Below are 57465 nucleotides of genomic sequence, written 5' to 3'. Positions count from 1 at the left end.
GATGGATGCAGGGCTCGAGAATCTGACATGCGTGGATTGCTTCATGGCTTTTGGCGCCCTGTCCGCGACGCTCGCAGACTGCATCTTTGACAGACTTCACTTTGTCGGCTGCGGGGTGGGTATCTATGCGGCTGTGCTGGAACAGTGCACGTTCAGCAATATCGAGGCGCTGCGCACGGGCGTCCCTGTTCTTGTCGGAGGGCAATGGGTCGATCGCAACGACGACTACAACGAACGAGGCGGCTTCGCGGACAAGTGCACCATCATCAACGTACGTAACATCTATGACCGCGTCTATGGCGACGATGAGCGCAAGATCGATCAATGGTTCGATGCCACGTTCTTCAAGTCAATCAACAGCGAGCGCAGACTCAGCGCGCCGACTAATGCCGCGTCACCGGCGAGGGCGTATCCCTATCGGGGCATTTGCGGATTCTGCATACGCGTCATGGCGCGCTATGCGCGCCCTTCGAATAGCAATGTCTTCATGCAAATAACGCACGCTTACTCGCCGCGTCCAGCGGTGCTGGTTGATGCATGCCAATCGGCTGTCTTCAACGGCGTTTATATGGAACGCGTCGGCTATCGCGACCATCGCAAGCGAACCGGTGCCGTTGGCGCCGGATGGGACGATCCTTACCTTGGTCATGGCGTCCTCGTCCCGGCGTTCATAGGAGAACTCGACGTCTCCTCCTGCGTTTCCGGTGTCAACATCCAGCAGTCTTTCGGCGTTTCGGTCGTTCGATCTGACGGCCCTGTCGGATCCGTCCAGTCATCGGACTGTGTTTTCAAAGAACCGCAGCCTCGCTACACCCTGCCTGCCACCACTTTCACCGACGATGTGACGATACGCAGTGGAGCGTTTCGCGCATTGGAGGATGCCAGGCATCGGATCGGTGGATTGGGCCTCTACACCGTGCATTTCGATGGCGGCAGTTTCGACACTGAGATTTCCTGCCCGAAGGACGAAGAAGGGCATGCAGTCATGGTGCTGGTGTCACGCGATGCGAACCGCGTAGAGAGCGCGTCGTCCGGTCTCTATCTGCTGCAGCTTTCGCGTAATAGTACGAGCGCTCCGGTTGGAACGCTCGTGTCGGGGAGCGATGTCCTGCGTTTTGCTGTAAGTCCGCGGAACATGCTGGAACTACGAGCTACTGTCCATGGCGCACACCACGTCGTGATGATCGGCAACCGGCCGTTCGAGACTTAGACCGACCCGCATCTGGGGCAAAGCTGATCAAGGCCACCGCAGAGCTACTCCGAGCGTTATAGATCGGAGTGAATAAGGAAGGCAGAACAGGATGAAGCAGCAGACGCTGCCGATGGCAGCTGATGGTATCAGGATGAACGCCATGAACATCAATACTGCGGCGATTGACGATGCTGTCCTCGCGCTCCTCTATTTGACCCTGCATGACCATAGCCGGGCTTGGAAAAGCTTCGATTGGGATGCGCTCAACCGACTGCATGAACGAGGGCTCATTGCCGATCCGGTCAACAAAGCAAAATCCGTGGTGCTGACGGAGGACGGCCTGCGAGAATCTGAACGCCTCTTCAAGCAGCACTTCGTCACCGCTGGCAGCAAAACCAATTAATGAAACGAATTTCCAACTCACGACACCAGGGGACACGCTACTGGCCAGTGGATCGTTTCATTCTAAACGACCGTCCTATCGTACCCGACAACATCTTGGCGATTTCGGTCTCGACACGGCGCAAGCAGCAGGCTTATCTAAAATAGACTGCGGCGGCGAATGTTCCGCGTTCTCGAATTTCAGTCATTGAAGTAGTAGCAGAGTACCTGTCCAAATGGACGCACGGTCAATGCGTCGCGTCGTCGCTCCCGTAACTGGTTGCCCCTGGCGTTATCCCGCTGGCGGGCGCAAAGCACTCCACCCGAGAAACCATGGCCTCAAGGAAACAGATCACGCACGATGATCCGCTGCAGGGCGATGAGATCTCCATCTCGGATTACCTTCGCACAATCGGCGAGAGCTGGCGTCTAATCGGCATGATTGCGCTCGGCGTTCTCGCGCTGGGATTGTTGTACGGCCTGATGCATCCGACCTTGTACCGGGCCGATGCGCTCATACAGATTGGCACACCCGCGTCCAGCTCTCCCGAAGCCGAAGCGTTGGGCCGGCTCGCCTCGATATTCGATTCGAGGGTGAAAGCCAGTGCAGACGCCGAGATGGAACTCATTCGCTCACGCCTGGTGGTCGGCGAGGCGGTGCAGCAACTGAATCTCCAAACTACGACGCAACCTCGGTACTTCCCACTTATTGGCCGTTGGATCGCGCGACTCCGCAGCGGATCCGCCAGCATGAAACCCCTGTTTGGACTGCGGCAGTTCGCCTGGAGCGACGAGTCGATCGAAGTATCGAAATTCGATGTTCCTCACGCTGCAGTCGGCCACGAATTCATCGTAAAGGCGAGACAGGCCCCGTACTTCAAGTTGATTGCGCCTGACGGCAAAGCGCTCGGAATAGGAGAAGTCGGCCACGAGCTGGTGGTGCCTTTCGGCGACGGCAAGGTGCATCTCCTCGTCAATAGATTATCCGCTTCTCCCGGCGGGGAATTTACACTGAAGTCAAGTTCGATAGAGGGCACGATCCTCGCGCTGAAAGATGCTTTGGTCATTTCAGAGAGAAAGTCGCAAACCGGCATGATCGGTGTTGCCCTGGAGGGACCCGACCCGGTGCGCACTGCGGACATCGTCAATGCGGTTGCTCAGCAGTATCTCGCTCAGGATCTTGCAAGGCGTACGTCCGAGGCCGAACACTCGCTTCTCTTCCTCGAGGATCAATTGCCGAAGCTGCGGGACGAATTACAGCAAGCAGAGGATAAGTACAACGCTTTTCGTAATAGCAATGGAACCGTCGATCTGAGTGTGGAAAGCCGGTTGTTGCTGCAACAGGTTGTCGATCTCGATACCGCCTTGCGCGGACTCTTGCAGCAGCGCGACGACATCTCGCAGCATTACAAGGAGGGTTACCCGCTACTTACGGCGGTGGACTCGAAGATCGCCCGATTGCAACAAGACCGCGAAGCGCTGAGCCAGCGTGTTGCCAGTTTGCCGGACAAGGAGCAAAACGCAGTGCGACTGATGCGCAACGTTCAGGTCGACACAGACCTCTATACGAATCTCCTGAACAGTGCGCAACAGCTTCGTGTCGTCAAGGCGGGCAACGTAGGCAACGTGCGCATTGTCGATCTCGCGGTGCCCCCCGAGAAGTCGAGCAAGCCTAACTGGCAGGTACTATTGTCGTTGTCTGCCGTGCTTGGGCTTGTACTGGGAATCGTCACCGCGTTCCTTCGCAAGGCGTTGTCTGGTGGAATCGAGCGAAGCGCCGAGATCGAGGCAGCCCTTGGAATACCCGTTTGCGCTGTCGTGCCGCACAGCGAACGGCAAATTCGTTTGCAGGAAGCAATGCGCCGCAAGGCTCCGGGCATACATGTGCTTGCTGCGGTATGGCCAGGGGATGTCGCGGTCGAAGGCGTGCGAAGCTTGCGAACAGCGTTGCAATCGATCGGATCGGAAGTCAGGAACAATGTCGTGATGATCACAAGTTCCCGTGCCGGGGTAGGAAAGTCGTTTGTCGCGGCCAATCTTGCAATCGTGTTGGCGACAGGCGGGAAAAAGGTGCTCCTGATCGATGCCGACATGCGCATGGGCGACATACACAGATCCTTCAACCCGGCTGGCGGCCCTGGCTTGACCGAGTTGCTAAAAGGTGCGGCGTTTGACGACGTGGTCGTCCGCGATGTCATGAATGGCGTCGACCTGATCCCGCGCGGGGGCGAGACGCCAAACGCCGCGGACTTGCTCACGACTCGGAGACTGAGCGAGATACTCGATGTTGCATCGCGGCGGTATGACGCTGTCGTCGTCGATACGCCGCCTGTGCTTGCTGTCACCGATGCAACGCTGATCGGCCGGCAGGCCGGTACAACGCTGCTGGTCGTTCGGCACGGTCGGCATCCGGTGGACGAACTGTATGAGGCGCTCAACCGGTTGCGCAGTAGTGGCGTGAACGTGGCAGGAACTCTCTTTACCGATGTTCCGCTCGACAAGGCGCGATACGGTTCAGGCTACGGCAGGTCGGACGGGTACGGCAAAAGCGGCGGCGAGTCCAATGTCAGGACAGCCTGAACGAATCGCAAGAAATATCACGCACAGCGCAGTATCAAAACAAGGAGAAGGAACCATGTCGAACAAGGTTGCACTGGTCACCGGTATCACAGGCCAGGATGGCTCTTATCTTGCTCAATTCCTGCTCGACAAAGGATATGAAGTGCATGGCGTCAAGCGGCGCACCTCGCTCTTCAACACGGATCGCATCGACCATTTATACGAGGACGACCATGCATCGCAGCGCCGCTTTCATCTTCACCATGGTGACCTGACCGACTCGTCGAGCATCTTGCGAATTATTCAGCGGGTGCAACCGGATGAGATCTATAACCTCGCCGCGCAAAGCCATGTTGCGGTTTCGTTTGAAGAGCCTGAGTACACGGCGAACGCGGACGGCCTGGGTGCGCTGCGCATGCTAGAAGCCGTGCGAATTCTGGGCTTCGAGAAGACGGCCCGGTTCTATCAGGCGTCGACATCGGAGTTGTTCGGGCTCGTGCAGGAAGTGCCGCAACGGGAGGGCACGCCCTTTTATCCGCGCAGTCCGTATGCGGTAGCGAAGATGTACGCGTACTGGATCACGGTCAACTATCGCGAGGCGTATGGCATATACGCTTGCAACGGCATTCTGTTCAATCATGAATCACCCGTTCGGGGCGAGACGTTCGTTACGCGCAAAATTACGCGCGCCATCGCACGTATTGCAATCGGTTCGCAGAATTGCCTTTACCTTGGCAATTTGTCGGCGAAACGCGACTGGGGACACGCGCGCGATTACGTCCAGATGCAATGGCTCATGTTGCAACAGGACGAGCCTGAAGACTTTGTCATTGCATCTGGCGTGCAATACAGCGTGCGCGAATTCGTTCAGCAGGCGGCGTGCGAACTCGGCATCAAGCTTCGGTTTGACGGAAGCGGAGTCGATGAAGTCGCGATCGTCGAAAGTGTGAGCAGCCGGGAGTGCCGGGTCGCGCCCGGGACGGTCATCGTGCGAGTGGATCCTCGCTATTTTCGACCGACAGAGGTCGAGACCTTGCTCGGCGATCCGTCGAAAGCCCACGCGAAGCTCGGATGGGCACCGACCGTGACGTTCGGCGCTCTTGTCAGGGAAATGGTGTTGTCCGACTATCAGATCGCCAAGCGGGATGCGCTGATCACGCTGGCTGGCTACAGGGCGTTGGAGCATCACGAGTAAGGACGAAGTTTGGCCGAGTCGGCGTGTAACTCAGGAGCGTGTGGAATGTCGCCGCGTTTCGTATTTTCACTCGCAGTCTTTACGGTCTTCGCGGCAGGCTTGGCACAATACGCGGATCAGGCGCTTGGCGCGCTCGGCACCGGAGCAATCAACGTCTGGAACTTAAATTCGGCCGCCATGGATGACGCAGGTGCTGTCAAGTACGTGAAGGACGCGAGCATCGCCTTGATCGGAGTCGGGTGGCCTCTTGCGCTCGGTTTGAATCGCTTTCGGGGGGGGATGCGTACGTTTATTCTGATGTTCTTCACGTGGATTCTTTGCATCGTATCGGTGGGACTCGTGCCGTTCATCGCAGGTTGGACGCCATTGTTCTTCCTACCTGCGGGATTGCGCTGGGTTCTGCTGATTCATGCGTCATTCGGCCTGTTTTTGTTCGCGAGTTTGCTGCCGGCCGAGAAGCAGGGACAAACGGCCCTCGTCCTCGCATTGCTCGCGCTTGCCGCATTGGACTTTTACGTTGTCCTGCGACAATGGATACAACTCGGACAAATACAGCAAGTTCTATTTACGCAGGATCGGTACACGGGCCTGTTCAGTAACGCGGCGCTAGCAGGCATGTATGCGATTTCGCTTGCAAGCATGGTGCTCATTCTGGACCGCGCCCGGCTGTTGTATCGGCTTATATTGCTCTCCCTCGCAGTCGCGATTGCCGTCTCTTCGGGAACGCGATTCGCTATGCTCAGTATCGCGTCCATCGTCGGCGTAGTAGTTTGGGAAACGCTTGGGGGACGGCTGAGCCGTAATGATCGGATGCTGCTGGTGGTGACTGCGCTACCGATCGCTATTTGCCTCGCAATCGTTGGCTATTCTCACATGGTGGAAGCGGTCGGCCGCGGTGATGTGCTGACTGATCAACTCGACGAAGGCGGTCGTTTATCCAACCTCGGGAAGATAGCGGAGCAGTTGTCAGAGGCAACTCCGGGAGAACTCTTTTTGGGGCGGGGCCTCGGCGTAGGCACGAACACAGCCGTCATGCTCCTCCAGCGTGCGGGCGTCGACCCTGAGCAATACCGGTTCAATCAGATCATCGATAACGCCTTCGTGACGATGCAGTTTCAAATCGGAATTGTGGGTATGCTAATTTTCGCGACGGGTGCGACGGCGTTTTTCTGGCGCATCCGTCCGCGCCATTCGAGGCGTCAGTCAGTTCGATATGTGGTGTTCGTTGGGATCACGATTGCAGCCTGCATGGACGTCAACCTATTCGAGCAGTATCCACTGGTGACGACTCTGATGCTCTGCTTTGGGGACATCTACGGGTGCTCTCTCGGCGCGTATTTGTCCACGCGTCGATCACGTGGCGTTGACTTGCCTGGCACTGAAGCAGGAGTCGCTGACGTGGAGCAGCAGAAATGCTTGTTTTCATAGCGCCTTACAGCGCCTCTAATCGTGGGGCGAATTTGAATCTGGGCGCCGCACGCAAGGTGGAGTTTTTTCTGGCGTTGGCATCGCAACTTTCCAAGGATGTTCTTTTGATCAATACGGGCCACATAGAGGCAGGATGGTCACGTAGAAAATTTCGGGATTCCGTCATCGGCACGCAACGCATTCGGGAGATTTCGCTTCGCTGCTACCCTGTAAGGCCCATCGGCAAGCTGCTGAACCTCTTCGAAGTCTTGGCGCTGAGCGATGAGATAGCGAAGGTCGGCAAGCCCGAAGCCGTATGGATCTATAACGCTTACGCGTTCGAGTCGATGCTCGCTCGCGTGCTGACGCACCGGTTCGGTGCGCGTCTGATACTCCAGTTCGAAGATTGGCTGCTTTCTCGTCGCCGCTGGCATCCGAAGCCGTTGCTCGACTTCATCGCATGGCGATACGTATTACCCGCTCCATCGTTATGTCTTGCGGTTAACGATCACTTATCGACACGCGAACATCAACGCAGCGGTTGTCCCGTGGTGCTGTGTCCGGGCGTGGTGTCGGACGATCTCATTGAAGCTTGTGGACAGCGGCGTCCATTCTCGCGAACGGCAGATGCTAGAACGATGGTTGGCTATTTCGGTGGGCTGAGCGTCGAGAAGGGTGCTGACGTGGTTCTCGACCTGATCCGGAAGTCCGGCGGACGCCTCATGTTTCACGTCTGCGGAACGGGTCCGCTGGCACGCGAGTTCGTAAGGCTGTCCGCCGAAGATTACCCGGTGCACTTCCACGGTCGGGTGGACGAAAGAGTCTTGTTCAAATTGATTTCCGACTGTGACGTGCTGGTGAACCCGCATGTTTCGATAGAGAAAATGGGTAACGGGGTCTTTCCTTTCAAGGTTGTCGAATATGTCGCGTCGGGAAGATTGGTCATTTCCACCGAACTTCCCCCGATGAGCATGAAGGAGATTCACGACGCCATATGCTTTGTTTCCGCGGATGCAAGGTCCATCGCCGATGCGTTGGCAATCGCAGAGCAGACGTATCGCCGCAAACGCATGAGCATCGAGCGGGCAATGAAAGCAGCCGCCCAACTTCTGACGCGAGACGCGCTAGAAAGGTCGATATCCACGGCTTTGAGCAGTCGAATCAAGGACTAGCATTGAACCAATGAAATTGCACTGAGCTAATAGTGCATGGGCAAAATGAATCTGAGCGAAACCGAGCGCGAAGAGCTGATGTCGATGCAGCGCAGCCGCACGATGGCCGTTGGCCAGGTGAGGCGTGCGCGGTTGATCTTGCTGCTCGACGAAGGAGCCTCGCGTGCGGCGATCATGGCGGAATTGCGTTGCGATTCGCGTTTCATTACAACGTGGCAAATGCGTTTCACCAGTGAGCGTTTGGCTGGTTTGTACGGCAGACATCCAGGCCGGGCACCGCGACCTGAGCTGGCGGTTCTTGAAGCGAGAGTGCTCGACTACACACTGCGACGTAAGCCGGCCGACGGCTCGACACACTGGAGCAGCCGCAAACTGGCGGCACAGTTGGGCATGGCCTTCATGACGGTGCAGCGTATTTGGCGCAAGCACGACATTCGGCCACATCGCCTCGATACCCACATGGTGTCCAACGATCCCGACTTTGAGGCGAAGGTAGCCGACGTGATCGGGCTGTACCTCAATCCGCCGTTGCATGCGGTGGTGTTCTGCGTGGACGGGAAGACAGCCATCCAGGCGCTGGATCGCAAGGACCTGATGTTGCCGCTCTCGCCTGGACGCGCCGAGAGCCATGGCTTTAAATACAAACGCAACGGCACCGTGAGCCTGTTAGCCGCATTGAATGTTGCCACCGGTGAGGTGCTGGGAAAAACCGCGCCACGCCATACCAGTGCCCAGTTTGTTGCGTTCCTCACGGAGGTGGTATGGGCACAGCCGCGCGGAAAGGAGATTCACGTGATCTGCGACAACGTGAGCAGCCACAAAACCAACGCCGTTCAAACATTTCTGGTTGACCATCCGAAAGTGTCGATACATTACACCCCGACGTATTCGTCATGGCTGAATCAGGTCGAGAACTGGTTTGCACGCATCCAGCGCGACGACATTGCGCGTGGCGTATTCACGAGCACCAAGGATCTCAACAAAAAGCTCATGTGTTATATCTGTCAATACAACAAGCAGGCGCGCCCATTGAAATGGAAGTACTCCGATCCATCGCGGCGAATCCGGCGCAATTCATCCGCTTCAACGGACTAGGCCGACGCTTTGATCAAGCCGCTCTAACCGGAATGACCTGTCGTGGCCTTGAAAGTGACATGATTTGCTGGCATTGAGGGACAGGAACCGCAGTCGGCAGACGGGTACCCTGGATACCAGGGGCGGAACTTCAATCCGTGGTGCAGGATCGCGCACGCCGCGTGAATGCGTCAGGCGCTGGCGAGCCCGGTACGCTGCACGTTATTCTCGAAGTCGGCGTAGGTTGAGGCGATGCCCTCTCTGAGCGTAATCGTGGGCGCCCAACCCAGAGCGGCGAGCTTCGATACGTCGAGCAACTTTCGCGGCGTCCCGTCGGGCTTCGACGAGTCGAATTTCAGCGATCCAGAAAAACCGACGACATCGCAGATCAGTCGTGCGAGGTCGGCAATCGCTATGTCCTTTCCATATCCGACATTAAACATGCCCTCGACCAGGTCGTTGCTCAGCAGGACGAGAACCGCGGACGCCAGATCGTCTACATGAAGGAATTCCCGTCTTGGCAATCCGGAGCCCCATACCGGGAGCGATTCGAGTCCGTTCAGCTTTGCCTCGTGCGCCTTGCGGATGAGCGCAGCCAGCACATGGCTGCCTTGAAGATCATAGTTGTCGTTGGGGCCATAGAGATTCGTGGGCATCACCGATATGAAGCGCGTTCCGTATTGCTTGTTATACGCTTCACAAAGCTTGAGACCCGCGATCTTTGAGATGGCATAGGCTTCGTTGGTTTGTTCGAGAGCGCTCGTGAGCAGGTAATCCTCTTTTATGGGCTGAGGGCAAAGCTTTGGATAGATGCACGATGAACCGAAGAACACGAGCTTCTGCGTGTGACTCTTGAATGCAGCATGAATCACATTGGTTTCGATGACGAGGTTCTCGTAGAGAAACGAAGCCGGCTGAGTCGAATTGGCATGAATTCCGCCGACTTTGGCTGCGGCCAGGAGCACGACGTCTATATGCTCTCGAGCGAAAAAATCCATCACGGCGCGCTGATCCAGCAAGTCGAGCGACTGTCTCGAGGCCGTGATCACGTGATGATATCCGGAACTGGCAAGGCGCCGTAGGAGAGCCGAGCCGACCATTCCCTTATGTCCGGCGACATAGATGCGAGAGCTTTTGTTCATGTGAATGGCCAATAGTCGAGAGAAACACGTCGGTCGGAACGTAAGTTGCCACGCCACTTGATTCAAAGGGCTACGACGTGCGATTTCATCAGCTTAGCAATGCGTATGGACCATTCAAGGTCATGGCGGACGGTGCCAATATATTGGCGCGGTCCGTGTGCGTTTCTCCGCGGTCGTTGCCGAGGATATAAAGATGCGGGAGGTGACGCTGCAACGTAATACCCCGGTCAGCCAACTTCATTCCGTATTCGGCCATCTGACCGTGTGACCGCCGACCCGATCCTATGCTTCGGGGACGCATGATGGACCTCCGTGGGCCAATTTATGTCGTACGCGGCCTTGCTCCCGAAAGGTTCGGTGTGTCGGGATACTAACGGCTCTCTTCGAGGAAAAAAATGGAAGCTCTATCGATAACGGGCAACGCAGAGGTCGTTCATGACTCGAATTTCGAAGTAGTCTCGTTCGAAGGTGAAACGCTCGCCATGATCATCCGGGATTCGTTCTCGAGAAGTGGTGTGAGTTTCTTTACTCCGAAGGAGTTTCCTCAGCAACTCGCGTACATGGAACATCCCGCCGGAAAAGTGATCGACGCGCATCTTCACTGCAAGTTGGTGCGGCAGATCGAATGGACGCAAGAGGTGCTCTTCGTCAAGCGTGGCCGTGTCCTGGTGAAGTTCTATACGGCCGATAAGGACTACCTGTCGAGCCGTGTACTGTACGCGGGCGATGTCATCTTGCTGGCGTCGGGCGGTCACGGCTTCGAGATGCTCGAGGACGCGTCTTTCTTCGAAGTCAAACAAGGGCCCTATATGGGAGAGCAGGAAAAATTGCGCTTCGCGTCCGCAAACCTGAGCCGATGCAGTGAAGCGAGTAACGGCCCAGGCGTCGAGCTTGAAGTTAAGGACGGCGCGCGATGATTCCGGTCAACGAACCCCTGCTCGACGGAAAGGAGCGCGTCTATCTGAACGAATGCATTGAAAGCGGGTGGATTTCTTCGGACGGGGCGTTCGTCGAGCGTTTCGAACGTGCGATGGCGGGTTACGTCGGCCGCAGACACGCGATTGCCGTCGCGAACGGCAGCGCTGCGTTGGACGTGGCGGCGGTGGCTCTGCGGCTCGGTCCCGACGACGAAGTTATCATCCCCACGCACACGATCATATCGTGCGCATCGGCCATTGTTCGCACCGGTGCCCGCTTGAGACTGGTCGACTCAAGTCCGGATACGTGGAACATCGACGTGACGAAGATCGAAAGCGCTATCACGAGCCGGACGCGGGCGATCATGGCCGTGCACACTTTCGGTCTGCCGGTGGACATGGCTCCGTTGCTGGATATCGCAAGGAAATACGGCCTCGTTGTGATCGAAGATGCCGCGCAGGCAATCGGACAAACCTATAACGAAGCGAAGTGCGGCAGTTTCGGCGATATATCGTGCTTCAGCTTCTACGCCAACAAGCACATCACGACGGGGGAAGGGGGCATGATCGTCTGCGACGACGACGAGCTGGCTACGCGCGCGAGAAGTTTGCGAAACCTGTGTTTCAAGCCTGAGAGGCGATTCGTCCACGAAGAGCTTGGCTGGAATTATCGGATGAGCAACCTCCAGGCGGCTGTCGGGCTAGCGCAATTCGAGAAGCTAGATGCGCACATCGCGCGAAAGCGCGAGTTGGGCCGCCGCTACGAAAGCCTTTTGCGGGGAGTGCCGGGAATCGGGATGGCGCCGGTGGCATTGCCATATGCCGAGAATATCTATTGGGTCTTCGGTGTGGTATTGGACGACAGCTTGCCCTTTGATGCCGACGAGCTCCGGTCCATGCTGGCGGAGGCAGGTGTCAGCGCGCGGCCGTTCTTCTGGCCGATGCACGAACAGCCGGTTTTTCTCAAGCAAGGGATGTTCAAGGGAGAGAATTTCCCGATTGCCGAACGCATGAGTCGAAGGGGATTGTATCTGCCGAGTGGTCTCGCGCTTACCGAAGCACAGCAGGACTACACGGTGGGCGTGGTGCGCGACATGCTGGCCACCGCCTTTTCGCGAAGTTTCTGCAACAGCAGGTCAAGTTCAGCGCGGTGCTGACCGACTGCTCGCCGCAGCAAATATGGCCCGTCACGCAACGGAACAAACACTTGATCCGGGTGGCAGGTGGTGGCACGCGGCTTTCGGCGAGCCGCTTTGACGCGATGCGCTTAGCCAGCGCAGGACTGCCCGGCGGTTCAGCCTCGACTCATCGACGAGGCTGGCTATGACATGCCATTCGTTGTATTTTCCGACGTTTTCTCGCTCGGGCTGTTTCCGAGCATCACCGTTTTCTCGCGACGAATGTCGCTGAGAGATCGGTAGCACCCAACTCGCCGCCCATGCACTTCAAACTGTCCAGGACCTCGAATCCGCTGAGGTCCAGCATCAGTTCGATCTCGGGCTTGAACATGTAGCGCATCACATGCGTCTCGAGGACAGTTTCGACCGACTGCGTTTTCAAATCCGTTAGCAGGACGGTGTAGTTGAACGCGACAGTATTGTCATGGGGACGCATCGTGGGCTCGGCGATTTGTATCACCGCGGTTTCTTCGCTGGAGGCGCGTTTGATGCGTACGTCGGGCGGAGCGGCGAGGACCGCGGGACCGTACCAGCAATCGAACACGAACAGTCCTGATGGCCGCAGGTGCGTCGCAGCGGTGTGACACATCGCCATGAAATCGGAGTTGGTCGTTTGATAGCTCGCAACATGGAAGAGCGAGACGACTGCGTCGTAAAGTTCATTCGTGCGGACGATCCGCGCGTCGCCTTGCTGAAACGTCAGTCGCTTCGCTACTGCGCCTGGCAGAGTGGTACACCTGGCAGCGGCTCGGGCAAGCATATCGGCGCTCATGTCAACGCCAGAAACACAAAATCCCGCGGCTGCGAATTCCGCCGCGTGGCGTCCGGTGCCGCAACCTAGATCCATCACGTGACCTCCAACTATTCCGTAGCGCCCGAGCAATCCGGTGACAAACGACGCTTCCGCCTTGTAGTTCTTGTCATGATAGAAAAGATCATAGTATTGCGAATATCTCGTGCTGAAGCTCATGAAGCGACTCCATGTCTGGTCGTATGGCGGTGGCGAAGTCACGCGTGACGCGAACGCACTCTTGTTTATTCGAAGGCAACCAAAGCCAAAGCTCAGGGTGCTCATGAGAAAGGGTATCTAGCGGGGATTTTCAGACTACATGCATGACCGTTTTCAGCAAGGTGTTGACGGGTCGTTTCCTTGCTGAAGCATTCGCCGTCTGATCGGTCTATCGCTCAGCAAGTCCAGTGGGTCGGGAAACCCTGATGAGCGGCTTTATGGTTTTCACTTTCAGCGCTGAAGAAATCAGACGATGTTTTGGTCTTGTTGATACTGGGAGCGACATTCTCGGCCAGAAACATGCTTTTGGCGGACACCGCGGCAATGGTGGACCGAATATGGCACTAAGCTCACGAGGTCATACGCTTTCCACAGCGTTCCAACGCAAGCCAGAGCAGCGATCTGGAACCGAAGCAAAATGGAGGTAACGGCATGTCCCACGCTACCAGCTTAGGCGATGCAGGAAATAACGGTATTTTCCACCGATTTAAAGAACGCGCAGTCAAGCTCATAGGAATTTTGTTGTACGACGGTTTTTCGCTGCTGGAAGCGGGCACCCTTGCCGAGGTGCTTCATATCGCCAACGAGATTCAGTCTCGCAGCCTGAGAAGAAACGCAACTTACAGCGTCCGTCTAGTCTCTGCCTGCGGTGGGATGATAGCCTGTTCGTCATCCGTTTGCGTTTGGACCGAGCGCCTGGGCGGCCAGCGGTTCCAAGGCTTCGACGCACTGTATATTGCGGGCGGACCCGGCGCAAAGCGTGCAGCCGCCGACGAGGTGCTCATTGGGTTATTGACCATAGCATGTTCGCAGACCGGCGTCGTCAACCCTCTCGGCAACGGCGACTTGCTGCTGGCGGCAGCGGGCATTTCTCGCCGCGATTGGGCTTCGGTCGATCCGGGCATCTGGAGTCCGGAGACGTCTAACGTCGCGGCGTCGACCGAAGGCGGCGATGCGCTGATCAACTCGCTCGCGCTCGTGAAGCGGGACCTCGGATACGACATCGCGACAGCGGTTGCCGATCACTTCACCGTCTCCAAAGATCAGAATTTGACGACCATGCTGAGCACCATGGGAACGAACACGCAGGCGGAAAAGGCACAGGAATCCGCGCGCTGGCTCGAGCGAAATTGCGGACGCCCGGTTTCAATAGGCGATGCGGCTCGTACGGTGGCGATGAGCGAGCGGAACTTCCTGCGTCTGTTCAAGCGCGAGATGGGAGTGACACCGTCGGAATATCTTTTGCGAGCGCGCCTCGATCTCAGTTGTGAACTGTTGGTCAGAAGCGACTTGCCGATAGACAAGATCGCTCGCAGGGTTGGACTGACGAATGGCGAGCGGCTTTCGAAAGTGTTCAGGAGGCAATTCTCGATGTCGGCGACGGAATACCGCTGTCGAAAGAAAAGCGGCGCCACGGTCGATCCTGTGGAGAGGTCCGCTTAGGAACTGGCCAGGGAAAGTTTCGCCGCGAGACGAGGAGGCCTTCGAATCAGTTGGTCGGCATTCAGATTCAAATATTTTCGAGGAGAAACAGATCTTCGCGCATCTGTTCGCCTCGGAAGCTCGATGTCCGAGGGCCGCGTGAGCGTCATATGAGCCTTGCACAAGGGCTTTTCTCAGGAAGCCGTCGGACCGGCCAAATACCTGCCTTAATCAGTCACGAACGGCACCAGCAAGCTCGCGCAATCTAAATTCAAACCGAGCGCGAAAACCGTTGTCGAGCGCTGCAATCGTCATATAGATGGCCAAGAAACGTGGAGCGAGGAGTGACGAATTCAAACGGTTCCTTGGAACGGCCTATTCGCATGGTCGCGTTTATAGACTATGAACATACCTCTGGTGGAGGTTATCAGCAGGCGAAGAATGCTGCCTTGCTGCTAAAGAGTCTTCCGCCGGAACTTTGCGCGGTTGAGTTTGTGACGACGCGGCGATCCACCATCGATGATCTGCGACGCAGCGGCATTGAGCCTATTTTTTTTCCGGTGCCCCGCTTGCGCGGACTGGCGGCGAGACTCGGTTCAATATATAGCCGTGGAGGCCCGCGCGCGTTTCTGCGGAAACCGGGCAAGATGGCTTCGGTGGACCGCTTGCTTTCGGTGATGCGCGCGGACATTGCGTACTTCACAACGCCGTCCCACCTCGCACTGGCGATTGATCGATTCAACTACCTGTTCACCGTTTGGGATCTGTCCCACCGCGACGACGTCGAGTTTCCCGAAGTCCGGATCAAGCACGAATTCGAGCGTCGCGAATTTCTGTACGGATCTGCCTTGAAGAAGGCCTGCGGCATCTTCGTCGATTCGCCGGCCGGCCGCGAGAAGGTTGTCAGGCGATATGGAGTAGACAGCGAACGCGTGCATTTGATGCCATTCTCGCCCGCCCGCGCGACAGTGCTTTCCGAGGAGGCGTACGTGGAGCACTTCGTCGATGTCAAGACGAAGTACAAAATTCCGCGCGATCTGAAATACGTCTACTATCCCGCGCAGTTCTGGTCGCACAAGAACCATGTGTTTCTGTTGAAGGGACTGCACGCGCTGGAGTCCCGCTATGGCATCCGTGTAGGTGCGGTCTTCACAGGAAGCGATTTCGGCAACATGAGATACGTGCGTTCGGTCGCCGCCGATCTCGGTCTGGGCGAGCGTGTGTTCTTTCTCGGTTTCGTTCCGGACGGCGACGTGCCTTACTTGTATCGCGAGTCGATCGCGTTAGTGATGCCCACATATTTCGGCCCGACCAATCTGCCGCCACTCGAGGCGTTCAGTCTGGGCGTACCGGTCCTTTACCCGGACCTCGAGGCGCTGCGCGAGCAAGTCGGCGACGCGGGACTGCTGGTCGATCTGGCTCGGCCCGACAGCATGGCGGATGCGCTTTTCAGTCTGATCGACCAGCCTGCATTGCGCCAGTTGATGATCGAGCGCGGCACGCGGCGTCTTGCGAGCAACGATGACGCAGCCCGCTTGTCGACGCTAGCGCGGGTGCTCGAACGATATCGCACCCGTGCGGTGTGTTGGGGAGAGGAAGTCTGGATGAATTAGAGTACGGTGAGGTCACAGACGAGACGGGCAAGATCCGCGATTGCAGTGTCCCCGTCCGTATCCGATATTGAACACGCCTTCGGCCCCGTCGGCGTCGAGCAAGGCCAGTACGGCGGACCCGGGGTCGTTCTGCAAATCATCGTTGTCGTTCGGACATCACCGATATGTACCGCGTTCCGTGCTGTCGGTTATACCCCTCGCAAAGCTTGAGCCCGGCGACCTTCGCGATAGCGTAGGCTTCGTTGGTATGCTCGAAGCTGCTCGTGTGCAGGTACTCTTCCTTTATGGGCTGCGGGCAACACTTTGGATAAGTGCATGATGAACCAAAGAAGAGCAGATCAGGTGGTGCGTGTGAGACCACCTGGTACCGCGAAACTCGCTTCAGCCAACGTCATGGCATATTCGGTCAACCCGTCTAGTGACCCTGGAACTGCTCCTATGCTTGCAGACGCGTGAGGTCGTTCTCTCTTCATCAAGCGGGGCCGCGTGATGGTCAAGCTCTATACGGCCGATCGAAAATTCCTGACGAGCCGCGTGCTGTGCGCGGGTGATGTCATCTTGCTGGCGTCAGGTGGGCACGGGTTCGAGGTCATCGACGACGTATCTTTCATCGAAGTCAAGTAGGGCCCCTATGTGGGAGAGCAGGAGAAAGTGCGCTTCACGGCGAACCCATAACCGATGAATCGAATTGGCGATGCCGGGAAGTACGTGTTCGACGCAAGACCAGAGGGGTGGATGATGGAAGACGCGGTGAGTTCTGAAGACGCAATGGCAGCGGCGAAGGCAGAAGCGTCGCTCGGGCACTCCTGTCGGCGCATCGTCCCGGTCATTCTCGCAGGCGGATCGGGCACGCGCCTCTGGCCGATGTCGCGTGAGCAGTTTCCAAAGCAGTTGATCGGTGTGGTCGGACGGGATTCATTGCTGCAGGCTACCGTCACACGGATGGAGGGTTTCGTCGGCGGCTTCGACGTCGACACTCGGCCGATTATCGTGTGTGGGGAGGAACACCGGTTCCAGACAGAAGAGCAGGTGCGGGCGTGCGGCGTCTGCGCGAAGATTATCGTCGAGCCTGCGCGGCGCGATACGGCGCCGGCGCTCACGCTCGCGGCGCTCGCAGCCGTTAATCAGGATGACGACGCGATCATGGTGGTGATGCCGTCTGACCATTCCATCTCAGACATTCCGGCGCTGCATCGTGCGATCGCAATTGCCGCTGAATATGCCGAACGCTCCATGATCGTGACGTTTGGCGTTGCGCCCACACGGCCGGATACCGGCTTTGGCTACATCCGAATCGGCGACGCCCTCGAAAACGGCGCACATCTGATCGACCGCTTCGTCGAAAAGCCCACGACCGAACTCGCCGCGCAGTACGTCGCTGCAGGCACCTACTGGTGGAACAGCGGCATCTTCATCGTGCGAGCGGGCGTGTGGCTCGAAGCGCTAGCCAAGCTCAACGGCGACATGCATGCGGCCTGCACCGCGGCGTTCGCGGAAGGCAAGGCGGACGACAACTTCATTCGTCCTTGCCCGTTTCAGTTCGGCCGTGTGCCGGCGGATTCCATCGACTATGCGGTAATGGAGCACATCGGCGCGGCCGGCTCGCCTTGCAAAGGCGTGGTCGTGCCATTGGCGGCGGGATGGTCGGACCTCGGATCCTGGGATGCCGTATGGGAAGCGATGGAGAAGGACGGGCTCGGCAACGTCGCGAGCGGGCGTGTCGTTTTCGAAGGCGCGACCTCGAGCTATGTGCGCGCCGAGGGCGGGCGCCTGGTTGCATGCGTTGGCACCGCCAACGTAGTCGTCGTCGACACGGACGACGCCGTGCTCGTCGCCGACCGCTCACACGCGCAGGACATCAAGACGCTGGTGGCGCGCTTTCGCGAGCAGCGCGCGCCTGAAGCCGAGACGCACCGGAAGGTGCGCCGTCCGTGGGGCTTCTACGATGCGATCGAGCGCGGCGAGCGGTTTCAGGTGAAGCGCATCGTGGTTGCGCCTGGCGCTCGCCTGTCATTGCAGATGCACCACCATCGCGCCGAGCACTGGGTCGTCGTGCGCGGCACCGCGCTCGTGACACGGGGCGAGGACCAGTTTCTTCTTTCAGAAAACCAATCGACCTTCATTCCGCTCGGCGTGCAGCATCGGTTGGAGAATCCGGGCAAAGTGCAGCTCGAAATCATCGAGGTTCAATCGGGCAGTTATCTCGGCGAGGATGATATTGTGCGCCTGGACGACTGCTACGGTCGAATTTGACCCTATCGCATTGCATAGTGCATCGGACCAATCCTATCGACTTGAGGATTGCCACATGATGGCAGCGTCTCACTGCTCATTGGAGATGATTCTGCTGTGTCTCGCCATTCGGACGGATCACGACGGGCGCGGTTGCCCGTATCGTGCACGTGTCCGATGGCGCACAGGGCGTACAGCCGGTCAACAACGCTAGCGACCAGCTGTTTAACCCAGGCAAACCAGGCTATCAACGATGTCGCCAATAACGCTTATGCCGGCATCGCAGCGGCAATGGCTATGCCGAACATAATGCCGTCCGGTCCCAGGCGCACGGCGCTCGCGGGGCGCGTGATAAACGCACAGCCAGAGGCGTGAGGTTTCGGCTTCAGCCCTGAATCAGCGGGAGCCCGAGCAAAGCGTCGACGTTTCTGACGACGCTCCCGGCGTTAGCCGGCGCCTTTGAGGCCGATTTCACCGACGTGCCGTACCCGGCGGCCGTCCAGTTTCCCCTTGATGCCCAAGCGCACGCGACAGATTGCCCACCTCGCGCTTGAGCAACTCCGCGAACTGCGCGACGCGCTCATCGGTTACGCGCACGCTCGGCCCGAAGATGCACACCGAACCTGCCACCTGGTTCGCGCCGTTGAAGAACGGCGCGGCTACCGCGACTGCGCCGGCGATCAGCTCGTGATGGCTGGTGCCGAAGCCTCGTGCGCGGACCGCGTCGAGATCGGCGGCTAGCGCCGCGACGTCCTGATCCGGATCGGTCAGATAGCGCCGCAGATCGTCCTTCGACAGCGGCATCTGCGAAAGAATCGTGCGGCCGCTCGCGCCGAGCACGAGCTTCTCGCGATAGCCGACCCCGCGCCGGAAACTCAGCGGCTGCGGACTTTCCAGTTCGGCCACGCAGATCCGGTACGTCCCCTCCGGCACGAACAACGCGACCGTCTCCGATGTCGCTTCCCAAAGCTCGCGCAGCATCGGCTGCGCGAGCTGCGCGATCGTATTGTTCGCCATCCACGCGTGCGCGAGTTGCGCGACCGAACTGCCGAGCCTGAAGCGTTGCGGCTCGCCCGACGAGGCGAGAAAGCCGTTCTGTTCGAGCGTATTCAGCAGGCGGTACAGCGTCGGTCGGCTCAGGTCCACGCGGGTCAGCAGCTCCGCGACGGTCAATTCTTTGTCCCCAGGTCGGTACGCCAGAAGAATTTCTAGCGCCCGTTCGACTGCCCGCACATTTTCGTGCGGCTTTTTTTCTTCCATTTGAAATTTCCTTTCTGCAGCGGTCCGCGTCGATTGCACATTGTAGTGAAAGTCCCTAGCCGCAAGAACTTGACGTCGATCAATCTGTCCGTACAATGAGAATACATTCTCATACAACGGACAACCGGATTCGGAGGAATGATGGACAAGAACATGTCGGAAACTCTGGTTCGCACTGGCCCAGGCACGGCGATGGGCGATCTGATGCGCCGCTACTGGGTGCCGGTGCTCCTCGCCAGCGAAATCGCAGAGCCTGATTGCCCGCCGGTGCGCGTGCAGATCCTCGGCGAAAAGCTGCTCGCTTTTCGCGATTCCGACGGCCAGCCGGCGCTGATCGACGAGTTCTGCTCGCACCGCGGCGTGTCGCTGTACTTCGGCCGCAATGAAGAGAACGGCATCCGCTGCTCGTATCACGGTCTGAAATTCGACCGCAACGGCAACTGCGTGGAAGTGCCGTCCGCGCCGCAGGCGTGCAAGCACATGGGCATCACCGCGTATCCGTGCATCGAACGCGCGGGCATCGTGTGGGCGTACATGGGGCCGAAGGACCGCCAGCCGGCGCCGCCGGATCTCGAGTGGTGCAATCTGCCGGAGAGCCACGTGTTCGTCTCGAAGCGGCTGCAGGAATCGAACTACCTGCAGGCGATGGAAGGCGGCATCGACACGAGTCACGTGTCGTATGTACACCGCTACGAAGTCGACGAGGACCCGATGCACCAGGGCACGAAGGCACTCGACTACATCAAGGCGGACGGCAACGTGATCTTCGAGATCGAGAAGCAGCCGTTCGGCCTCACGCTGTTCGGCCGCCGCAACGGCGAGCCGGATTCGTACTACTGGCGCGTCACGCAGTGGCTGTTCCCGTGGTACACGCTGATCCCGCCGTTCGGCGATCACTCGCTCGCGGGCCACGTATGGGTGCCGATCGACGATCACACCTGCTGGGCGTGGAGCATCAACTTCCGCCCGGACCGTCCGCTCGACGAGCAGGAACTGGCCGACCTGAACGCCGGCAAGGGCATTCATTGTGAGTACGAGGAGGGTGGCACGTTCCGGCCGAAAGCGAACAAGGACAACGACTACCTGATCGACCGCCAGGCTCAGAAGGAAAAGCGCGCGTACTCGGGCGTGTTCGGCTTTGCGATGCAGGACGCGTCGCTGCAGGAAAGCATGGGTCCGATCCAGGATCACAGCAAGGAAAAGCTGCTGCCGACCGACCGCGCGATCGTGATGGCGCGCCGCATGATGTACGAGGCGGCAACGGCGCTGGTGCCCGACACCGATCCGCCCGCGATCGACGCCGACCAGCAGCGCGTACGTGCTGCCGGCGTGCTGCTGCCGCGCGATCAGAAGCCGCAGGAATGGGCGGTGATCCATCTGCACGACGGCAAGGACCAGCCGATCTACTCGATCTGATGCACCGCGCAGCGGGACTTCGGTCCGGCTGCGCGTGTCGTCGTCTGGTCCGACTGGACCTTCTGCCCATTCCGCAAAAGGAGGCCGGCTGCGCGCCGGCATGCAATGCAGCAACGTAAAAGACTCGAGGACAAGGTCGCGCTGATCACCGGCGGCGGAGGCGGCATCGGTGCCGCGACCGCGCGCGTGTTCTGCGCGGAGGGCGCCGCGGTGGTGCTCGTCGATGCGAACCCGGAGGCGCTCACGCGCGTCGCCGACGAACTGAAGGCGGCTGATCCGTCCGCGCGTGTCGAGACGTTCGCGGCCGACGTGTCGCACGACGCCGATGCGGTGCGCGCGGCGCAACTCGCCGCCGATTCGTTCGGCCGGCTCGACGTGCTGGTGAACAACGCGGCGATGCGCAACTACAGCGCGCTCGCCGACGCGACGCCGGCCGAGTGGCAGGCGATGGTGTCCGTCAATCTGGTCGGCACATCCAACTATTGCAGGGCAGCGCTGCCGTTCCTGCGTCGCGCGGGCCGCGCGAGCATCGTCAACGTGTCGTCGTGCTACGCGGTGACCGGCCGCAAGGGCATGGGCCTGTACGACGCGACCAAGGCCGGCATGCTCGCGATGACCCGCACACTCGCGTTCGAGGAGACCGCGAACGGCGTGCGCGTGAACGCGGTGTGCCCGGGTTCGACGCTCACCGAATTCCACATGAACCGGGCCATTGCATCGGGCAAAAGCGTCGAAGTGCTGAAGACGCAACGCCAGGACACGTCGTTGATCGGCCGTTGGGCGTCGCCCGAAGAGATCGCATGGCCGATCCTGTGGTTCGCGAGCGACGAGGCTTCATACATAACCGGCACGACACTGATGGTCGACGGCGGCCTGTCGGCGATGTGAGCGGAGGAGGTGGCATGAACATGACCGATTCCACGCTGATGGTGCGTGTCGCCGCACGGCGCGACGAAGCCGATGGGATTGCCGGCTTCGAGTTCGTCGACATCGACGGCCGCGACCTGCCGCCGTTCGAGGCGGGCGCGCACATCGACGTCTATGTGCCCGGTGGGCCGGTGCGGCAGTACTCGCTGTGCAACGCGTCTCGCGAGCGTCACCGGTATCAGATCGCGGTGTTGCGCGCCGCCGGTTCGCGCGGCGGATCGCAGCGCATGCACGACGCGGTGAACGAAGGCGACGCGATTCGCATCGGCGTGCCACGCAATCACTTTCCGCTCGCCCGGCATGACGCGAAGCCGCTATTGCTCGCGGGCGGCATTGGCGTGACGCCGATTCTCTGCATGGCGGAGCAACTGGCGGCAATGGGCGCGGCGTTCGAAATGCATTACTGCGCGCGCTCGAAGAGCCGTGCGGCGTTCGTCGAGCGAATCGCCGCGTCGTCGTGGGCGGACAACGTGCAATACCACTTCGACGACGCGCACGGCATGCTCGATCTGAACGCACTGCTGACGGACGGCGGCGCGGACCGGCATCTATATGTGTGCGGTCCGCAGGGCTTCATGAACGCGGTGCTCGACACGGCCCGCTCGCTCGGCTGGAGTGACGATCGTCTGCATTACGAATACTTCGCGGCGGCGCAGCCGTCGGGTGATGGCACGTCGTTCGACGTGCGGCTCGCGCGCTCGGACCGCGTCGTGTCGATTGCGGCCGATTGCACGGTCACCCAGGCGCTCGCGGCGGCGGGCGTCGACGTGCCGGTGTCGTGCGAGCAGGGCATTTGCGGCACCTGCGTCACGCGGGTGCTCGAAGGCGAACCTGACCACCGCGACCTGTTCCTGTCGCCAGAAGAGCAGGCCCGCAACGATCAGTTCCTGCCGTGCTGTTCACGCGCGAAGTCGAAGGTGCTCGTGCTCGATCTGTAACCGTAATCGCCGGCCCGGCCGCCAGGCGCGGTCGGCGCCATTCATCAGAAAGAAAACGGGCGGCCGCTGGCACGCCCGGCATCGGAGGAGTCATGGAGAAGAATCTGGCGTCGTCGGAGGCTATGCCCGCGAGCGTCTGGACCGGGAACGATGCGAGGGCGGCGAGTAGCGCCGACACGAGCCCGTATCGCTGGGTCGCGTTGTTCATCGTCTGGGCCGCGTTTCTGCTCAGCTATGTGGTCCGCGTCGCGTGGAGTACGGTGGCCGCGCCGGTCGGCGCGTCGCTCGGCATCGGCGTGTCGATGCTTGGTGCGTTCGTGACCGCGTTTTACGCGGGCTATGTGATCGCGAACGTGGTTGGCGGCATGCTGACCGATCTGCTCGGCGGTCGCGCGATGCTCACGCTTGCGCTGCTGCCGCTCGGCGTGCTCACGTTCACGTTCGGCTATACGCATTCGCTCGCATTCGGCATCGTGATTCAGGCCGCGATGGGTTTCGCGGCGGGCGCCGACTACTCGGCCGGCATGAAGATCATTCCCGCATGGTTCACGCGCGACCGTGGCCGCGCTATGGGCCTCTACACGACCGCGACGTCGCTCGCCGTCGTGATCGCGAATGCGGTCGTGCCGTCGTTCTCCGCGCGGCATGGCTGGTCGAACGCATTCCATATGCTCGGCATCGTCACGTTCGCGTGGGGCATCGTCACGTTGCTGCTGCTGAAGAACCGGCCTTCGAACGAAGCGAAGCCCGCGCGCAACAGCCTCCAGGAAATGCTCGGCCTGTTGCGCAACCGTAACCTGATCGCGCTGTCGATCGCGGGCTGCGGCGGGTTGTGGGCGACCGTCGGCTTCGGTGCATGGGGCAACGCACTGATGACGCGCCAATACGGCATTGCGCCGATCGTCGCCGGATCGATCGTCGCCTCGTTCGGCATCGGCGCGGTGATCGCGAAGCCGACGCTCGGCTGGATCTCCGACCTGCCTGGTGTGTCGCGGCGGATGATGTCGATCGGCTGCCTGATCGCCTTCGCGATCGCGCTGCTGGTGTTCGGCTACTGCTCGACGGTGCATCAGTTCTATCTGGTCGCGCCGGTTCTCGGTGCGTTCTCGTTCGGCTATCTGCCGGTGCTGATGGCTCAGGTCAGCGACGCATCGGGCAAGCGTCTCGCGGGCGCGAGCGCCGGCTGGACCAATGCTATCTGGCAGTCCGGCAGCGCGGTGTCGCCGATGGTGGTCGGCTCGCTGTATGGCGCGAGCCATTCGTTCATGCTCGCGCTCCTCACACTCGCGATCGGACCCGCTATCGCGGTCATCGCGATGTTCTTCGTCAACCCGCACATCGCACGCGAATGACCGATTCTCCGGTAGCCGACTCGGCCCCGCGCCGGCTACCGCGACGACAGAGGTCGGACGATAACTGATCCGCATCACAAAACAACTCACTTTCCAGCAGGAGACACATGGTGAAGCACAACCCTCTCGCCAGGCCGTCGAAGGTCCTTTTTGCATGTGGTATTGGTATCGGCATCAGCGGCGCGGCGCATGCGCAGTCGTCGGTCACGCTCTATGGCATCGTCGACTCGGGGGTGACCTACGTGACTCACGCTGTCACGTCGCAGGGATCGTCGGGCACGCAGGTCGCTCTCGGCACCGGCAACCGGCTGAATTCGCGTTGGGGTTTCACGGGCAAGGAAGATCTCGGCGGCGGACTGCGGGCGATTTTCACGCTCGAATCGGGCATGTCGATGAATACCGGTGCCCTGCAGCAAGGAGGGCGGCTGTTCGGCCGGCAGGCGTTCGTCGGACTCGAATCGGACCGCTACGGCGCGATGATGCTCGGCCGGCAGATGACGCCGATGTATCGCTACTTCCTCGCGCTCGACCCGCTCGGTTATTCGAGTTACGGCCTTTCCGCGCAGGACGCGCAGTTCGTCGGTCGCGCGGATAACGCGGTGTCGTATCTCGGCCATGTGGGACCATTCGAGCTGAATGCGCTCTACAGCCTCGGCTACGACGCAGTCACCTACAACGTGCCGGTGGCGGGCTCGTTCCGCGTCGGCAAGCAGTACGACATCGGCGGACGCTATGTGCAGGGGCCGCTGAATCTGACGTTCGTGTACGAGCAGCGGCAAGGCTCGGCCATCGCTTCATCGGGCGACAGCGAGCGCCGCTACGTGGCCGGCGGTTCGTATCAGATCGGCAAGGCGACGCTGTACGGCGGCTACGAATTGCTGCTGAACGACGTCCGGTCGACGCTCGCGGCATCGCCGCCGCAGTCGATGGCGTTCGCGGGCGTGCGCTACAGGGTGACGCCGGCGCTGGACCTTGCAGCCGCGACTTACTACCACGCGTATCGCCAGGTCGACGCGCACGCATTGAGCACCGGTGTCAACGCGGACTACTGGCTGTCGAAGCGCACGGCGCTGTACACCGACATCACGTATGTGATCAACAGCTCGAAGGCTGCGCTGAGTGCGACGGGGTGGGCGACTTCGGTCGCGACGACGACCGTGAAGACCGGCGCGAACCAGCTCGCTGTTGCGGTCGGCGTGCTGCACAAGTTCTGACTTCACGCTGCAAAGAGGGCGACCGAGGCCGCCCTCTCAATCGCTCAGTGCGTCGCGATGATCGCGCCGGCCTTTCGCCGACGCGTAATACCGCTGCAAGGCGTCGGTCGAGCGCGCGCTCAACGCGCGGATCTCGGCGTGCCAGTCGGTTTCCACTGGCCACTCACCGGCGATCACGCTTGGATAGATCTGCCGCGCGTAGCGATGCAGTGCCTTCGCGCCGATGTTGCCGCTGACGCCAAGCAACGCATGCAGGCTCGCGTGCGTCGCCTTGATATCGACGGCCGCGCTGTTGCCTGCGAGGCGCACGACGAGCGAGCGAATCTGTTCGATGCCGTTCAGGAACGATTCGTCAAGCAGATCGAGCGAGACCAGTTCCTTGAGGTGCGCTTCGTCGAGCAGGCTTTCTTCAGCGATGGTGGCGGCCGCGGGCGCGTTCGCAGTGGGGGGCAATGCCACCGGCGTCGCCGCAAAATCCGTTTGCGCGGCTCCGCCCGCGGTTTCCGTGATTCGTTGCGGAGCGTCCGCAACCAGCGCGCCGCGTGTGCCGAACTGCCGCGCGAGACATGCGTACAGCGAGCCGGCCTGCACCGGCTTGATCAACACCTCGTTCATCCCGGCGGCAACGCAGGCCTGCACCGCCTCGGCATCGGTGTGACTGGTCAGCGCAATGATAGGCAGCGTCGCGTAGGCATCGGTGCGCGCGCGAATCGACTTCGTCGTCTCGATGCCGTTCATGCCCGGCATGTTCACGTCCATCAGGATCGCGTCGATGAAGCCGTCTTCGTGCAGTTTGGTCAGCACCGCCTGACCGTGGTCGGCCTCGACGACGCTCGCGCCGCAGCGCTCCAGATACGCCTTCGCGACAAGCCGGCTGTAGGTGTCGTCGTCGGCGATCACAAAGGTTCTGCCGGCGAAGACATCGGGCAGTTCGCCCGGCTGACGATGCGCACCGTTGTCGAAGAGGGTCTGCAACGCGGTGAGCAGCTCCTGCACACTCGACGTCTTGCTGATGATCTCGTCCATGCCGGCGCGCCGCGCGCGCAGTCGCACCGCGATGCCCGGTTCGGCGGTATAGGCGGCGATCAGCACGTTGCGGTTCGGGCAGTCTCTGTCGGCGCGGAGGCGCTCGGTCGTCGTGTAGCCGTCCATCGCGGGCATGCTGATGTCCATCAACACGAGGTCGTAGAGCGGCGCGCGCCGCAACGTGGCGAGCGCAAGCTCGCCGCCCGACGCCTCGCTGACATAGGCGCCGGCCTGCGTCAGCACGCGGCGGGTGCGCGCGCGCAGCGTGTCGTCGTCGTCGACGACGAGCACGCGCTTGCCCTTGAACGCCGGCATCGCGCGTTCGAACAGGCGCCGCTCGTGCTCCTCGACCTCGTCGGCCGCTACCGGTGGAAAGCGCAGCGTGAACGCGGTGAACTTGCCGAGTCCCGATTCGCAGTCGATGCTGCCGCCGAACGCGCGCATCGCGCGCTGGCAGTACGCGAGCCCGAGCCCGGTGCCGCCCGCGTTGCCGGCCGTGCGAAACGGCTCGAACAGATGCTGCAGGATCTCGGGCGCGATGCCGGGGCCGGTGTCGCGTACGATCACCGAGTCGCGGTCGACGGTCAATGTGAGCGTCGCCTGCGGATACGCGACGATGTGATGCAGCGCGTTCTTGATCAGGTTGAACAACGTGAACAGATAGACCGTCTCGTCGACCTTGAACACGAAGTCGCGCCTGACGACGACGCTTACCTTCGCGCGTTCCTTGTCGTTGTCGAAGCCGTATTCGGCGAGCGCCTTGCGCGTGGTCGCGCCAGCATGGAGGTAGCTGAGACTATCCGGGCGGATCGATTTCGCGGCGACTTCGTCAAGCGTCATCGCGATGATGCGCAGGCCGCGCTCGATCGACAATTGCCCCTGCGCGAGGTGGTTGTACATCAGCGAGGCCGTGCCGTCGGTCAGCGTCGGCGCCGCGCCCGCTTCGGTCGCCGCGGGCAGCGCTTCCTCGACGCGGTCGAGCACGTGCCGCAACTGGCTCAGCGGATTGCGCATCTCGTGCGCGATGGACCCCGCGAGCGCCTGCAACGCGCGGTTCTTTTCGACGAAGATGCGTCCCTTGCTGATCGCATGACTGAACGCCATGCTGCACAGCACGACCACCGGCAGCAACGCGAGATTGGACTTGTCCTGCGCGCTGAGAACGACCGGCGTCGGCGCGCTCAACACGCCGGCGAGCCCGCCGGAAAACACGCCAATACCGATGCACGTTATCAGCAGCAGGGGGTTGTCGATACACAGCGCCAGAATGAAGATCATCATGACCTCGGTCATCATCCACATCGTGGAGAAACCGTTTCTGACGGTCAGGAACGTGCAGACGAACGGCAGCACGTAAATCAGACAGCAATGCCAGTAGATCAGCAGCGCGGGGTTGTAGCGCCTCGGCCAGCGCGCCTGGAACAGCAGGGGAACGCAGACGGCCGCCGCGCTGAGCCGCAGCAGCAGGTTGTCGTAAGGCTGCGGAAGGATGTAGGTCCAGACGACGTAATAGATGGGGTGACACAGGAGGCCGAGTGCGCCTCCCCATCGAATTGCGAACCTGCTTCGTTCCAGCATATCCCGCATGCTTTCGCGCGGTATCGCCATCAGGCCTCCGAGTTCATTAGGAACCCATCATTTCATGCGTATTGAATTGCTGTGATTCGACGCCTTCGGCGAGCGAATCGCCGTTCTTGCCGTGAAACGGTCCGACCGAAAAGCCATACTTCTTCAGGAGACCATGAGTATAAGAGACCGACCACACGGGCGGGCTGCCAATGATGAAATCGGAGGCGATACCTTCCTGCCATGCCGAATAGCCTTCGGCGAAGCAGGTATAGCAGTCGCGGGTGGATGGCAGCCTGAACGGGAACGCGGTGTCGAGTCCGGCGGGCCCGCGCGCGAAGCATTCAATATAGAGCGTATGACCGCGAGAAGCGAGTTCCGCTTCGACGCTTGCCGCGCGCGGATGCGAGTCGTCGATCCAGAATTGCGCGCGTTTGAGATCGGCCGCGCTCAGGTAAGGCACGCTCGTGCTGCTCGCGAGAATCGCGCCGTCGAAGTCCGGCAGCGGCGTGTCCGGACTGAACGTATGCACCGATACTTTCGATTTGCCGAGCAGGTCCGACGCGAGCAGCTCGTTCGCCTGATCGATCAGCAGGTTGATCTTGTCGGGCAGATCGATCAGCACCAGCTCCTTCGGCGCATCCTTGTAGAGCAGATACTTCGCGACCGTCTTGCCTAGCCGGCCGGCCGCGCCGAACAGCGCGAGCTTCGTGTTGCCGAGCTCGAGGTCGAGCTGTTCGCAGCAATGGATCGCCCAGTCCTTCAGCATCGCCGCGGTCGCCGCGTGGCCCGTCGTGATGTGAGGCGGCTTGACCGGCCGGGGCAGCGCGCCGTAGTTGCACGCGTAGGGCGTCGACGCGCCCATCGCGACCATGTTCAAGCCCGCCTTTCGGGCGAGCTCGAGCGCCGGAAAGAATTGCGTCTCGCGAAAGCGCTTGATGCCGCGCGGGCTGCCGAGCCACATTTCGAGCGGCACCGGGCAGGCGATATTCGCGCCGATCACCTGCGCGCCCGAATAGATCGGCGATGCGATGAAAGGCCTGGTTTTCCACAACTCCTCTTCGAACGATTCGCTTCGTTCGCGAACGTTGTGAAAAGAAAATGAAAGGGTTTCCCAATCGGTCGCGTGGAACAGAAAGCCGACTCCCCCCTGACGGGCCGGCAGGCTATCCCGGATCTGTTCCGGGTGAATTTCGTGCTTGAGCGCAAGCGGTGCACTATTCCGATGCAAAAGAAGTCCGGTTGGCTCGTTTGAAACAGGCGACACGTCTTTAAGGAGAGCGGTTTTCATTGGTTTTTCCGTGGTTTTGATTAGACGCTGGAAAAGTCAGCGTGCGGCGTGGCCAGCCGGTTGGACCGGCGACCCTTCAACTCTAGAGAAATCCACACCGATATGCCCGTCTGTTCGTGCACACAGCATTCACGAGCGGTCCATGACGGGTTGCCCGCCGGGTGGGGGGCGGCTTTGGGCAAACTTCTGAAAGGATTACGGCAGAACTTTCGATGTATTACCGCGCGTCGTGGGCCGTCATCGAATGGAAAAGGGCCGCTCGGCGGCCCTTTGCTTGCATGCCAGGCGAATTCCGGATTAGCGTGTGATGCTATAGCCGATTCGCGCAATCCAGCGATGCTGGTTGTAGTCGAGAATGTCCTCGCCATAACCGCTGAAGAAGCCGAGCCACAGATAACCGCCCCAGCGGCTATTGATCAGCTTCGCCAATGGATAGGTGAACTGCGTATCGACGCTGCCTTTGCCGCCTTGCGTTCCTTTGCGCAGCGTCGTGTCCAATTGCGCGCCGTCGGGGCTGCCGTAGATGAACCGCAGGTCCACATAGCCGCGGTAGTCGGCGATGTCATGGTTCTCGCCGGCGATGTGCGTATAGTAATAAATCTTCGGCTGGATGGTCAGATGGTAGCTGTGGATGTCGCCGAAATCCCAGATCGGCTTGAGGAACACATAGTCGACGCCGCGCGATTCCGGACCGTCGCGTCCATTCGATTCGTGTTCGTAGCCGGCCATCACGCCCATTCTGCTCCACCACGTGCTCTTCCAGCCGGTGTCTTCGAGGTAATAAAAGAGTGCCGGCATATAGCTGGTGTCGCGGAACGGCGCCGAGTACTTCTTGAGATCCCACAGCGAGGTTTGCGTATAGGCGAAGTACAGGTTGTCCGCGAAACCGCGCGAGCGCGGGTCGTCCGGAACGACGAGGCGGAACTTGAAGCTGAGCTGGAATTTCGCGAGGGACTCGCTACCGCCGCCATCGGCGAAATACATCGGTTCGAAGGCGGAGAAGCGGCTCAGGAAAGTGTTGATTTGCGGCACGGGCGCATCCGGTCGTGATGGCGCGGGCGACGACGCGATCAGGCTCGTCGACGACGGTGCGCCGCTCGCGGTGCCCGCCGCCGTTGCTCCATTGGCGCTCCCGGCCGACGCGAGCGCCGCGTCCTTGCCGGAGCGCGGCGGACGCGTCAGCAGCACGTACGATGGCGACACGTCGAGATCCGGCACGTCGATCTGCATCGCGCCGCGCGCCCATTCGGGCCACGTGCCGGTATAGCGCACTGCCTTCAGTTCGCCGGCGGCGAGCTTCAGATGCTCGGGTGCGCCGCTTTCGCGCGTGAGCGCGAGCCGATGCGGTACCACGTCGGTATTGCTGATCGCGATATTCAATTGCGCCGGCACGTCGACTTCGGTGCCATCGGGTTGATCGCCGGCATAGACGATCGTCACTTCGAGTGGACTGCTCGATAGCGCTTCGCGCGGCGGACGCAATACGGAAACGCCGGCGACGCTATACGCGGAGTAACTGCCGAGCACCAGCGCAGTCATGCAAAGCGATAACCGGGGGAGAAGCCTGGAAAGCGAGCTGGAAACCGAGCCGGAAAGCGGACTCGAAGATAATCGGGAAACACGCGAGCGGTGGCTGCGAACGGCGGACTGGCGGTTTTTCTTCACGCGAGACATCGATCGATTCCGCACACGAAGCTCCTGGTGGTCTACGAGTTCAGGTCGCAAAGAGACGATAGCGTTAATGCGTGCAATTGGGTAGAAAATCGCGGCCGCCGTGTTTCATTGCGGAAATGGCGACGCATGCCGGTTCCCGCTATCTGGCATTCTGCTCATTCTGCCAGTGCGATTACGGATTGCGTGAGTGGAAAAATGAATTAGGAGCGCTATCGGTGCAAATAGCGGGGGGAAGTGGGGATAATGCCGGTGTGTCGTTGCATTTGCACAACGAAGGCTTAAATGTCAAATCGATTGTCATTCGCGATCGGGTGTATCCCCGCGTTCGCCTCAGTCATTTCCGTTATGGCAATTGCGCGTCAATTGGCGATTCGCTTTCGTGACAATTCGTTGCGCGGCCAATGCGGCGACTGAATGCTTTCTTCAATAGGCGAATTTCCGGTATTGCTCCGGCGCGCTTGCATTGTCGAGTTCGCTCACGCGCGGCATATGGCGCAGCAGGCGTTTCGCCCGTGGCGCCAATTGCTGATAGACGGCGCCGGGTACGTCGATGTGGACTTCCGAAGCGGCCCACGGTTGTCTCCTTTATCGAATCGTCGAGTTGGGGATGCCTGAGATACCTGAAGTTGCCTGGATGTGCCTGGAGGTGCAGCTCATTGCCTCGGCGAGACCAGCAGCGACACCGGCACGCCGTGACAATCGACCTCCGCGAGAACCGTCGCGCCGAGCTCGGCGCCCGACCTGGTGGGCGAGTCGAACGGGCTCGCGCCGTGATCGATGCGCAGAATGTTCAGCGGCCAGGAGGGCCGCGTCAGCCGCTCGTGCGCGAACGCGCCGACCCAAAGCGGCGCCGCGGAGGTGCCGTTGTCGACCGCGTAGCCGCTCGGCCAGAAGCGAAGCACGTAGCGTTCCTCGCGCGAATTGCCCGGTCGCGTGAAGACCAGCGACGACGGCACGCCATTGTTCAGCTTCGGCAGCACCGGCAGCGACACCGCCGCGACGTCGGGCGAAGCGAGCGACAGCAGGCTGTGCGCGGACACGTCGGTGCCCTCGACCCAGCCCTGCGCGCGCAACTGCTCGCGTATCGAAGCGGGCTCGGAGACCCATTGCAGCGTCAGCGGCTCCTTGCGATCGCCGCCCATGTCGGAGCGAAAGCACGGCAGCCGCTTCCACCCGGAGAGCTTCCACTGCGTCTGCGTGAACTGCACGGGGGGTGGTTGCGGCGCGCCGTCCGGCGGCGTCGGCATTGCGACGCCGAGCTGCAGGCCGACACTGAGCGCTACGACCGCGAGCACCACAAGCGGCATGAAACGGCGCGGCGGCGGCGGCCGCGGATGCCGCCAGATCGCCGTCAGCGCAATCAGCGCGACCCACACACACGCGAGCGCCGCGCCGCCGATCGCGTCGGACACCCAGTAGCGGCCGAAGTAGACGCCCGCGAGCGCGACCACGATCACGACGATGATGCTGGCGGCGGCAACCAGCACGCCTCCGAGCTTGCCGATCCGGCGCGCGAGCAGAAACGCGAGAAAGCCGTAGATGATCACCGTCGCGGCGACGTGATTGCTCGGAAACACGAAGTGGCCACTCATGAGTTCGTTAGGCGGGGCGCGGCGCATCGCGAGTTGCAGGCCGAGAATCAGCAACTGCGAAAACACGACCGCCGCGAGCCAGTAGACGATCGTGCGCCAGCGCCGCTCCCACACCATCCACAGGGCAACCGTGACGACCAGCGCGAACAGTGTGATGCCGCTGCCGAGCGTCGCGAGCGCCGCGAGCACCGTGTCGCCCCACGGCGTGCGTATCGATTGCAGAAAGTGATAAACGGACAGGTCGATGGTCGTCAGCGGATCGCCGCTGACAACGTCGTCAAGGACCCCGAAGAAAAGCGCGCCGGCCACCAGCACGATCAGCGACGCCGCGAGCAGGTGGGTCGCATCGGGCGTGTCGGGGTCGAGCATGCGGCGCGCGATACGGCCGAGCGGACCCGGATGGCGGCATGCCCAGCTGCCGAGATGACGGCCTGCCGCGCTCGACCACGCATTCGCGTGCGACACCAGAAACCCCGCGCCGCGAAAGCTGAGCCACACGATGCACGCCAGCATCGCGATGATCACGACGAGCCGGAACGACACCGCCCCCGCGAGCAGCACCGACGCGCCGAACACGACGCCGGGCAGGATGTGCGCGGGCGCCCACAGCAGCGCGGAGAGCACGTTGATTGAGAGGAAGCGCAGCGGCCGCATGCCCATCATGCCCGCGACGACCGGCACGATCGCCCGCAGTGGGCCGATGAAGCGGGCGAGCACGACGCTCTTCGCGCCATGCTTCAGAAAGAAGCGCTGGCCCGCGTCGAGTACGCCGGGGTGTGCGCGGAACGGCCACAGCGTGACGATGCGCTCCCTGTAGCGATCGCCGAGCCAGAAGCTGGCGCCGTCGCCGGCGACCGCGCCGACGATCGCCCACACGAGGACCCAGGCAAGGCTCAGCGAGCCGGTGCCCGTCAGCGCGCCGGCGAGGAACATCGCGGTGCTGCCGGGGACGAAGGTGCCGATGACCGCGATCGCTTCGAAAAAAGCGGCGAGGAAAACGACCGCGAGCATCCACGTCGAGTGGCCGGCGAGCAGATGCAAAAGGTGGATGTAGGCGTGCTCCATCGTGCGCGATCGGCCGTTCGGGCGTAACGATCGATCATAACGCGCACGGACACGCCGTGGGCGCGGGCGGGAGCGGCGCCGCTGCATCGGTCGCGCGATCGGCTCAGAATAGATATCGTGCTCGGCGGATCGATGCGGTTGGAGGGTAGCTATGAAGACAGCAACAGGTGGGATCGTGTGGTCGGCGTTGCTTGCGGCGCTGTTGACGGTGGGGGCCGCTGCAACGGTAGAGGCCCAGCAACCGGGCAATCCTGGCGGCAGCCAAAACGGCACTCATGCGGGCACGAACGCGGGCACCAGCGGGGGCAGCGGGGGCAGCGGCAATGCGGCTGTCGGCGGCGCGATGGGCATCGGTACCGGCGTCAGTCCGAGTGCCATTCCGGGGCCCGGCATGTCGGCGGGCAGCTCGTATGGGCTCGGCTCGGGTGGCGCGACCGGCTCGGGCGCCGCGCTCAACAACATGCGCGCGAACGGCACGGCGCTCTATATGAATCCCGACCCACGCGCGCCGAACGTGACCGGCCGCGCGGCGCCGCCGCGCTAGTGTGGCGCGGATAGAATGCAGGTCCGATCCGACCAAAGGGGAAGCGAATGGCGCACGGCGAGCACAAGTACCACGTATCGGTGAAATGGACCGGCAACCGCGGCAGCGGCACCTCCGGCTACCGCGACTACGACCGCGATCACGTGATTTCTTCCGGCGGCAAGCCCGACATTCCGGGCTCGTCGGATCCGGCGTTTCTCGGCGACGCGACGCGCTGGAATCCCGAGGACCTGCTGGTCGCGTCGGCGAGCGGGTGTCACAAGCTGTGGTATCTGCATCTGTGCTCGGAGGCGGGCATCGTCGTGCTCGACTATCGCGACGACGCCGAAGGCACGATGCTCGATACCGCGCAGGAAGGCCGCTTTTCGCAGATCGTGCTGCACCCGCGCGTGACGATCCGCGCGAGCGGCGATGTCGAACTGGCCACGCATCTGCATCACGTCGCGCATCAGAAGTGCTACGTCGCGAACTCCGTCAATTTTCCGATTCTCTGCGAGCCGGTGGTGGAGACGGACGCGCGTTAACGCGTATGCGGCGGCGCGAAGCGTGCGAGCCGGCTGGCGAGCGGGGCGCCGGCCAGACGCTCGCTAGCGCTCAACGATTGCCGTCGAGCAGATCGCCGAGCAGTTCGTCGAACGCGGCTTGTGCGTCTTCGAGTTCCTGCAGCGCGGCGTCGAAAGTCTGCAACGCAAATTGCGAGGGTTTGCCGCTGCCTGCCGGCGGGAATTGCGATTGCAGCGACGCGAACGCGGTCTGCACCCGCTTGGTGGCGGTCAACACGCGTTCCATTGCGGCGGTTTCTTCGGCTCGCGCCTTGTCGTGATCCATGAGAACTCCGGGGTCGTCGGGTTGCGTCGGAACGGCTCGTGCCGCTTCAAAAGGGGACTAACGGGGGGGACTATGCCACGTTCGGGCTCACGACAGCGGCAGACCGCCAAACGCTTTCACTTCGCGCAACGATAACGCCGATTCCACCGACGTCACGCCCGGCAGGCCGCGCAGTTCGTCGCGCATGAACGTGCCGTAGTCGTCGAGGTCGCGCGCGACGATCTGCAGGATGTAGTCCGCGCTGCCCGACACGTTGTGGCACGACAGGATCCGCGGGATCGCCTGCACCTCGCGCTCGAAGCGCGTGGCCACCACGCGGTCGTGCACCGCGAAGCGCACGAGCACGAACGCGATCACGCCCAGACCGAGCCCGGCGCGCGACAGCACCGCGCGGTAGCAGTCGATGTAACCATCGTTCTCCAGACGTTTCAGACGCCGCGCGCAAGGCGTCTCGCTGAGGCCGACCATCTCGGCGAGACGCGCATTCGACATGCGGCCGTCGTTTTGCAGCGCGGCGAGAATCGCGCGATCGGTTTTGTCGAGATCGTCCGTGGACATGGTTGGGAGGGGGGCTGCAGGGTGGTGGAAGGCGTCGCCAGATGTTGAAATATTAGCGCATTCCGCTATTTTTTGAGTGCAGAGGACTGAAAGTCGCCAGCAAACGCTCCGCATCCGATAGCAACATGGAGCCTCGAACAACAAGGAGGCTCCGATGAATTCCGCTCACCTGCTGGCCGTCTACGTGGCGGCATTGATTGTCGTTTATGCGATGCCTGGGCCGGACATGGCGCTGATCCTGCAAACCAGCATCGCGCGCGGCGTGCGCAGCGGCTTCGCGGCCGCGGCGGGGCTCGGCGTATCGCGCGCGACGCACGTGACGCTGTCGGCGTGCGGCATGGCGGCGCTGCTGCGCAACGCGCCGTGGCTGTACGACGCGGTGCGCTATGCCGGCGCCGTCTATCTCGCGTGGGTGGGGATTCAAATCTTCCGCTCGCCCGGGTTCGCATTGCCGGCCGGGTCGCGCGACAGGCAAGCGGCCGGCGCGCCGCGAGTGGAATCCACTGCTTCGAGCGATGCGGGCAATGCGGTGCGGCCCTTGCGGACCGCGTTCGTCAAAGGTCTGCTGACGAACCTGCTCAACCCGAAGGCGCTACTGTTCTGCTCGGTGCTGTTGCCGCAATTCGTGCGGCCGGAAGCGGGGCCGGTAGCGTGGCAGATGATCGAGCTTGGTGTCGTGCTGCTCGTGATCGGCGCATGCTTCGACGCGTTGTATGCGATCGGCGCTGCGCGCATCGCCAACTGGATGCGCGTCCATCCTTTGGCGCAGACCGTACAACGGTGGACCTTCTCGGCTGCGTTGATCGGCTTCGCGCTGCGGCTTTCGCTGGATTGAAACTCGGAGCTGGCTTTTGCATTCGTCGCGCGTGCGCATACAGCCGATGCAAAGGCCGCGGTGCCAGGTGATTGTGTTAATAAAGCCGATAGCGCAGCCGGCCGCGCGCACGCGCGGCGACACAACCACCTTCTCACGCTCATCGATGCAAACCTTCCTGCTGTATGTCGTGACCGCTGTCGCCGAGATTCCCGGCTGTTACCTGCCGTGGCGCTGGCTTGCGTGGCTGTGGGTCGTGGACGAGGTGCGGCCCACGCTGTGAGACGCGGCAGGCGTCGCGCTGACGCTGGCCGGCATGGCGGTGATCGCATTCCAGCCGCGCCTGCACACGTGAGGGCGGCCGCGCGATCGACGACCCGCCTGCTCCGTTTACTGCGGCATCCCGCCCAGATAGTCGAGCTTACCGAGCTCGACACCGTTATGACGCAGGATGTCATACGCGGTCGTCACGTGGAAATAGAAGTTCGGCAGCACGAAACCGAACAGATATGACGCTCCGGTGAACTCGATCGGACCCGTCCGCATTTTCAGCGTGATGGTGCGGCTTTCCGAACCGTCGATCTGCGCCGCGTTGAATTCCTTCAGGTAATCGATCGTTTTCTGGATACGGGCCTGCAGTTCATCGAAAGTCTGCTCGACGTCGTCGAACTTCGGCGGCTCGACGCCGGCGAGGCGCGCCGCGCAACCCTTCGCGGTATCGCTCGCGATATACACCTGGCGCATGAACGGCAGCATGTCCGGCGCGAGCCGGGCATTCGTGAACACCGACGGTTCGATCTGCTTTGCGGCCGCGTGCGCTCCGGCCTTGCCCAGGATGGCCTGCAGGTTCGTGAGGCCGCGAATCAGCACAGGCAGTGATGCTTGATACATCGAAATTGACATGGGTTCCTCTGATTTCTCGATCGTGCGCGCAGGCGGCGCGCGCGGCAATGAAACGGCGGGAATGCCGCTTCAGCATCATAGCGTGTCGCATCCACGCCGCGCATTAGACCCTGGCCATGCGGACGACTGTCGCGCTGGCCGGAACTGTGTTCGAATGCTTTGGTCGGACGCGTGGACGAAGTTCTTGAACAACCCCTGCCGCGTATCGCCACGATGCGCTTCATGCAGGCGCGTGGTGTGCCTGGCCGCCGCCGGGCCGCGCGGTCGTCCATGACCGCGTGCGAAGCCACGCTAACAGGAGAGTCGATACCATGGTCACCAAGCATCCATTGCCGGGCAGCGAGCGAAAGGTCGCGCAGGGCACGACGGTCATCGGGCAATGCGATCCCGCCGAGCGGATCGAGGTCTTCGTGATGCTGCGCCGCCAGCAGCAGGCGCAGTTCGACGCCTTGATGAAACGCATCGAAGCCGGCGACGCGAGCGTGAAGCCGCTGTCGCGCGAGGCGCTCGCCCAGGACTACGGCGCCGCGCCCGATGACATCGCGAAGGTCCGCGCGTTCGCGGCCGCGCATGGGCTCACCGTCGCGCGCGAGGATCCGGCGGCGCGCTCGGTGCTGCTGAGCGGCACGATCGCGCAATTCCAGAGCGCGTTCGAGGTCAAGCTCGAGCTCTACCGGCATCACGCGGCCGGCCAGTTCCGTGGCCGCACCGGCACGATCAGCGTGCCGGACGATCTGCATGGCGTCGTGGAGGCGGTGCTCGGACTCGACAACCGGCCGCAGGCGCGTCCGCACTTTCGCATCCGGCCGACGTTCGTGCCGGCGCGCGCCGGGCAGACGTCGTACTCGCCGCCGCAGCTCGCCTCGCTCTACCAGTTTCCGCAAGGCGACGGCGGCGGTCAGTGCGTCGGCATCATCGAGCTCGGCGGCGGCTACAACACGTCGGACCTCAAGACCTATTTCTCGAGCCTCGGTGTAAGCGAGCCGACCGTGACCCCGGTCGGCGTCGATCAGGCTGGCAACAAGCCGAGCGGCGATCCGAACGGGCCGGACGGCGAGGTCACGCTCGACATCGAGATCGTCGGCGCAATCGTGCCGGGCGCGGCCATCGCCGTGTACTTCACGCAGAACAGCGACGCCGGCTTCATCGACGCGGTGAGCCGCGCGGTGCACGACACAACTAACAAGCCGTCGGTGATCTCGATCAGTTGGGGGGCGCCGGAATCAGTGTGGACCAGCCAGTCGATGCAGGCGCTCAACAGCGTACTGCAATCGGCGGCGGCGCTCGGCGTGACCATCTGCGCGGCCTCGGGCGACAGCGGGTCGAGCGACGGCTCGGGCGGCGACGACGCGGTCGACTTCCCGGCGTCGAGCCCGTACGTGCTCGCCTGCGGCGGCACGCACCTGAGCTCGTCCGGTTCGGCGATCACGCGCGAGGTCGTGTGGAACGACGGCGAGCAGGGCGGGGCCAGCGGCGGCGGCGTGAGCAGCGCGTTTCCGGTGCCGGCGTGGCAGCAGGGTTTGTCGGCCACGGCGACGGGCGGCGGCAGCCAGCCGCTCGGCGGGCGCGGCGTGCCGGATGTCGCGGGCGATGCCTCGCCGTTGACCGGCTACGACGTGCTGGTCGACGGAATGCAAACGGTGGTGGGGGGCACCAGCGCGGTCGCGCCGCTGTGGGCGGCGCTGATCGCGCGCATCAACGCGGCGAAGGGACAGCCGGCCGGCTTCGTCAACGCTAAGCTGTACAAGGCGCCGGGCGTCTGCAACGACATCACGCAGGGCAACAACGGCAGCTTCGCGGCGTCGAAGGGGTGGGATGCCTGCACGGGACTGGGCAGCCCCAATGGCGGGAAGGTGGCGGGCGCACTATAGTCTGCAACACAGCGCATAACACAACAACGAGACGTAAGAACGAGGACGCATGGCAAGTAAAACGAACCCTTGGAGCGATCATGACGAATACAGAATCAGCTTCCGGTAGCCAGCATTCGCCGCACAACACGCATGCCACCGCCTCGGCAGGCGCGTCCACCGCCACGAGCGCGCCGCACAAGGCCGGCGACCAGCCGCTCTTCGACCCGGTCGCCTATGGCAACGGCCCGGACGATTCGGTTACCGATACAGTCGAGACGGCCGCGATCACGCATCATTCGGTGACGATCGGCGGCCACAAGATCGACTACACGGCGACCGCGGGCCATCTGGTGATCGTCGATCCGAGCAGCTCGCAATCGTCGGCGAGGATGTTCTACGTCGCGTTCACGCAGGACAATCAGAAGGAAGAAACGCGGCCGGTCACGTTTTTCTATAACGGCGGGCCGGGGTCGTCGTCGGTATTCGTGCTGCTCGGCTCGTTCGCGCCGCGCCGCATCAAGACGTCGATGCCGGGGTTCACGCCGCCTGCGCCTTATTCACTCGAAGACAATCCGGACAGTCTGCTCGACAAGAGCGACCTGGTGTTCATCAATCCGGTCGGCACCGGCTATTCGGCGGCGATCGCGCCGAAGAAGAATCGCGACTTCTGGGGCGTCGATCAGGACGCGGATTCGATCAAGCAGTTCATCAAGCGTTTCCTGACGAAGAACAACCGCTGGAATTCGCCGAAGTATCTATTCGGCGAGTCCTACGGCACGGCGCGTAGCTGCGTGCTCGCGTACCGGCTGCACGAGGATGGGGTCGATCTGAACGGCATTACGCTGCAATCGTCGATTCTCGATTACACGCAATCGGGCAATCCGGTCGGCGCGCTGCCCACAGCGGCCGCTGACGCGTGGTATCACAAGAAGCTCGGCGTCGCGCCGCGGCCGACCGATCTCGGCGCGTTCGCCGAGGAGGTCGCGCAGTTCGCGCGCACCGACTACCTGGCCGCGCTGCGCAAGTTCCCGACCACAGATTCCGCGACCACCGAAAAGCTCAGCGAATACACCGGCATCGACAAAACGACGCTGCTCGCGTGGAGCCTCGACATCGCGGGCTACGACAGCCGCGGCAATTCGCTGTTCCTGACCACGTTGCTGAAGTCGCAAGGCCTCGCGCTCGGCGCCTACGACGGCCGCGTAACGGCGATCGACACCGGCATCGCGGGCAAGATCGACCCGAACTCCGGCGGCAACGATCCGACGATGACCGCGGTCACCGGCGTCTACACGACGATGTGGAACGTCTATCTGAACGAGCAGTTGAAGTACACGTCGAACTCGTCGTTCACCGACCTCAACGATCAGGCGTTCAAGTACTGGGATTTCAGCCATATCGATCCAACCGGCGCGCAGAAGGGTCTCGACTCGACAGGCAACATCATTCTGTACACGGCCGGCGACCTTGCCGCCGTGATGGCGCTCAATCCCGACCTCAAGGTGCTGTCGGCGAATGGCTTTTTCGATTTCGTCACGCCGTTCTATCAGACCGTGCTCGATCTGCAGCAGATGCCGCTGGTCAGTCAGCAGGTGCGGCAGAACCTGTCGGCACGGTTCTATCCATCGGGGCATATGGTGTATCTCGATGGCGGTTCGCGCACCGCGCTGAAAGCCGACCTCGCAAAGATGTACGAAGAGACGGTGTCGAACGCGCAGGCGCTCGGGCGGATCCGCGCGTTGCAGGCGCGGGTGGCGAAGTAGAGGCGGCGGGGCGCCCCACTCATCGCGACGTCGCGCTGGGTTGGTCTGCGCTGGCTCGCGGCGGCTGCCGCGAGCCAGCAAACGCCGCGCCCTCATGTCCGGCTTTTGTACTCATCCATAGTGAATGTGTTTTAATTGCCTTGCGAATTGAACTACCGCGTGCCGCCGCCGGCGCGCCGACGAATGAACGCAGGCATCGCAGACACCCATCGGCGCGGTCTTTCCCGCGACACGACCAGCAGCAATGACGCGGCCAACGCGCCGCGGCTCGGACGCACGCGCGTCCTTCGTCCGCGCGTGCGCATCACGCACCGTGCGCTGCTCGTCACCGTTGGCGCACTGCTCGCGCTGCGCATCGGAGATGCCGCCGCGCAACCGAGCGCCGTGCTCGACGAACGCGTGACCCAGCAGTCGATCGGCCAGACGATTTGCCGCCCCGGTTATGCGGAAACCGTCGCGCCGCCGTTCGACGAACTGATGGCGCACAAGGATCGCATGCTTGCCGCACGCGGCATCGATGCGGATGACGTCGCCGCGTTCGCGCTCGACCGGCGTGTGCCGATCATGCTCGGCGGATCGCCCGATGCGCCGGCCAATCTCGATCTGTTGCCGTGGTCCGGCCCGCAGGGCGAGCGCCGCAAGGCACGCGCGGCGGCGCTGCTCAAGCGTTGCGTCTGCGAAGGCAAGCTGAGTCTCGCGCAGGCGCAAGCGGTGATCGTCGGCAACTGGTCGGCGGTGTATGCGGGCTTTGGCCAGGCGTCCTGCGACGTGAGCCGGCTCGAGTTCGCGACTCGCGACGACGATGGCGTCGACAGCGAAGACAGCCGACGCGGCGACGCGCATGCCCGCCAGCGTTGAGCGCGCCGCGCGTCCGCACGCTTGCGCATGCCTCGCGGAACCACGGTTCGCTACCCTCACTTTTTTCGGAGAAACACAATGACCCATTCCCGTCTCGCCGCCGTCGCGCTGACGATCGGCTGCCTGAGCGGCAGCACCGCCGCGGTTGCCGTCGCGCCCGCGCATTGCGCGCGCGCCAATGAGCTCGAGATTCGCGGCGACGTGCCCGCGGCGCTCAGCTTCGACGTGTATCGGCAACTGCGCCCGCTGGATGCGCAGCGAATCGCGCTGTTCGAGGCCGCTGGCGAAGTGAAGCGTCTGCCCGACGGCCTGCCGGTATGCCAGATCGCCGATGACGGCGTCGAGGATCCTTCCGCGGTGCTGGTCCGTCTGCCGCAGGGTAAGAATGCGTGGTGGGTGAGCGCGGCGAACGTGCAAGCGGCGGACTGATCGGCGCGATCAGTCCGCCTTTGCCCACGTCCCCCGCACGCTGCCTTCGACGAGAGGTCTGCGTGCCGGGCCGGGGCTGGTCAGGCATGCAAGGTGCCGAGGCAGCCGATGTTTCCCCAGGATTGGCGCGACCGATTCAGGTACAGTGCATCGACGGGGACGTTTCGCCATTGCCTACGACACTGCGTCACAGTGTGTTCGCTGTCGAAGCGGGCTATCCTGACAACACGATGCAATTCGCACAGGAGATTTGAACGATGGCCTTCTACTTGTCATGGCTCGCTATGGGGTTGGCCGGCGCGACCGGCGTCGTCGCACTTCGCGCACTCGGCGCGACTCAGACGAAGCAGCGTGCCGCGCTGCGAGCGGTGCGTATCGCAAGCGCTGACCGACGGACGGACCGCCTGGCGCGGCGAGGGTAGGCCGCATGAACCTGACCGTGCGCAATATCGCCGAATCGTGCAGCGAGCAGGACGTGCGGGAATTTCTGAAGCGCGAACTCGGCCGTTACGCGAAACACGTCGAGGTGGTGGACGCCGGCAAGCCCGGCGCATACGCGACGGTCGAACTCGACGCGAGCGTGCCGTATGTCGGCGACGTGATCGCGCGGCAGATTCACGGCAAGCAACTGGGTGGCCAGCCGCTCGAAGCGAGCGCCGATCTGTTCAGCGACGAACCGCCGCCCGAGCAGTAAGCGCCGCGGGTGGTGCAGTAAGCTCTATTGTTTTCGAAGGCGGTGGACAGGCGCGACGACGCGCGCATGTCCACCGCCTTTATTCGTTTGAGAGCGCCGTTCGCGGGCGCATCATTGCCCATCCGGCGACGCCGGCCAATCGAACGGCGTATACGGCAGCGCCCGCTTGTGACGCGTCGCGTTGTAAAACTGCAGGACCACGTCACGCACGGTATCGCTGACCGGCTTGCCTTCGAGAAAATCGTCGATCGCGTCGTATGGGATGCCATACGCGTCTTCGTCGGGACGAAGCGGCCGCAGCATCTCGAGGTCGGCGGTCGGCACCTTGTGCGCCAACGCGTCGGGCGCGCCGAGCGTATTCGCGACCGCACGCACGCGGCGCTTGCTGAGCCCGGCGAGCGGCAGCACGTCGGCGCCGCCGTCGCCGAACTTCGTGAAAAAGCCCATCACCGATTCGGCCGCGTGATCCGTTCCGATCACGACGCCCGAGCGCGCGCCGGCCACCGCGTATTGCGCGATCATCCGCTGGCGCGCCTTGATATTGCCGTGCACCAAATCCCGCTGGGATTCGTCCTTGAACGACACGCCGCTTTTATCGAGCGACTCGAGCATCGCATCGGCTGCGGGTTTGATATCGATAGTCAGATTTTCGTCGGCGCGAATGAAGCGTAATGCCTCGAGCGCATCCGCTTTATCGCGTTGTTCGCCGTAAGGCAGACGGACGGCGACGAAACTCGCGTCGTAATGGTTCGCCCGCAAACGCTCGACCGCGAGTTGCGCGAGACGCCCGGCCGTAGTCGAATCGACGCCGCCGCTAATGCCGAGCACATAAGTTCTCAGGTGGCTGTTGCGCAGATAGTTCGCCAGAAAATCGACCCGGCGCTCGATTTCGCGGCTTGCGTCGAATTCGGCGGCGACGTGCATTTCGGTCGCGATGCGGGCCTGGCGCGCGGCTGGATCGGATTGAGCCATGATCGTTGTTGTCCTCGCGAGAGAAAAAGCGATTGAAGTGGCTTGAAACAGATTGCAAGCAGGTTGAAAAACGGCGTGAGTATCGGCACGTGCCGCCGTCTTCGGTCTACCTTTCGTCGAACGAAATCGTATTTGTTTTTTGGGGTTTGATTTTCCGATGACCGATTTAATTGCGTATTAATTGCGTTTTCGCCGGCATGTCGATTGTCGAAAAATAGCCGATCATTTTTGAAGAGTTCGCAGGTTAGAAGGTATTTTCATCGACACGCCTCGCTTCGCTGAGTAACATCGGTCGTGCCGAACGCCGCAGGGACCCGGCGTGCGATCAATAATAATCATGTTTGCTCCAAGACGCGATGAGATACCCAGATCGGCCTGGCCAGCCTGGATTGAACCGCCTGAGGATTTGCGCGTGGGTTTGCGCAGCCGTCGTCTCGAGTGCCGGTGCGATGGCGGCGCCGGTTCATGCGGCGGCGCCCGGTAGCGCTCAGTCACCTGCATCCGCGACATCAGCGGCGCATACGGTGAGTCTGGCCAATCCGGCCAACGCACGGAATGGCGCGAGCCGGCCGTTGCCCACGATCGACGCCGCCACCATCGCCGCGCCCGACGCGGCTGGCGTCGTCGATCCGCGCCGCGCGTTCCTGCTGCGCGACGTATTCGCGCGGGACGTGACGCGCCGGCTCAGACTGCCCGTCGCGGAGCAGCGTGCGTACGCCAACCGTCTGGAGACGGCGCTCAATGAGAACGAGCTTGGCAATCTGTCGGGCGAGTACGTGGTGCTCGTCGATCGCAATGCGAACGTGCAGGCGCTCCTGATTTACTTCCGCCCGGCGCCCGCCGACAACTGGCAGATGATCGGCGCATCGCCGGTATCCACGGGACGGCCCGGCGAGTACGACCACTTCATCACGCCGCTCGGCGTGTTCGAACATACGCCCGACAACATGGATTTCCGCTCCGAGGGCACGCAGAACGAAAACCATATTCGCGGCTACGGACGGCGCGATATGCGCATCTTCGACCTCGGCTGGGCGCAGGGCGAACGCGGCTGGGGCAAGGGCGGCATGTCGCAGATGCGCTTTCAGATGCACGCGACCGACCCCGAGCGGCTCGAACCGCTGCTCGGCATTCGTCATTCGAAGGGCTGCGTGCGGATTCCCGCATCGCTGAACACGTTTCTCGATCACTACGGGATTCTCGACGCAGCATATGCGCAGCTCGTCGATTCCGGCCAATCGCTGTGGGTGCTGAAAAGCGACCGGCAGATCATGCCGTGGGCGGGGCGTTTTATCGTCGTGGTCGATTCGCAGCGCAAGAGTCGGCCGGCGTGGTCGCCAGCACCGGGCGCGGTTGCGCGAGCGAAAATGCCCGCGCGCGCGGATACGGCCGACTGACGGGCGCTTGGTGGCAATACTGGCGCGCGGCGCCCCTCACGACCTCGCCAACAACACGCCGGCCAGCGCGACCGCAAATCCGGCGATCTGCACTGGCAGCAGCGTTTCGCCGAACCCCAGATACCCTTCGAGCGCGGCAAGCGGCGGCGCAAGAAACAGCAGAGCAGTCGCGCGCGCCGCATCGCCGCGCCGGACCATCCAGACGAGCAACGTGACGCTGATGCCGGACAGCATCACGATGCCCCACGCGAGCGATGCCCACAGCGTCGGCGACGCGATCCAGCGATGCTCACCGAGCGCCAGCGCCAGCACCCCCGCGACGATCGCCGCGCCGACGTTCTGCACGGCGCTCGCGCCGCGAATATCGGCCTTTGCGAGCGAGGTCTTCTGAAACAGCGTGCCCGCCGTGATCGCCCCCACCGCGACGATCGATATCAGCACGACCAGCCACGCGGGTGCGTTGCCGTGCGTGGGCGGCGTCGCGGCAGCGAGCTTCGGCGCGAGCACCAGCACGACGCCGGCGAGGCCGAGCGCCATGCCGCTCCAGCCGCGCCGCGACAAGCGCTCGCCGAACAGCGGCGCGGCGACGGCGGCCGTCGCGAGCGGCTGCAGCGCGCCGAGCAGCGCCATCACGCCGGCGCTCAGACCTTGCGCGACGGCCCAGTAGCCGGCGCCGAGATAGACGCCTTGCAGCAGCGCGCCCGCGGCCAGGTGCTTGCCGAAGTCGCGTCCGGTCGGCCAGGCTGCGCGCGCGACCAGCGTGGCCAGCGCGAAGACCAGCGCGGTGCCGCCGAAGCGGGCAAGCAGAAACAGATTGGGATCGGCATAAGGCGTGATCGCGCGGGCGACCACGAAACCGGTCGACCACAGCACGACGAAGACGGCGGCAAGAAAGGAAGCGAGCATCGAGGCGGGAGGCGTGAAAAAGCCGCCATGTTGGCGGCACGGGCGGCGCGCGTCTTGTTCAAAGCTGCAAGGCGCGCGCGGGACCGTCACCACGCGAGCAGCGTCATCCCCGCTCCGAGCACGCCGCCACAGACGACGCATGCCCACAGCAGCCAGCGCGTGCGCCGGTATTCGCGCGCGAGATCCGCGAGCAGTTGAGCGTTCTGCTGCGGGGTGCCGGTGCGATCGTGCTGCTGCAGATAGCGCACCGCCAGTTGCGGCACGCGCGGCAGCATATGCGCGAGATGCGGCAGCTCGTGTGACAGTCGCTTGAGCCAGCCCCGATGATCGAGATCGCGTCGCGCGATATCGGCGAGCACGCCGCGCGCGATGTTCCATGTATCGATGCCCGGATGCAGCGCCCGCGCGAGCATCTCCGCCTGCTGGAACGAGCGCTGAGCGGTCGCGAGCGCGCCCGGCACGTGGCCGTCGAACGGTTGCACGTCGTGCAGCAGATGGTGAAACAGCGAACCCGCCGAGCGATCCTCGGGCGCCGCCGCGAAGTGCGCTTCGGCGCGCGTGCGCAACTCGGCTTCGAGCAGCTCGGCGCGCGTGTCGTCCGGCACGTGGCCGGCCTCGCGATGCATGTCGGCGAGCCGCCCGTAGTCCTGGTCGAACAACGCGGTCGCGCCGTGCACGAAAAATTCGCGCTCGTCGCTCGACAGCGTCGCCATGATCGAGAACTCCGCGAGCACGAGGCGCCCGAGCGTGTCCGGCTCGATGCTGACGCGCACGCGGCGCGCATCGAGCGTCGCGTGGAAGAAGCCATGCTCGAATGCCTGCTCGGTGATGACCTCGACGATATGCGCGGCGAGCGGCGCCAGCTTGATGCCGTGCGCGTGCAGGCCGGGCAGGTCGCTCGCGGGCAGCGTGTTGATGCGCTGCATCGTCAGCGTGTGGTCGGTGCACAGCTCCCAGATCACGTCCGGCACGACGATGCGCTTGTCGCCGTCGAAATGGTGGCCGGTCTGGCTCAGATTCGCGGCTTCGGCGCGCAGGTCGAAGCGGCGCAGGATGTCGTCGGTGAAGGTTTGCGCGAGCGCGCGCAACTGCAGCCGGCGCGCGACGCGCGACAGCTTTTCGAGCCAGCGCGCGACCCAGCGCAACAGGCCGAGTTCATCGCCGATCTGCTGCAACTGCTGCGCGCGCACGAGCTTGACGGCGACTTCGTGATGACCTTTGAGCGGCATCGCGAGCCGCGCGAAATGGGTCTGCTCGGCGAAGCCGCTGCGCACCGGCACGAGGTCGACCGCGCTGAACAGCTCGCCGAGCGGCCGGCCGAACGCGCGAGTCAAAGCCAGCGCGGAGTCGTCCGGCGACAGCGGCACTTCCATGTGATCGATGGCGTCCAGCGCGTCATGCAGCGTGCCGCTCGCGAGCTCGGGGCGCCCGGCGAGCGTCTGCGCGAAGCGGCTCGCGAGCGGACCGAGCGCCGGCAGCAGACCATGCAACTGCGCGCCGCTGCGCTCCGACGCATGCACGCGGCCGATCAGTTCGATCATCCAGTGCAGCTTGTGGTCGGGCGGGGCGGCGAGCCAGATCAGGCGCGCGCCGTAACGCAGCGCATGGAACAGCAGCAGTAGACGGCGAAACAGTGGCGGCATCGGCGGTTCGGTTGACGGGCGAGGCGTTGTGCGCGGGACTCGGCCGGGCGGCGGCGTTGCGTTCGCCGCATGGCCGGCCAGTCCAGCCGTCAAGGTTAGCAGGTCGGCGCGATGGCTGGCGTGTTCGCGCACAAGGGCGGCTCGATGCAAGCCGAGCGCGCCATGAACGCGCCCCCACGCCACCCTGAGCGCCACCTGCACGCCAGCACCAACAACGCGCAATACGCGTAATACAATACGGCGGCCTTCCTCAACCACGGCGAAACCCAAGCGTGCCGGCTTCCGGCCTTCTCAGATGCTCGCAGAACAACGTCATCAATACATCCTCGCGCAAGTCGCAAAGAACGGCGCGCTGTCGGTCGCCGAACTGGTGCGCGAACTGAACGTATCGCGCGAAACGATCCGTCGCGACCTCAACGCGCTGGCCGGCCGCGGCCTGCTCGTGACGACACACGGCGGCGCGTTGTCGAGCGATCGGCGCGAGCCCGATCTCGATACGCGCGAAGCCGAGAACGCCGGCGCGAAGCGCGCGATCGGCGAGCGCGCGGCCGAGTTCGTGCCGGACGGCGCGTCGCTGATCATCGATTCGGGCAGTACCACGCAGTCGGTCGCGCGCGCGCTGCTCGACCGGCATCGGCTGACGGTCTACACCAACGACTGGCGCATCGCGCTGCTGCTCGGCCGACGCAACGACAATCGCGTGACGCTGCTCGGCGGCGAGCTGTCCGATATCGAAGACGCTACGTTCGGCCTCGACACGGTTCAGCAGCTCACGCAGTACCACGCCGATTTCGCATTCATTGGCGCGGGCGGAATTTCGCCGGACGGCTATCTCACCGACTACAGCCGCATGGCGGCCGAAGTACGCAGCCGCATGATCGCCGCGGCCGACATGGTGGTCGTCGTCGCCGATCATTCGAAATTCGGACGCGTGACGCCGGTGCGCATCAATGGGATCGAGTCGGCGCGGTATCTGGTCACCGAACTGGCGCCCGAGCGCGCGCTTGGCACGGCGATCACCGCGCATGGTCCGGAGATTCTGATCGCCTGAGACGGGCTGGCGGGGCGGTTCCCGCCGCGTTCGTACGCCGCTCGCGCTGAGCGACATTCCGCGCCCGCCAAAATCTAAATAAAAAAAGCCACCCGCCCCCTCCGCATTTTCCCGACGCACCGTGCATACATCGTCATTTTCGCCATGTACGATCCACGCGGGATCGGCGCGCGGGGCTCCGCTTTTGGGTGGCGCGACGAATTCCATCGGTTGGCCCGAGTTGGCAATTTGTGTCTTTTTTTGGAATTCTGCACAATCGTCATGGCCTTGTCATCGAAACCTGTGATTCTTGCCGTGCCCGCTCAGGCGCGGCAGGCAGCGCGGGTGTGGTAGGGGGCTGTCAGTCACGCTGGGCGAGAAGCGGCAAGGTTGTCGGCAATCTGCAATCCACGACAGACCGGCGCGGCAACCGCAGCGGGCAACACGCAAGCGGCGCGTGCCGCCGTTCAATCACTACAGGTATGGGTTATCCCGACCGTCTGGTTTTTAGCTTCGGAGAGAGCGACATGAAAAAGACGAATTCCCTTCACGCCGCGGCCGGCCTCGCGCGCAAACTGCTGCCGGCGCTGGTCGCCGCGGCCGCGTTCGGCGGTGCCGCGATGCAGGCTCATGCGGCCGACGCCGTCGTGCTGTACACGGCCGACGGCCTCGAAAATCTGTACAAGGATGTGCTGCCGGCCTTCGAAAAGAAGGAGGGCGTGAAGGTCAATATCGTCACGGCGGGTAGCGGCGAAGTCGTGAACCGCGCGACCATCGAGAAGGATCAGCCGAAGGCCGACGTGCTCGTCACCCTGCCGCCGTTCATTCAGCAGGCCGACCAGAGCGGTCTGCTGCAGGCGTACCAGAGCGCCAACTACAAGAACGTGCCGGCCATCGCGAAGGCGCCGAACGGCGCGTGGGCGACCTTCGTGAACAACTACTTCTCGTTCGCGATCAACCCCGAAGTCACGAAAACCGAGCCGAAGACGTTCGCGGACCTGCTGCACCCGGACTTCACCGGCAAGGTCGCGTATTCGAATCCGGCGACCGCCGGCGACGGCATGGCGGTGATCATCCTGACCTCGTCGCTGATGGGCGAAGACCAGGCGTTCGACTATCTGAAGAAGCTCGAGCAGAGCGCCAAGTTCCACACCAAGGGCACGGGCTATCTCGACGTGCTGCTGTCGCGTAACGAGATCGCGGTCGCCAACGGCGATCTGCAGATGGATCTCGACGACGCGGCCAACGGCGGCCTGTCGCTGAAACCGGTGTTCCTCGCCGCCAAGCCCGGCGGTCAGCCGACCACGTTCCAGCTGCCGTACGCGATCGCGCTGATCAAGAACGGTCCGAACCAGGCCGAGGGCAAGAAGCTGATCGACTATCTGATGTCGACGCAAGTGCAGTCGAAGGTGCCGGACATCTTCGGCATTCCGGGTCGCAGCGACGTGCCGCTCGCCGGCAAGAACGGCGAAGCGGTCAAGCAGGCGATCAGCGGCGTCAAGCTGATTCCGGTCGACTGGAACCACGTGATGGCGAAGAAGGCCGACTGGACCGCGCGCTGGAAGAGCGACGTGATCGGTTCGTCGGGCAAAGAGACCGAAGTGGTCAAGCCGAAGTAAGTCGATTCAGGCGGCGCTTCGCGTGTAATGCGCGGCGCCGCATCAGCATTGATCCTGTTGGAGGACGACTCCGGTGAATACGGCCAGTCTCGCTCACCCCACTGCGCCTGGCGCTCCGCTGGATGCGCTCGACGCCGCGCGTTCGGACACGCCGGGCGGCGTGCAGATCGATCACCTGACGGTGCGCTTCGGCGCGCGCACGGTGCTCGACGATCTGTCGTTGACCATCCGGCGCGGCGAGTTGCTCACCGTGCTCGGCCGCAGCGGCTGCGGCAAGACGACCTTGCTGCGCTTCATCGCGGGCTTCATCGAGGCCGACGGTCTGGCCGGCACGCTGACGGTGGCCGGCCGCGATCTGACGCACATGCCGCCGCACAAGCGCAACCTCGGACTGCTGTTCCAGAGCTACGCGCTGTTTCCGCATCTGACGGTATTCGAGAACGTCGCGTTCGGGTTGCGCGCGCGGCGTATTCCGGCGCGCGACGTCGCGCGCCGCGTCGCCGAGGTGCTGAAGCTCGTGCAGCTCGGCGATGCCGGTCACGTGATGCCCGCGCAACTGTCGGGCGGCATGCAGCAGCGCGTGGCGCTCGCCCGCGCGCTCGTGATCGAGCCCGACGTGCTGCTGCTCGACGAACCGCTGTCGGCGCTCGATGCCAATCTGCGCGCGTCGGTGCGCTCCGAACTGAAGGCGCTGCATGAACGCCTGCCGAATCTGACGATCGTCTGCGTGACCCACGATCAGGACGACGCGCTCGTGCTGTCCGACCGCACGCTGCTGATGCGCGATGGCCATATCGCGCAGCTCGGCACGCCGCAGCAGCTGTACGACTCGCCGGCCGACGGCTTCGTCGCGCGCTACCTCGGCGCGGCCAATCTGCTGCCGCCGCAGGTCGCGTTCGGCATGGACGACGCGCGCTACAACGAGCGCGAACGTGTCGCGTGTCTGCGTCCGGAGGCGCTGCGCATCGTGCCGCTCGGAGAGGGGCAGTTGCACGGCGCGATCGCGTCGGTCGAGTGGTACGGCGCGGCCTTGTCGGTATCGGTCGTGCTCGATGCGCTGCCGAACGACCCCGTGCTCGTCACGCTGCAGCGTGGTCTCGGCATGACGCCGGAGAAGGGCGCGCGTGTTTCCCTGCGTTACGAGGCTGGCGATGTCGTCCTTATCAAGCCCTGATACGTCCAACCCGCTCGACCTTGCCGCGCAAGCCGAGGCCGAAGCCGCCGCCGCGCGCCGTCTCGCGAGCGCGGCGGCGCACGCAGCCGCCGTCAAGCGGCGCGAGCGCCTCGCGCAATGGCATCTGCTGTTCATTGCAGTCGTGGTGCTCGGACCGCTCGTCATCTATCCGCTGGTGCGGCTCGTGATGCTGAGTCTGACCGGCGCGCATGGCCTGTCTGGCCACGCGTACGTAACGTTCTTCGGTAACCCCGAAACGCGCGGCGTGATCGGCACCACGCTCGGCATCCTGTTCGCGAGCGCGAGCCTGGCGTCGCTGCTCGGCGTGGCGCTCGCGTCGCTGCTGTTCTTCAAGCCGTTTCCGGGCGCGCGCATGGTCACGCGCTTTCTCGAACTGTTCGTCGCGTTCCCGTCGTTTCTGGTCGCGTTCACGCTGATCTTTCTGTACGGCTCGCAAGGCTCGGTCAGCATCGGGCTGCAGCGGCTGTTCAATCTGCAGGCGCCGCCGCTCGATTTTCTGTTCGGCATCGGCGGCGTGATTCTCGCGGAAGTCGTGTTCTATACGCCGTTCGTCGTGCGTCCGACGTTGGCATCGTTCGCGCTGCTCGACCAGCGACTGATCGAAGCCGCGCGCAGCCTCGGCGCGAACGGCCTGATGGTCGCGTTCAAGGTGATCCTGCCGCTCGCGTGGCCGGGCATCGCGGCCGGCACGATCCTGTGTTTTCTGCTGACGCTCAACGAGTTCGGCATTCTGCTGGTGCTCGGCAGCGCCCATCTGATCACGCTGCCGGTCGCGATCTACAGCGCCGCCACCGTCGATCTCGACCTGCCGACCGCCGCCGCCGGCGCGGTCGTGATGCTGCTGATGTCGTTGTCGTTGTACGCGTTGTACCGGCGCGTCAATCGTCGCAAGGTGAAAGGAGCCGGTCATGGCCGTTGAACTCGATCCGACCGTGCTGCCGGTCATGCACAAGAAGGGCCGGCCGGTGCGGCACAGCCTCGCGGTGCGACTGCTCGGCGGTCTGTTTCTCGGCTTTGCCGCGCTGCTGTGCTTCTGGCTGTTCGTGCTGCCGGTGTTGGTCGTCGCGCTATCGAGCGTCGCGTCGCACTGGTCCGGCACGATCCTGCCCGACGGCTTCAGCATGCGCTGGTTCGAGCGCCTCGGTTCGAGCGACTTCGACGCGCTGACCACCAGCCTCGAAGTCGGCATGGGCGTCGCGGTGCTCGGCACGACCCTCGGTTTGTGGCTCGCGCTCGCGCTCGAAGGACGCGACCGGCGCGGCCTCGGCGCCGTCATCGACACGATCGCGATGATGCCCAACGGCGTGCCGAGCGTCGTGCTCGGCCTCGCGGTGCTGATCGCCTATCACAAACGGCCGCTCGATCTGTCGAGCTCGGCGGCGATCGTGGTGTTCGTGCAGCTCGCGCTGGTACTGCCGTTCTGCTACCGCTGCGCGGCCGCCGCGCTGCGCCCGGAGCTGACCGTGTTGCGCGAAGCGGCCGCGAGCCTCGGAGCGCCGCCGTCGATGGTGCTGCGCCGCGTCGTGTTGCCGCAACTGGTGCCGGCGATACGCGCGAGTCTCGCGCTCGGCTTTGCACTGTCGCTCGGCGAACTCGGCGCGACGCTGACCGTATATCCGCCAGGCTTCGCGACGGTGCCGATCGTCGTCGTCGGGCAGGTGGAACGCGGCTATTACCTGCCGGCTTCCGCGCTGTCGCTGATTCTGCTGCTGGTCTCGCTGGTCGCTCTGCTGCTGATCGCGGCGCGCGCTCCGCGGCGCCGGATCGACTGACCCGAGTGAGCCGACTGACCCGACTGATCCGAGTGATCGGCGAGCGATTTCGTTGATCTGAAGCACGCGCGCGAACCGGTCAGCATCGATGTAGATGTGGCAAAAGTTGTCCAAATGACCGAATATATGCACTCTGCTTCCGTCGATCCGATCGAGGTCCTGCGCCGCCATTCGCTGACGACGCTGGTGCGCGACGAGATCGAGCGGCATATCGTCGGCGGCATGCTGGCGCCGGGCGACAAGCTCAACGAAGCCGACTGGGCGGCGCGATTGCAGGTGTCGCGCGGGCCGGTGCGAGAGGCGTTTCGCGCGCTAGAGCAGGCGGGTCTGGTGCGCACCGAGAAGAATCGCGGCGTGTTCGTGCGGACGGTGTCGCTCGCGGAGGCGGACGAGATTTACGCGGTGCGCGCGGTGCTCGAAGAGGGGGCGTGCCGGATGCTCGCGTCGAGCATCGATGCGGGCAAGCTCGCGGTGCTGCGCGACTGGGTCGACGCGATGCGCGCGGCGCTCGCGTCGCACGATCACGATGCGTATGCGCGCGCGAACGTCGCGTTTCACGGTGCGCTGGTCGCGGCGGCGGGCAACACGAAGTTGTACGACACGTATCGCAGGCTCGTCAGCGAGCTGAGCCTGTTTCGGCGTGCGGCGCTAGTCGTGCAGGCCGACGCGATGGCGCGCTCGCTCGCCGAGCATCGCGCGATTCTGACAGCGCTCGCGTCGCGCGATGCGGAGCAGGCCGCGCAGTTGATGCGCGCGCATGTGCAGGGCGGGTTGCAGCGCGCGCATGCGGCCTGCGAGGCGGCGGGCGATGCGGCGCACGAGCAGCGCCTCCCGGCAGGCGCGGGTGCGGCTGGCTCGCGCGGGCGATGACGGCGCGGCGATGAAGCCGAGGCAAGCGTACCGGCAAACGCCGCGGCAGCTTCGCCCCACGAACAGACAACCCGGCGATGAAGCCTTTGCAATGACAACCCCGGCAATGGAAAACCACGCGATGACACACCCCGAGCAACGCACGATCGAAGTCAACGGCCGGAGCTACCGGCTGCCTTCGCAGCCGACGGTCGTCGTCTGTGTCGACGGCTGCGAGTTTGCGTACCTGGAAGCGGCGGTCGCGGCCGGCGTCGCGCCGTTCATCGGTTCGATGCTCGAGGGCGGCGCGGCGTTTCGCGGCGACTGCGTGATCCCGTCGTTCACGAACCCGAACAACCTGTCGATCGTGACCGGCGTATTGCCGTCCGTGCACGGCATCTGCGGCAACTACTTCTGGGACACCCACGCGAACGACGGCGCGGGCGCGGCGGTGATGATGAACGATCCCGCCTACCTACGCGCGCCCACGCTGCTCGCGGCCGCCGCCGACGCGGGCGCCGCGGTCGCCGTCGTCACCGCGAAGGACAAACTGCGCGGGCTGCTCGGCTCGCAGTTGAAGGGCATCTGCTTTTCGGCGGAGAAAGCCGACGAGGTGACGCGCGAGGAAAACGGCATCGACGACGTGCTCGATCTGGTTGGCCTGCCATTGCCCGACGTGTATAGCGCGGGGTTGTCGGAATTCGTGTTCGCGGCCGGCGTGCGGCTCGCGCAGACACGCAAGCTCGACCTCATGTATCTGTCGACGACCGACTATATCCAGCACAAATGGGCGCCCGGCACCGAAGGCGCGAACGCGTTCTACGCGATGATGGACGGCTATCTCGCGAAGCTCGACGCGCTCGGCTGGGTGATCGGCCTCACCGCCGATCACGGCATGAACGCGAAGCACGATCCGCAGACCGGCGAGCCGAACGTGATCTATCTGCAGGACTTGCTCGACGACTGGCTCGACGCGTCGACGGCACGCGTGATTCTGCCGATCACCGATCCGTACGTCGTGCATCATGGCGCGCTGGGTTCGTTCGCGACGGTCTATTTGCCGCGCGAGGTCGACGCCGCGTCCGTGATTGCGCGGATCGGCCGCCTGCCGGGAATCGAAGTCGTGCTCGATCGACGCGCCGCGTGTGCGCGCTTCGGGCTGCCTGAGGATCGCATCGGCGATCTGGTCGTGATCGGCACGAAGCATGTGGTGCTCGGCACGCGGCGCGACGAGCACGACCTGTCCGGGCTCACCGTGCCGTTGCGCTCGCACGGCGGGATTTCCGAGCAGGAAGTGCCACTGCTGTTCAACCGGCGCGTTCAGCCATCAGCCACCGGCAGCGAAGGCAAACGGCTGCGCAATTTCGATATCTTCGACGTCGCGCTCAATCGCGTGTCGACATCGTGAACACGGCGCCGCGGGACCATCCTGAGTTCCGCGCCGAAGCGCTGCGGCTGAGCGGCGAGCGCGCGACGCGCGCCCGGACGCTCGACGTGTTCGATCCTTATACAGGCATGCGCGTCGGCACGGTGCCCTTCGCCAGCATCGACGATGTGCGCGCCGCGTTCGACTACGCGCTCGCGTATCGCGCCGACGCTGTCGCGCTACGAGCGTTCGCAGATTCTCGAGCGCGCGGCGGTGCTGCTGCGTGAGCGGATCGAACCGGCGTCGGATCTGATTTCGCTCGAGTCGGGTCTGTCGAAGCAGGACTCGCGCTACGAGATCGGCCGTGTCGCCGACGTGTTCCGCTTTGCCTCGTTCGAGGCGTTGCGCGACGACGGTCAGAGTTTCTCGTGCGATCCGACGCCGCATGGCAAAAGGCGTCGCGTGTTCTCGCAGCGCGAGCCGCTCGCGGGCGTGAACGTCGCGATCACGCCGTTCAATCATCCGATGAACCAGGTCGCGCTAATGAGGCGGTGGCCGCGGGCGCGCGCCTGCGCCGCGGCAACGAGCGCCGCGGCGCGTTGTATGCGCCGACCGTGCTCGACAACGTCGATCCGTCGATGACGCTCGTGCGCGAGGAAACCTTCGGGCCGGTATCGCCGGTCATCGCGTTCGACACGCTCGACGATGCGATTCGCATCAGCAACGGAACACCGTTCGGGCTGTCGTCGGGCGTGTGTACGAACCGGCAGGACGCGATCACGCGTTTCATTAATGAGCTGCGCGTGGGCACCGTCAACGTGTGGGAAGTGCCAGGCTATCGGATCGAGCTGAGGCCGTTCGGCGGCATCAAGGATTCGGGGCTAGGCTACAAGGAAGGCGTTCAGGAAGCGATGAAGAGCTTTACCAATCTGAAGACGTTTTCATTACCTTGGGAGTAACAGGTGGCATTGAGTCTCGACGATATCCGTGTGCTCTTCGAGCGACACGGCAGCCTCGCGTATAGCGGCGAGCCGGTGACGCAGCTCGAGCACGCGTTGCAGAGCGGCGCGCTCGCCGAGGCGGAAGGCGCGAGCGACGAACTGGTCGCCGCGGCGTTCTTGCACGACCTCGGCCATCTGCTGAACCTGCAAGGGGAGACGCCGACGGAACGGGGTGTCGACGATCTGCATCAGTATTTCGCCTTGCCGTTTTTGCGGCCGGTGTTGTCGGATGCGGTGCTGGAGCCGATTCGTCTGCACGTCGACGCGAAGCGCTGCCTGTGCGCGATCGACGCCACCTATTTGGGCCAGCTGTCCGCCGACTCGGTGCGCAGCTTGCAATTGCAGGGCGGGGTCTTCAGCAGGGAAGAGGCGCAGGCGTTTATTCAGAAACTGTACGCCGAAGACGCGATGCGTTTGCGCCGATGGGACGATCGCGCGAAAGAGAAGGATCGCGCGACGCCGGGGATTGACCATTATCTGGCCGTGGTCGAACGGGCGATGCGCGCGCATGCGACTGCGTGAGTCGAGGTGTTTTGGGTCGCGGCAGGTTGCGCGCCGAGCGGTCAAAATATCGCTTGCAAGTCCCGATGTCGGCGACTAGAATTCCGCTCTTTCGCGCTCCGGACGCCGGGGTGCGGAGAAGCGGGAAGCCTTTGA

General features: G+C 62.9%; 50 protein-coding genes and 2 pseudogenes (1 of these 52 only partly in view). 38 read left to right on the top strand and 14 right to left on the bottom strand.

Annotated features, from left to right (window positions below; translation table 11 throughout):
• The 7 genes from HDG32_RS24690 to HDG32_RS24660 all read left to right on the top strand — a co-directional run.
• Window positions 1-1210, top strand: the 3' portion of a protein-coding gene (locus HDG32_RS24690; RefSeq protein ID WP_184071420.1) for a hypothetical protein. 788 nt of this gene lie to the left of the window's left edge; the window shows 1210 of its 1998 coding nt (coding positions 789-1998); the start codon falls outside the window, past its left edge; its stop codon occupies window positions 1208-1210.
• A 142-nt stretch (window positions 1211-1352) separates the two neighbouring features.
• Entirely contained in the window at window positions 1353-1595 is a 243-nt protein-coding gene (locus tag HDG32_RS24685; RefSeq protein WP_184071575.1) for a DUF6429 family protein, read from the top strand.
• Window positions 1596-1906: 311 nt separating this feature from the next.
• Window positions 1907-4153 (top strand): polysaccharide biosynthesis tyrosine autokinase, encoded by a 2247-nt coding sequence (locus HDG32_RS24680; RefSeq protein WP_184071418.1) that lies wholly within the window; start codon window positions 1907-1909, stop codon window positions 4151-4153.
• 55 nt (window positions 4154-4208) lie between these two features.
• Window positions 4209-5327 carry a GDP-mannose 4,6-dehydratase gene (gene gmd / locus HDG32_RS24675; protein ID WP_184071416.1) on the top strand — a complete coding sequence of 373 codons (1119 nt, stop codon included), beginning with the start codon at window positions 4209-4211 and terminating at the stop codon, window positions 5325-5327.
• Window positions 5328-5372: 45 nt separating this feature from the next.
• Window positions 5373-6755, top strand: coding sequence for a hypothetical protein (locus HDG32_RS24670; RefSeq protein ID WP_184071414.1), 1383 nt, complete (start codon window positions 5373-5375; stop codon window positions 6753-6755).
• On the top strand, window positions 6740-7906 hold the full coding sequence (locus HDG32_RS24665; protein ID WP_184071412.1) for a glycosyltransferase: 1167 nt from the start codon (window positions 6740-6742) through the stop codon (window positions 7904-7906). Before HDG32_RS24670 ends, HDG32_RS24665 begins: the two co-directional genes overlap by 16 nt.
• Window positions 7907-7942: 36 nt before the next feature.
• Window positions 7943-9001, top strand: coding sequence for an IS630 family transposase (locus HDG32_RS24660; RefSeq protein WP_184071410.1), 1059 nt, complete (start codon window positions 7943-7945; stop codon window positions 8999-9001).
• 170 nt (window positions 9002-9171) lie between these two features.
• Here HDG32_RS24660 and HDG32_RS24655 read toward each other — a convergent pair whose 3' ends face one another.
• On the bottom strand, window positions 9172-10122 hold the full coding sequence (locus HDG32_RS24655) for a GDP-L-fucose synthase (RefSeq protein WP_184071409.1): 951 nt from the start codon (window positions 10120-10122) through the stop codon (window positions 9172-9174).
• A 395-nt stretch (window positions 10123-10517) separates the two neighbouring features.
• On the opposite strand from HDG32_RS24655, the gene HDG32_RS24650 reads away from it, so the two are divergent.
• Window positions 10518-11039 carry a hypothetical protein gene (locus tag HDG32_RS24650; RefSeq protein ID WP_184071407.1) on the top strand — a complete coding sequence of 174 codons (522 nt, stop codon included), beginning with the start codon at window positions 10518-10520 and terminating at the stop codon, window positions 11037-11039.
• Window positions 11036-12196 carry a DegT/DnrJ/EryC1/StrS aminotransferase family protein gene (locus HDG32_RS24645; RefSeq protein ID WP_184071405.1) on the top strand — a complete coding sequence of 387 codons (1161 nt, stop codon included), beginning with the start codon at window positions 11036-11038 and terminating at the stop codon, window positions 12194-12196. Before HDG32_RS24650 ends, HDG32_RS24645 begins: the two co-directional genes overlap by 4 nt.
• A gap of 223 nt (window positions 12197-12419) precedes the next feature.
• On the opposite strand, the gene HDG32_RS24640 is transcribed toward HDG32_RS24645, so the two are convergent.
• Window positions 12420-13187, bottom strand: a complete 768-nt coding sequence (locus HDG32_RS24640; protein ID WP_184071403.1) for a class I SAM-dependent methyltransferase — start codon at window positions 13185-13187, stop codon at window positions 12420-12422.
• 245 nt (window positions 13188-13432) lie between these two features.
• On the opposite strand from HDG32_RS24640, the gene HDG32_RS24635 reads away from it, so the two are divergent.
• The 3 genes from HDG32_RS24635 to HDG32_RS24625 all read left to right on the top strand — a co-directional run bounded on the left by HDG32_RS24635 (window position 13433) and on the right by HDG32_RS24625 (window position 16261).
• Window positions 13433-13654: a hypothetical protein gene (locus HDG32_RS24635; RefSeq protein ID WP_184071401.1), complete on the top strand. Its 222-nt coding sequence runs from the start codon at window positions 13433-13435 to the stop codon at window positions 13652-13654.
• A 4-nt stretch (window positions 13655-13658) separates the two neighbouring features.
• The gene (locus HDG32_RS24630; protein ID WP_184071399.1) at window positions 13659-14669 is read left to right on the top strand and encodes a GlxA family transcriptional regulator; all 1011 of its coding nucleotides are present in this window, start codon (window positions 13659-13661) and stop codon (window positions 14667-14669) included.
• Between the two features lie 323 nt (window positions 14670-14992).
• Window positions 14993-16261, top strand: a complete 1269-nt coding sequence (locus HDG32_RS24625; protein ID WP_311540341.1) for a glycosyltransferase family 1 protein — start codon at window positions 14993-14995, stop codon at window positions 16259-16261.
• Window positions 16262-16397: 136 nt separating this feature from the next.
• On the opposite strand, the gene HDG32_RS37080 is transcribed toward HDG32_RS24625, so the two are convergent.
• Window positions 16398-16622 carry an NAD-dependent epimerase/dehydratase family protein gene (locus HDG32_RS37080; RefSeq protein WP_409259722.1) on the bottom strand — a complete coding sequence of 75 codons (225 nt, stop codon included), beginning with the start codon at window positions 16620-16622 and terminating at the stop codon, window positions 16398-16400.
• A 125-nt stretch (window positions 16623-16747) separates the two neighbouring features.
• Between HDG32_RS37080 and HDG32_RS24615 the strand changes: the two genes are divergently transcribed.
• On the top strand, window positions 16748-16885 hold the full coding sequence (locus HDG32_RS24615) for a hypothetical protein (RefSeq protein ID WP_184071585.1): 138 nt from the start codon (window positions 16748-16750) through the stop codon (window positions 16883-16885).
• A 144-nt stretch (window positions 16886-17029) separates the two neighbouring features.
• Window positions 17030-18514 carry a mannose-1-phosphate guanylyltransferase/mannose-6-phosphate isomerase gene (locus HDG32_RS24610; RefSeq protein WP_184071571.1) on the top strand — a complete coding sequence of 495 codons (1485 nt, stop codon included), beginning with the start codon at window positions 17030-17032 and terminating at the stop codon, window positions 18512-18514.
• Window positions 18515-18964: 450 nt separating this feature from the next.
• Here HDG32_RS24610 and HDG32_RS24605 read toward each other — a convergent pair whose 3' ends face one another.
• Window positions 18965-19753 (bottom strand): IclR family transcriptional regulator, encoded by a 789-nt coding sequence (locus HDG32_RS24605; RefSeq protein WP_184036620.1) that lies wholly within the window; start codon window positions 19751-19753, stop codon window positions 18965-18967.
• A gap of 141 nt (window positions 19754-19894) precedes the next feature.
• Here HDG32_RS24605 and HDG32_RS24600 point away from each other — a divergent pair, with 141 nt between their 5' ends.
• From HDG32_RS24600 to HDG32_RS24580, 5 genes are all read left to right on the top strand, one after another.
• Complete coding sequence (locus tag HDG32_RS24600; protein ID WP_184071569.1) at window positions 19895-21169, top strand: aromatic ring-hydroxylating dioxygenase subunit alpha; 1275 nt, start codon at window positions 19895-19897, stop codon at window positions 21167-21169.
• A 105-nt stretch (window positions 21170-21274) separates the two neighbouring features.
• Window positions 21275-22057, top strand: a complete 783-nt coding sequence (locus HDG32_RS24595; protein ID WP_090806258.1) for an SDR family NAD(P)-dependent oxidoreductase — start codon at window positions 21275-21277, stop codon at window positions 22055-22057.
• Window positions 22058-22071: 14 nt separating this feature from the next.
• The gene (locus HDG32_RS24590; RefSeq protein ID WP_184071397.1) at window positions 22072-23034 is read left to right on the top strand and encodes a PDR/VanB family oxidoreductase; all 963 of its coding nucleotides are present in this window, start codon (window positions 22072-22074) and stop codon (window positions 23032-23034) included.
• A 92-nt stretch (window positions 23035-23126) separates the two neighbouring features.
• Window positions 23127-24386 carry a nitrate/nitrite transporter gene (locus tag HDG32_RS24585; protein ID WP_184071395.1) on the top strand — a complete coding sequence of 420 codons (1260 nt, stop codon included), beginning with the start codon at window positions 23127-23129 and terminating at the stop codon, window positions 24384-24386.
• Between the two features lie 107 nt (window positions 24387-24493).
• Window positions 24494-25600, top strand: coding sequence for a porin (locus HDG32_RS24580; RefSeq protein WP_184071393.1), 1107 nt, complete (start codon window positions 24494-24496; stop codon window positions 25598-25600).
• A 36-nt stretch (window positions 25601-25636) separates the two neighbouring features.
• On the opposite strand, the gene HDG32_RS24575 is transcribed toward HDG32_RS24580, so the two are convergent.
• The 4 genes from HDG32_RS24575 to HDG32_RS24560 all read right to left on the bottom strand — a co-directional run bounded on the left by HDG32_RS24575 (window position 25637) and on the right by HDG32_RS24560 (window position 33814).
• Window positions 25637-28234: a response regulator gene (locus HDG32_RS24575; RefSeq protein ID WP_184071390.1), complete on the bottom strand. Its 2598-nt coding sequence runs from the start codon at window positions 28232-28234 to the stop codon at window positions 25637-25639.
• A gap of 16 nt (window positions 28235-28250) precedes the next feature.
• Entirely contained in the window at window positions 28251-29483 is a 1233-nt protein-coding gene (locus HDG32_RS24570; protein WP_184071388.1) for a hypothetical protein, read from the bottom strand.
• A 297-nt stretch (window positions 29484-29780) separates the two neighbouring features.
• Entirely contained in the window at window positions 29781-31022 is a 1242-nt protein-coding gene (locus HDG32_RS24565; protein ID WP_184071386.1) for a phospholipase A, read from the bottom strand.
• Between the two features lie 788 nt (window positions 31023-31810).
• Window positions 31811-33814, bottom strand: coding sequence for a bifunctional DedA family/phosphatase PAP2 family protein (locus HDG32_RS24560; RefSeq protein WP_184071384.1), 2004 nt, complete (start codon window positions 33812-33814; stop codon window positions 31811-31813).
• A 151-nt stretch (window positions 33815-33965) separates the two neighbouring features.
• On the opposite strand from HDG32_RS24560, the gene HDG32_RS24555 reads away from it, so the two are divergent.
• Together HDG32_RS24555 and HDG32_RS24550 are read left to right on the top strand one after the other, a co-directional pair.
• Window positions 33966-34358, top strand: a complete 393-nt coding sequence (locus HDG32_RS24555) for a hypothetical protein (protein WP_184071382.1) — start codon at window positions 33966-33968, stop codon at window positions 34356-34358.
• A 47-nt stretch (window positions 34359-34405) separates the two neighbouring features.
• On the top strand, window positions 34406-34882 hold the full coding sequence (locus HDG32_RS24550) for an OsmC family protein (protein ID WP_184071380.1): 477 nt from the start codon (window positions 34406-34408) through the stop codon (window positions 34880-34882).
• A 70-nt stretch (window positions 34883-34952) separates the two neighbouring features.
• Here HDG32_RS24550 and HDG32_RS24545 read toward each other — a convergent pair whose 3' ends face one another.
• Both HDG32_RS24545 and HDG32_RS24540 read right to left on the bottom strand, forming a co-directional pair.
• Window positions 34953-35186 (bottom strand): hypothetical protein, encoded by a 234-nt coding sequence (locus tag HDG32_RS24545; RefSeq protein ID WP_013091435.1) that lies wholly within the window; start codon window positions 35184-35186, stop codon window positions 34953-34955.
• An 87-nt stretch (window positions 35187-35273) separates the two neighbouring features.
• Window positions 35274-35744, bottom strand: a complete 471-nt coding sequence (locus tag HDG32_RS24540; protein ID WP_184071377.1) for an Lrp/AsnC family transcriptional regulator — start codon at window positions 35742-35744, stop codon at window positions 35274-35276.
• A 154-nt stretch (window positions 35745-35898) separates the two neighbouring features.
• On the opposite strand from HDG32_RS24540, the gene HDG32_RS24535 reads away from it, so the two are divergent.
• Together HDG32_RS24535 and HDG32_RS24530 are read left to right on the top strand one after the other, a co-directional pair.
• Window positions 35899-36579 carry a LysE family translocator gene (locus HDG32_RS24535; RefSeq protein ID WP_184071375.1) on the top strand — a complete coding sequence of 227 codons (681 nt, stop codon included), beginning with the start codon at window positions 35899-35901 and terminating at the stop codon, window positions 36577-36579.
• Window positions 36580-36724: 145 nt separating this feature from the next.
• A pseudogene (locus HDG32_RS24530) lies at window positions 36725-36913 on the top strand (hypothetical protein).
• A gap of 35 nt (window positions 36914-36948) precedes the next feature.
• On the opposite strand, the gene HDG32_RS24525 reads toward HDG32_RS24530, so the two are convergent.
• Window positions 36949-37461: a DUF1993 family protein gene (locus tag HDG32_RS24525; RefSeq protein WP_184071373.1), complete on the bottom strand. Its 513-nt coding sequence runs from the start codon at window positions 37459-37461 to the stop codon at window positions 36949-36951.
• Window positions 37462-37772: 311 nt separating this feature from the next.
• On the opposite strand from HDG32_RS24525, the gene HDG32_RS24520 reads away from it, so the two are divergent.
• The 5 genes from HDG32_RS24520 to HDG32_RS24500 all read left to right on the top strand — a co-directional run bounded on the left by HDG32_RS24520 (window position 37773) and on the right by HDG32_RS24500 (window position 43058).
• Complete coding sequence (locus tag HDG32_RS24520; RefSeq protein WP_184071371.1) at window positions 37773-39332, top strand: protease pro-enzyme activation domain-containing protein; 1560 nt, start codon at window positions 37773-37775, stop codon at window positions 39330-39332.
• 80 nt (window positions 39333-39412) lie between these two features.
• Entirely contained in the window at window positions 39413-41077 is a 1665-nt protein-coding gene (locus HDG32_RS24515; RefSeq protein WP_184071369.1) for a S10 family peptidase, read from the top strand.
• Between the two features lie 183 nt (window positions 41078-41260).
• Window positions 41261-41935, top strand: a complete 675-nt coding sequence (locus tag HDG32_RS24510) for a hypothetical protein (RefSeq protein WP_184068094.1) — start codon at window positions 41261-41263, stop codon at window positions 41933-41935.
• A gap of 78 nt (window positions 41936-42013) precedes the next feature.
• Entirely contained in the window at window positions 42014-42364 is a 351-nt protein-coding gene (locus HDG32_RS24505) for a hypothetical protein (protein WP_184071367.1), read from the top strand.
• Between the two features lie 427 nt (window positions 42365-42791).
• Window positions 42792-43058, top strand: a complete 267-nt coding sequence (locus tag HDG32_RS24500) for an RNA-binding protein (RefSeq protein ID WP_184036671.1) — start codon at window positions 42792-42794, stop codon at window positions 43056-43058.
• A 111-nt stretch (window positions 43059-43169) separates the two neighbouring features.
• Here HDG32_RS24500 and nadE read toward each other — a convergent pair whose 3' ends face one another.
• On the bottom strand, window positions 43170-44030 hold the full coding sequence (gene nadE, locus HDG32_RS24495) for an ammonia-dependent NAD(+) synthetase (protein ID WP_184071365.1): 861 nt from the start codon (window positions 44028-44030) through the stop codon (window positions 43170-43172).
• A 449-nt stretch (window positions 44031-44479) separates the two neighbouring features.
• Between nadE and HDG32_RS24490 the strand changes: the two genes are divergently transcribed.
• The gene (locus HDG32_RS24490) at window positions 44480-45427 is read left to right on the top strand and encodes a L,D-transpeptidase (RefSeq protein ID WP_184071363.1); all 948 of its coding nucleotides are present in this window, start codon (window positions 44480-44482) and stop codon (window positions 45425-45427) included.
• Window positions 45428-45463: 36 nt separating this feature from the next.
• Here the strand turns inward: HDG32_RS24490 and HDG32_RS24485 are convergent, their stop codons facing one another.
• Complete coding sequence (locus HDG32_RS24485; protein ID WP_184071361.1) at window positions 45464-46333, bottom strand: DMT family transporter; 870 nt, start codon at window positions 46331-46333, stop codon at window positions 45464-45466.
• Between the two features lie 86 nt (window positions 46334-46419).
• Entirely contained in the window at window positions 46420-47976 is a 1557-nt protein-coding gene (locus HDG32_RS24480) for an AarF/ABC1/UbiB kinase family protein (protein ID WP_184071359.1), read from the bottom strand.
• A gap of 295 nt (window positions 47977-48271) precedes the next feature.
• Between HDG32_RS24480 and HDG32_RS24475 the strand changes: the two genes are divergently transcribed.
• The 9 genes and pseudogenes from HDG32_RS24475 to HDG32_RS24435 all read left to right on the top strand — a co-directional run bounded on the left by HDG32_RS24475 (window position 48272) and on the right by HDG32_RS24435 (window position 57330).
• Complete coding sequence (locus HDG32_RS24475) at window positions 48272-49027, top strand: DeoR/GlpR family DNA-binding transcription regulator (RefSeq protein WP_184068108.1); 756 nt, start codon at window positions 48272-48274, stop codon at window positions 49025-49027.
• A gap of 506 nt (window positions 49028-49533) precedes the next feature.
• Entirely contained in the window at window positions 49534-50625 is a 1092-nt protein-coding gene (gene phnS / locus HDG32_RS24470; protein ID WP_184071357.1) for a 2-aminoethylphosphonate ABC transporter substrate-binding protein, read from the top strand.
• 73 nt (window positions 50626-50698) lie between these two features.
• Window positions 50699-51799, top strand: coding sequence for a 2-aminoethylphosphonate ABC transport system ATP-binding subunit PhnT (gene phnT / locus HDG32_RS24465; protein ID WP_184071355.1), 1101 nt, complete (start codon window positions 50699-50701; stop codon window positions 51797-51799).
• The gene (locus HDG32_RS24460; RefSeq protein WP_184071353.1) at window positions 51777-52739 is read left to right on the top strand and encodes a 2-aminoethylphosphonate ABC transporter permease subunit; all 963 of its coding nucleotides are present in this window, start codon (window positions 51777-51779) and stop codon (window positions 52737-52739) included. The genes phnT and HDG32_RS24460 overlap by 23 nt, the downstream gene beginning before the upstream one ends.
• A complete protein-coding gene (gene phnV / locus HDG32_RS24455) occupies window positions 52729-53592 on the top strand; it encodes a 2-aminoethylphosphonate ABC transport system, membrane component PhnV (protein WP_184071351.1) in 864 nt (287 codons plus the stop codon). The genes HDG32_RS24460 and phnV overlap by 11 nt, the downstream gene beginning before the upstream one ends.
• A gap of 114 nt (window positions 53593-53706) precedes the next feature.
• Entirely contained in the window at window positions 53707-54462 is a 756-nt protein-coding gene (locus tag HDG32_RS24450) for a phosphonate utilization associated transcriptional regulator (protein ID WP_184071349.1), read from the top strand.
• 106 nt (window positions 54463-54568) lie between these two features.
• On the top strand, window positions 54569-55849 hold the full coding sequence (gene phnA / locus HDG32_RS24445) for a phosphonoacetate hydrolase (RefSeq protein WP_184071567.1): 1281 nt from the start codon (window positions 54569-54571) through the stop codon (window positions 55847-55849).
• Window positions 55846-56766 (top strand): annotated as a pseudogene (locus tag HDG32_RS24440) (aldehyde dehydrogenase family protein). The gene phnA and the pseudogene HDG32_RS24440 overlap by 4 nt, the downstream one beginning before the upstream one ends.
• A gap of 3 nt (window positions 56767-56769) precedes the next feature.
• The gene (locus HDG32_RS24435; RefSeq protein WP_184071347.1) at window positions 56770-57330 is read left to right on the top strand and encodes a phosphonate degradation HD-domain oxygenase; all 561 of its coding nucleotides are present in this window, start codon (window positions 56770-56772) and stop codon (window positions 57328-57330) included.
• Window positions 57331-57465: the final 135 nt, after the last annotated feature.

This window comes from Paraburkholderia sp. CI2 (assembly GCF_014201055.1).
GTDB lineage: Bacteria > Pseudomonadota > Gammaproteobacteria > Burkholderiales > Burkholderiaceae > Paraburkholderia > Paraburkholderia tuberum.
Note: the sequence above shows the minus strand (reverse complement) of the source record. Positions and strands in the feature narration are given on the sequence as shown.

Coding starts and splice junctions, on each gene's coding strand:
- HDG32_RS24490 (WP_184071363.1), top strand. CDS start 44,480: ATGGCGGCGCCGGTTCATGCGGCGGCGCCCGGTAGCGCTCAGTCACCT.
- HDG32_RS24600 (WP_184071569.1), top strand. CDS start 19,895: ATGGACAAGAACATGTCGGAAACTCTGGTTCGCACTGGCCCAGGCACG.
- HDG32_RS24655 (WP_184071409.1), bottom strand. CDS start 10,122: ATGAACAAAAGCTCTCGCATCTATGTCGCCGGACATAAGGGAATGGTC.
- HDG32_RS24585 (WP_184071395.1), top strand. CDS start 23,127: ATGGAGAAGAATCTGGCGTCGTCGGAGGCTATGCCCGCGAGCGTCTGG.
- HDG32_RS24590 (WP_184071397.1), top strand. CDS start 22,072: ATGAACATGACCGATTCCACGCTGATGGTGCGTGTCGCCGCACGGCGC.
- HDG32_RS24670 (WP_184071414.1), top strand. CDS start 5,373: ATGTCGCCGCGTTTCGTATTTTCACTCGCAGTCTTTACGGTCTTCGCG.
- HDG32_RS24680 (WP_184071418.1), top strand. CDS start 1,907: ATGGCCTCAAGGAAACAGATCACGCACGATGATCCGCTGCAGGGCGAT.
- HDG32_RS24660 (WP_184071410.1), top strand. CDS start 7,943: ATGGGCAAAATGAATCTGAGCGAAACCGAGCGCGAAGAGCTGATGTCG.
- HDG32_RS24505 (WP_184071367.1), top strand. CDS start 42,014: ATGACCCATTCCCGTCTCGCCGCCGTCGCGCTGACGATCGGCTGCCTG.
- HDG32_RS24535 (WP_184071375.1), top strand. CDS start 35,899: ATGAATTCCGCTCACCTGCTGGCCGTCTACGTGGCGGCATTGATTGTC.
- HDG32_RS24550 (WP_184071380.1), top strand. CDS start 34,406: ATGGCGCACGGCGAGCACAAGTACCACGTATCGGTGAAATGGACCGGC.
- HDG32_RS24500 (WP_184036671.1), top strand. CDS start 42,792: ATGAACCTGACCGTGCGCAATATCGCCGAATCGTGCAGCGAGCAGGAC.
- nadE (WP_184071365.1), bottom strand. CDS start 44,030: ATGGCTCAATCCGATCCAGCCGCGCGCCAGGCCCGCATCGCGACCGAA.
- HDG32_RS24580 (WP_184071393.1), top strand. CDS start 24,494: ATGGTGAAGCACAACCCTCTCGCCAGGCCGTCGAAGGTCCTTTTTGCA.
- HDG32_RS24640 (WP_184071403.1), bottom strand. CDS start 13,187: ATGAGCTTCAGCACGAGATATTCGCAATACTATGATCTTTTCTATCAT.
- HDG32_RS24645 (WP_184071405.1), top strand. CDS start 11,036: ATGATTCCGGTCAACGAACCCCTGCTCGACGGAAAGGAGCGCGTCTAT.
- HDG32_RS24650 (WP_184071407.1), top strand. CDS start 10,518: ATGGAAGCTCTATCGATAACGGGCAACGCAGAGGTCGTTCATGACTCG.
- HDG32_RS24635 (WP_184071401.1), top strand. CDS start 13,433: ATGAGCGGCTTTATGGTTTTCACTTTCAGCGCTGAAGAAATCAGACGA.
- HDG32_RS24525 (WP_184071373.1), bottom strand. CDS start 37,461: ATGTCAATTTCGATGTATCAAGCATCACTGCCTGTGCTGATTCGCGGC.
- HDG32_RS24575 (WP_184071390.1), bottom strand. CDS start 28,234: ATGGCGATACCGCGCGAAAGCATGCGGGATATGCTGGAACGAAGCAGG.
- HDG32_RS24460 (WP_184071353.1), top strand. CDS start 51,777: ATGTCGTCCTTATCAAGCCCTGATACGTCCAACCCGCTCGACCTTGCC.
- HDG32_RS24665 (WP_184071412.1), top strand. CDS start 6,740: ATGCTTGTTTTCATAGCGCCTTACAGCGCCTCTAATCGTGGGGCGAAT.
- HDG32_RS24520 (WP_184071371.1), top strand. CDS start 37,773: ATGGTCACCAAGCATCCATTGCCGGGCAGCGAGCGAAAGGTCGCGCAG.
- HDG32_RS24605 (WP_184036620.1), bottom strand. CDS start 19,753: ATGGAAGAAAAAAAGCCGCACGAAAATGTGCGGGCAGTCGAACGGGCG.
- phnV (WP_184071351.1), top strand. CDS start 52,729: ATGGCCGTTGAACTCGATCCGACCGTGCTGCCGGTCATGCACAAGAAG.
- HDG32_RS24610 (WP_184071571.1), top strand. CDS start 17,030: ATGGCAGCGGCGAAGGCAGAAGCGTCGCTCGGGCACTCCTGTCGGCGC.
- HDG32_RS24485 (WP_184071361.1), bottom strand. CDS start 46,333: ATGCTCGCTTCCTTTCTTGCCGCCGTCTTCGTCGTGCTGTGGTCGACC.
- HDG32_RS24510 (WP_184068094.1), top strand. CDS start 41,261: ATGAACGCAGGCATCGCAGACACCCATCGGCGCGGTCTTTCCCGCGAC.
- HDG32_RS24555 (WP_184071382.1), top strand. CDS start 33,966: ATGAAGACAGCAACAGGTGGGATCGTGTGGTCGGCGTTGCTTGCGGCG.
- HDG32_RS24480 (WP_184071359.1), bottom strand. CDS start 47,976: ATGCCGCCACTGTTTCGCCGTCTACTGCTGCTGTTCCATGCGCTGCGT.
- HDG32_RS24560 (WP_184071384.1), bottom strand. CDS start 33,814: ATGGAGCACGCCTACATCCACCTTTTGCATCTGCTCGCCGGCCACTCG.
- phnA (WP_184071567.1), top strand. CDS start 54,569: ATGGAAAACCACGCGATGACACACCCCGAGCAACGCACGATCGAAGTC.
- HDG32_RS24595 (WP_090806258.1), top strand. CDS start 21,275: ATGCAGCAACGTAAAAGACTCGAGGACAAGGTCGCGCTGATCACCGGC.
- HDG32_RS24540 (WP_184071377.1), bottom strand. CDS start 35,744: ATGTCCACGGACGATCTCGACAAAACCGATCGCGCGATTCTCGCCGCG.
- HDG32_RS24570 (WP_184071388.1), bottom strand. CDS start 29,483: ATGAAAACCGCTCTCCTTAAAGACGTGTCGCCTGTTTCAAACGAGCCA.
- HDG32_RS24450 (WP_184071349.1), top strand. CDS start 53,707: ATGACCGAATATATGCACTCTGCTTCCGTCGATCCGATCGAGGTCCTG.
- HDG32_RS24515 (WP_184071369.1), top strand. CDS start 39,413: ATGACGAATACAGAATCAGCTTCCGGTAGCCAGCATTCGCCGCACAAC.
- phnS (WP_184071357.1), top strand. CDS start 49,534: ATGAAAAAGACGAATTCCCTTCACGCCGCGGCCGGCCTCGCGCGCAAA.
- HDG32_RS24630 (WP_184071399.1), top strand. CDS start 13,659: ATGTCCCACGCTACCAGCTTAGGCGATGCAGGAAATAACGGTATTTTC.
- HDG32_RS24475 (WP_184068108.1), top strand. CDS start 48,272: ATGCTCGCAGAACAACGTCATCAATACATCCTCGCGCAAGTCGCAAAG.
- HDG32_RS24545 (WP_013091435.1), bottom strand. CDS start 35,186: ATGGATCACGACAAGGCGCGAGCCGAAGAAACCGCCGCAATGGAACGC.
- HDG32_RS24685 (WP_184071575.1), top strand. CDS start 1,353: ATGAACATCAATACTGCGGCGATTGACGATGCTGTCCTCGCGCTCCTC.
- HDG32_RS24565 (WP_184071386.1), bottom strand. CDS start 31,022: ATGACTGCGCTGGTGCTCGGCAGTTACTCCGCGTATAGCGTCGCCGGC.
- gmd (WP_184071416.1), top strand. CDS start 4,209: ATGTCGAACAAGGTTGCACTGGTCACCGGTATCACAGGCCAGGATGGC.